This window comes from Streptomyces sp. NPDC088252, from assembly GCF_044740965.1.
In the GTDB taxonomy this organism is placed as follows: domain Bacteria; phylum Actinomycetota; class Actinomycetes; order Streptomycetales; family Streptomycetaceae; genus Streptomyces.
Genome location: NZ_JBIURS010000026.1, coordinates 1 through 54,947, shown reverse-complemented (window position 1 = coordinate 54,947; position 54,947 = coordinate 1). Strand labels below are relative to the sequence as shown.

Annotated in this window: 67 protein-coding genes (1 of these 67 running past the window's edge); 63 read left to right on the top strand and 4 right to left on the bottom strand. The window is 62.4% G+C overall.

Features of this window, described 5'->3' with window-relative positions:
* The 61 genes from ACIOHC_RS35995 to ACIOHC_RS35695 form a co-directional block, all read left to right on the top strand.
* Positions 1-96, top strand: the 3' end of a protein-coding gene (locus ACIOHC_RS35995) for a phage tail protein (protein ID WP_401845718.1). Its footprint begins 483 nt before the window's first position; 96 of the gene's 579 nt are visible here — the last part of the coding sequence; its start codon lies beyond the left edge, outside the window; it ends in the stop codon at positions 94-96.
* Between the two features lie 40 nt (positions 97-136).
* Positions 137-1,000, top strand: coding sequence for a hypothetical protein (locus ACIOHC_RS35990; RefSeq protein ID WP_401845715.1), 864 nt, complete (start codon positions 137-139; stop codon positions 998-1,000).
* 146 nt (positions 1,001-1,146) lie between these two features.
* Positions 1,147-4,836 (top strand): NlpC/P60 family protein, encoded by a 3,690-nt coding sequence (locus tag ACIOHC_RS35985; protein ID WP_401845713.1) that lies wholly within the window; start codon positions 1,147-1,149, stop codon positions 4,834-4,836.
* Complete coding sequence (locus ACIOHC_RS35980) at positions 4,837-5,583, top strand: hypothetical protein (RefSeq protein ID WP_401845712.1); 747 nt, start codon at positions 4,837-4,839, stop codon at positions 5,581-5,583. It begins immediately after the preceding gene.
* A gap of 124 nt (positions 5,584-5,707) precedes the next feature.
* Positions 5,708-5,887: a hypothetical protein gene (locus ACIOHC_RS35975; RefSeq protein WP_401845710.1), complete on the top strand. Its 180-nt coding sequence runs from the start codon at positions 5,708-5,710 to the stop codon at positions 5,885-5,887.
* A gap of 88 nt (positions 5,888-5,975) precedes the next feature.
* Positions 5,976-7,064: a hypothetical protein gene (locus ACIOHC_RS35970; RefSeq protein ID WP_401845709.1), complete on the top strand. Its 1,089-nt coding sequence runs from the start codon at positions 5,976-5,978 to the stop codon at positions 7,062-7,064.
* On the top strand, positions 7,061-7,705 hold the full coding sequence (locus ACIOHC_RS35965) for a phage baseplate assembly protein V (protein WP_401845707.1): 645 nt from the start codon (positions 7,061-7,063) through the stop codon (positions 7,703-7,705). Before ACIOHC_RS35970 ends, ACIOHC_RS35965 begins: the two co-directional genes overlap by 4 nt.
* On the top strand, positions 7,705-8,109 hold the full coding sequence (locus tag ACIOHC_RS35960) for a GPW/gp25 family protein (protein WP_401845705.1): 405 nt from the start codon (positions 7,705-7,707) through the stop codon (positions 8,107-8,109). The genes ACIOHC_RS35965 and ACIOHC_RS35960 overlap by 1 nt, the downstream gene beginning before the upstream one ends.
* Before the next feature lie 114 nt (positions 8,110-8,223).
* The gene (locus ACIOHC_RS35955) at positions 8,224-9,702 is read left to right on the top strand and encodes a baseplate J/gp47 family protein (RefSeq protein ID WP_401845703.1); all 1,479 of its coding nucleotides are present in this window, start codon (positions 8,224-8,226) and stop codon (positions 9,700-9,702) included.
* A gap of 1 nt (position 9,703) precedes the next feature.
* A complete protein-coding gene (locus ACIOHC_RS35950) occupies positions 9,704-10,528 on the top strand; it encodes a hypothetical protein (protein ID WP_401845700.1) in 825 nt (274 codons plus the stop codon).
* Positions 10,529-10,542: 14 nt separating this feature from the next.
* Positions 10,543-13,320 (top strand): hypothetical protein, encoded by a 2,778-nt coding sequence (locus ACIOHC_RS35945; RefSeq protein ID WP_401845699.1) that lies wholly within the window; start codon positions 10,543-10,545, stop codon positions 13,318-13,320.
* Positions 13,320-15,053 carry a hypothetical protein gene (locus ACIOHC_RS35940; protein WP_401845697.1) on the top strand — a complete coding sequence of 578 codons (1,734 nt, stop codon included), beginning with the start codon at positions 13,320-13,322 and terminating at the stop codon, positions 15,051-15,053. The genes ACIOHC_RS35945 and ACIOHC_RS35940 overlap by 1 nt, the downstream gene beginning before the upstream one ends.
* Positions 15,054-15,061: 8 nt before the next feature.
* Positions 15,062-15,286, top strand: coding sequence for a hypothetical protein (locus ACIOHC_RS35935; protein WP_401845696.1), 225 nt, complete (start codon positions 15,062-15,064; stop codon positions 15,284-15,286).
* 357 nt (positions 15,287-15,643) lie between these two features.
* Positions 15,644-16,741, top strand: a complete 1,098-nt coding sequence (locus tag ACIOHC_RS35930; RefSeq protein WP_401845694.1) for a hypothetical protein — start codon at positions 15,644-15,646, stop codon at positions 16,739-16,741.
* A gap of 69 nt (positions 16,742-16,810) precedes the next feature.
* Complete coding sequence (locus ACIOHC_RS35925; protein ID WP_401845691.1) at positions 16,811-17,905, top strand: helix-turn-helix domain-containing protein; 1,095 nt, start codon at positions 16,811-16,813, stop codon at positions 17,903-17,905.
* The gene (locus tag ACIOHC_RS35920) at positions 17,905-18,573 is read left to right on the top strand and encodes an ATP-binding protein (RefSeq protein ID WP_401845688.1); all 669 of its coding nucleotides are present in this window, start codon (positions 17,905-17,907) and stop codon (positions 18,571-18,573) included. The genes ACIOHC_RS35925 and ACIOHC_RS35920 overlap by 1 nt, the downstream gene beginning before the upstream one ends.
* Complete coding sequence (locus ACIOHC_RS35915; protein WP_401845686.1) at positions 18,560-19,000, top strand: hypothetical protein; 441 nt, start codon at positions 18,560-18,562, stop codon at positions 18,998-19,000. Before ACIOHC_RS35920 ends, ACIOHC_RS35915 begins: the two co-directional genes overlap by 14 nt.
* Positions 18,997-20,304 carry a DnaB-like helicase C-terminal domain-containing protein gene (locus tag ACIOHC_RS35910; RefSeq protein ID WP_401845685.1) on the top strand — a complete coding sequence of 436 codons (1,308 nt, stop codon included), beginning with the start codon at positions 18,997-18,999 and terminating at the stop codon, positions 20,302-20,304. The genes ACIOHC_RS35915 and ACIOHC_RS35910 overlap by 4 nt, the downstream gene beginning before the upstream one ends.
* The gene (locus tag ACIOHC_RS35905; RefSeq protein ID WP_401845683.1) at positions 20,285-21,274 is read left to right on the top strand and encodes a toprim domain-containing protein; all 990 of its coding nucleotides are present in this window, start codon (positions 20,285-20,287) and stop codon (positions 21,272-21,274) included. The genes ACIOHC_RS35910 and ACIOHC_RS35905 overlap by 20 nt, the downstream gene beginning before the upstream one ends.
* Complete coding sequence (locus tag ACIOHC_RS35900) at positions 21,274-22,914, top strand: DEAD/DEAH box helicase (protein WP_401845681.1); 1,641 nt, start codon at positions 21,274-21,276, stop codon at positions 22,912-22,914. The genes ACIOHC_RS35905 and ACIOHC_RS35900 overlap by 1 nt, the downstream gene beginning before the upstream one ends.
* A 147-nt stretch (positions 22,915-23,061) precedes the next feature.
* A complete protein-coding gene (locus ACIOHC_RS35895) occupies positions 23,062-24,114 on the top strand; it encodes a hypothetical protein (protein ID WP_401845680.1) in 1,053 nt (350 codons plus the stop codon).
* 121 nt (positions 24,115-24,235) lie between these two features.
* Complete coding sequence (locus ACIOHC_RS35890) at positions 24,236-24,661, top strand: hypothetical protein (RefSeq protein ID WP_401845679.1); 426 nt, start codon at positions 24,236-24,238, stop codon at positions 24,659-24,661.
* Complete coding sequence (locus ACIOHC_RS35885) at positions 24,661-25,140, top strand: hypothetical protein (protein WP_401845677.1); 480 nt, start codon at positions 24,661-24,663, stop codon at positions 25,138-25,140. The genes ACIOHC_RS35890 and ACIOHC_RS35885 overlap by 1 nt, the downstream gene beginning before the upstream one ends.
* The gene (locus tag ACIOHC_RS35880; protein ID WP_401845675.1) at positions 25,137-25,370 is read left to right on the top strand and encodes a hypothetical protein; all 234 of its coding nucleotides are present in this window, start codon (positions 25,137-25,139) and stop codon (positions 25,368-25,370) included. The genes ACIOHC_RS35885 and ACIOHC_RS35880 overlap by 4 nt, the downstream gene beginning before the upstream one ends.
* Positions 25,370-26,290 (top strand): hypothetical protein, encoded by a 921-nt coding sequence (locus ACIOHC_RS35875; protein WP_401845673.1) that lies wholly within the window; start codon positions 25,370-25,372, stop codon positions 26,288-26,290. The genes ACIOHC_RS35880 and ACIOHC_RS35875 overlap by 1 nt, the downstream gene beginning before the upstream one ends.
* Positions 26,291-26,364: 74 nt before the next feature.
* Entirely contained in the window at positions 26,365-28,443 is a 2,079-nt protein-coding gene (locus tag ACIOHC_RS35870) for a DNA polymerase (RefSeq protein ID WP_401845670.1), read from the top strand.
* A gap of 163 nt (positions 28,444-28,606) precedes the next feature.
* Positions 28,607-28,996: a hypothetical protein gene (locus ACIOHC_RS35865; protein WP_401845668.1), complete on the top strand. Its 390-nt coding sequence runs from the start codon at positions 28,607-28,609 to the stop codon at positions 28,994-28,996.
* Positions 28,989-29,411, top strand: a complete 423-nt coding sequence (locus ACIOHC_RS35860; protein WP_401845665.1) for a hypothetical protein — start codon at positions 28,989-28,991, stop codon at positions 29,409-29,411. Before ACIOHC_RS35865 ends, ACIOHC_RS35860 begins: the two co-directional genes overlap by 8 nt.
* 29 nt (positions 29,412-29,440) lie before the next feature.
* Positions 29,441-31,396, top strand: a complete 1,956-nt coding sequence (locus ACIOHC_RS35855) for a hypothetical protein (RefSeq protein WP_401845664.1) — start codon at positions 29,441-29,443, stop codon at positions 31,394-31,396.
* A 163-nt stretch (positions 31,397-31,559) separates the two neighbouring features.
* On the top strand, positions 31,560-32,651 hold the full coding sequence (locus ACIOHC_RS35850) for a hypothetical protein (RefSeq protein WP_401845663.1): 1,092 nt from the start codon (positions 31,560-31,562) through the stop codon (positions 32,649-32,651).
* 118 nt (positions 32,652-32,769) lie between these two features.
* Positions 32,770-33,075, top strand: coding sequence for a hypothetical protein (locus tag ACIOHC_RS35845; RefSeq protein WP_401845660.1), 306 nt, complete (start codon positions 32,770-32,772; stop codon positions 33,073-33,075).
* 21 nt (positions 33,076-33,096) lie between these two features.
* Entirely contained in the window at positions 33,097-33,474 is a 378-nt protein-coding gene (locus ACIOHC_RS35840) for a WhiB family transcriptional regulator (protein ID WP_401845893.1), read from the top strand.
* Complete coding sequence (locus ACIOHC_RS35835; RefSeq protein ID WP_401845657.1) at positions 33,399-34,478, top strand: hypothetical protein; 1,080 nt, start codon at positions 33,399-33,401, stop codon at positions 34,476-34,478. Before ACIOHC_RS35840 ends, ACIOHC_RS35835 begins: the two co-directional genes overlap by 76 nt.
* A gap of 19 nt (positions 34,479-34,497) precedes the next feature.
* A complete protein-coding gene (locus ACIOHC_RS35830; protein ID WP_401845656.1) occupies positions 34,498-34,845 on the top strand; it encodes a hypothetical protein in 348 nt (115 codons plus the stop codon).
* 300 nt (positions 34,846-35,145) lie between these two features.
* Complete coding sequence (locus ACIOHC_RS35825) at positions 35,146-35,361, top strand: hypothetical protein (protein ID WP_401845653.1); 216 nt, start codon at positions 35,146-35,148, stop codon at positions 35,359-35,361.
* Positions 35,358-35,732: a hypothetical protein gene (locus ACIOHC_RS35820; RefSeq protein ID WP_401845652.1), complete on the top strand. Its 375-nt coding sequence runs from the start codon at positions 35,358-35,360 to the stop codon at positions 35,730-35,732. The genes ACIOHC_RS35825 and ACIOHC_RS35820 overlap by 4 nt, the downstream gene beginning before the upstream one ends.
* Before the next feature lie 101 nt (positions 35,733-35,833).
* Positions 35,834-36,379 (top strand): hypothetical protein, encoded by a 546-nt coding sequence (locus tag ACIOHC_RS35815; RefSeq protein ID WP_401845650.1) that lies wholly within the window; start codon positions 35,834-35,836, stop codon positions 36,377-36,379.
* A complete protein-coding gene (locus tag ACIOHC_RS35810) occupies positions 36,376-37,113 on the top strand; it encodes an exonuclease domain-containing protein (protein WP_401845647.1) in 738 nt (245 codons plus the stop codon). Before ACIOHC_RS35815 ends, ACIOHC_RS35810 begins: the two co-directional genes overlap by 4 nt.
* The gene (locus ACIOHC_RS35805; RefSeq protein ID WP_401845646.1) at positions 37,110-37,430 is read left to right on the top strand and encodes a hypothetical protein; all 321 of its coding nucleotides are present in this window, start codon (positions 37,110-37,112) and stop codon (positions 37,428-37,430) included. The genes ACIOHC_RS35810 and ACIOHC_RS35805 overlap by 4 nt, the downstream gene beginning before the upstream one ends.
* The gene (locus ACIOHC_RS35800) at positions 37,423-37,629 is read left to right on the top strand and encodes a hypothetical protein (RefSeq protein WP_401845643.1); all 207 of its coding nucleotides are present in this window, start codon (positions 37,423-37,425) and stop codon (positions 37,627-37,629) included. The genes ACIOHC_RS35805 and ACIOHC_RS35800 overlap by 8 nt, the downstream gene beginning before the upstream one ends.
* Positions 37,630-37,675: 46 nt before the next feature.
* Positions 37,676-38,251, top strand: a complete 576-nt coding sequence (locus ACIOHC_RS35795) for a hypothetical protein (protein ID WP_401845642.1) — start codon at positions 37,676-37,678, stop codon at positions 38,249-38,251.
* Positions 38,252-38,365: 114 nt separating this feature from the next.
* Positions 38,366-38,650, top strand: a complete 285-nt coding sequence (locus tag ACIOHC_RS35790) for a stage V sporulation protein S (protein ID WP_401845639.1) — start codon at positions 38,366-38,368, stop codon at positions 38,648-38,650.
* An 84-nt stretch (positions 38,651-38,734) separates the two neighbouring features.
* A complete protein-coding gene (locus ACIOHC_RS35785; RefSeq protein ID WP_401845638.1) occupies positions 38,735-39,049 on the top strand; it encodes a hypothetical protein in 315 nt (104 codons plus the stop codon).
* Positions 39,050-39,051: 2 nt separating this feature from the next.
* Complete coding sequence (locus ACIOHC_RS35780; RefSeq protein WP_401845635.1) at positions 39,052-39,231, top strand: hypothetical protein; 180 nt, start codon at positions 39,052-39,054, stop codon at positions 39,229-39,231.
* Positions 39,232-39,234: 3 nt separating this feature from the next.
* Positions 39,235-39,642, top strand: coding sequence for a hypothetical protein (locus tag ACIOHC_RS35775; protein WP_401845633.1), 408 nt, complete (start codon positions 39,235-39,237; stop codon positions 39,640-39,642).
* Between the two features lie 100 nt (positions 39,643-39,742).
* Entirely contained in the window at positions 39,743-40,099 is a 357-nt protein-coding gene (locus ACIOHC_RS35770) for a hypothetical protein (RefSeq protein WP_401845632.1), read from the top strand.
* 1 nt (position 40,100) lies between these two features.
* Entirely contained in the window at positions 40,101-40,316 is a 216-nt protein-coding gene (locus ACIOHC_RS35765; RefSeq protein ID WP_401845631.1) for a hypothetical protein, read from the top strand.
* The gene (locus tag ACIOHC_RS35760) at positions 40,316-40,525 is read left to right on the top strand and encodes a hypothetical protein (protein WP_401845629.1); all 210 of its coding nucleotides are present in this window, start codon (positions 40,316-40,318) and stop codon (positions 40,523-40,525) included. The genes ACIOHC_RS35765 and ACIOHC_RS35760 overlap by 1 nt, the downstream gene beginning before the upstream one ends.
* 12 nt (positions 40,526-40,537) lie before the next feature.
* Positions 40,538-41,455, top strand: a complete 918-nt coding sequence (locus ACIOHC_RS35755; RefSeq protein WP_401845627.1) for an N-acetylmuramoyl-L-alanine amidase — start codon at positions 40,538-40,540, stop codon at positions 41,453-41,455.
* 73 nt (positions 41,456-41,528) lie between these two features.
* Positions 41,529-41,840 (top strand): hypothetical protein, encoded by a 312-nt coding sequence (locus tag ACIOHC_RS35750; RefSeq protein ID WP_401845626.1) that lies wholly within the window; start codon positions 41,529-41,531, stop codon positions 41,838-41,840.
* Positions 41,837-42,541 carry a collagen-like protein gene (locus ACIOHC_RS35745; RefSeq protein WP_401845624.1) on the top strand — a complete coding sequence of 235 codons (705 nt, stop codon included), beginning with the start codon at positions 41,837-41,839 and terminating at the stop codon, positions 42,539-42,541. The genes ACIOHC_RS35750 and ACIOHC_RS35745 overlap by 4 nt, the downstream gene beginning before the upstream one ends.
* 220 nt (positions 42,542-42,761) lie before the next feature.
* Complete coding sequence (locus ACIOHC_RS35740) at positions 42,762-43,487, top strand: LysM peptidoglycan-binding domain-containing protein (RefSeq protein WP_401845622.1); 726 nt, start codon at positions 42,762-42,764, stop codon at positions 43,485-43,487.
* Positions 43,488-43,527: 40 nt separating this feature from the next.
* On the top strand, positions 43,528-44,022 hold the full coding sequence (locus ACIOHC_RS35735) for a hypothetical protein (protein ID WP_401845621.1): 495 nt from the start codon (positions 43,528-43,530) through the stop codon (positions 44,020-44,022).
* Between the two features lie 8 nt (positions 44,023-44,030).
* Complete coding sequence (locus tag ACIOHC_RS35730) at positions 44,031-44,342, top strand: hypothetical protein (RefSeq protein ID WP_401845619.1); 312 nt, start codon at positions 44,031-44,033, stop codon at positions 44,340-44,342.
* 275 nt (positions 44,343-44,617) lie between these two features.
* The gene (locus ACIOHC_RS35725) at positions 44,618-45,613 is read left to right on the top strand and encodes a hypothetical protein (RefSeq protein ID WP_401845617.1); all 996 of its coding nucleotides are present in this window, start codon (positions 44,618-44,620) and stop codon (positions 45,611-45,613) included.
* The gene (locus ACIOHC_RS35720; protein ID WP_401845614.1) at positions 45,610-46,146 is read left to right on the top strand and encodes a 3'-5' exoribonuclease domain-containing protein; all 537 of its coding nucleotides are present in this window, start codon (positions 45,610-45,612) and stop codon (positions 46,144-46,146) included. The genes ACIOHC_RS35725 and ACIOHC_RS35720 overlap by 4 nt, the downstream gene beginning before the upstream one ends.
* The gene (locus ACIOHC_RS35715) at positions 46,143-46,634 is read left to right on the top strand and encodes a hypothetical protein (protein WP_401845612.1); all 492 of its coding nucleotides are present in this window, start codon (positions 46,143-46,145) and stop codon (positions 46,632-46,634) included. The genes ACIOHC_RS35720 and ACIOHC_RS35715 overlap by 4 nt, the downstream gene beginning before the upstream one ends.
* Entirely contained in the window at positions 46,634-48,157 is a 1,524-nt protein-coding gene (locus ACIOHC_RS35710) for a hypothetical protein (protein WP_401845611.1), read from the top strand. The genes ACIOHC_RS35715 and ACIOHC_RS35710 overlap by 1 nt, the downstream gene beginning before the upstream one ends.
* 591 nt (positions 48,158-48,748) lie before the next feature.
* Positions 48,749-49,114 carry a hypothetical protein gene (locus ACIOHC_RS35705; RefSeq protein ID WP_401845610.1) on the top strand — a complete coding sequence of 122 codons (366 nt, stop codon included), beginning with the start codon at positions 48,749-48,751 and terminating at the stop codon, positions 49,112-49,114.
* A gap of 14 nt (positions 49,115-49,128) precedes the next feature.
* Positions 49,129-49,650 carry a hypothetical protein gene (locus ACIOHC_RS35700; RefSeq protein ID WP_401845608.1) on the top strand — a complete coding sequence of 174 codons (522 nt, stop codon included), beginning with the start codon at positions 49,129-49,131 and terminating at the stop codon, positions 49,648-49,650.
* Between the two features lie 486 nt (positions 49,651-50,136).
* A complete protein-coding gene (locus ACIOHC_RS35695; RefSeq protein ID WP_401845606.1) occupies positions 50,137-50,655 on the top strand; it encodes a hypothetical protein in 519 nt (172 codons plus the stop codon).
* A gap of 51 nt (positions 50,656-50,706) precedes the next feature.
* On the opposite strand, the gene ACIOHC_RS35690 is transcribed toward ACIOHC_RS35695, so the two are convergent.
* From ACIOHC_RS35690 to ACIOHC_RS35675, 4 genes are read right to left on the bottom strand one after another with little or no spacing between them, the layout of a single operon-like run.
* Positions 50,707-50,862, bottom strand: coding sequence for a hypothetical protein (locus ACIOHC_RS35690; protein ID WP_401845604.1), 156 nt, complete (start codon positions 50,860-50,862; stop codon positions 50,707-50,709).
* A 1-nt stretch (position 50,863) separates the two neighbouring features.
* Positions 50,864-51,388, bottom strand: a complete 525-nt coding sequence (locus tag ACIOHC_RS35685) for a hypothetical protein (RefSeq protein ID WP_401845602.1) — start codon at positions 51,386-51,388, stop codon at positions 50,864-50,866.
* Positions 51,389-51,395: 7 nt separating this feature from the next.
* Entirely contained in the window at positions 51,396-52,235 is an 840-nt protein-coding gene (locus ACIOHC_RS35680; RefSeq protein ID WP_401845601.1) for a hypothetical protein, read from the bottom strand.
* Positions 52,232-52,414: a hypothetical protein gene (locus ACIOHC_RS35675; RefSeq protein ID WP_401845600.1), complete on the bottom strand. Its 183-nt coding sequence runs from the start codon at positions 52,412-52,414 to the stop codon at positions 52,232-52,234. Before ACIOHC_RS35675 ends, ACIOHC_RS35680 begins: the two co-directional genes overlap by 4 nt.
* A 261-nt stretch (positions 52,415-52,675) precedes the next feature.
* Between ACIOHC_RS35675 and ACIOHC_RS35670 the strand changes: the two genes are divergently transcribed.
* Together ACIOHC_RS35670 and ACIOHC_RS35665 are read left to right on the top strand one after the other, a co-directional pair.
* On the top strand, positions 52,676-52,849 hold the full coding sequence (locus ACIOHC_RS35670; RefSeq protein WP_401845597.1) for a hypothetical protein: 174 nt from the start codon (positions 52,676-52,678) through the stop codon (positions 52,847-52,849).
* A 113-nt stretch (positions 52,850-52,962) separates the two neighbouring features.
* A partial coding sequence (locus tag ACIOHC_RS35665) for a recombinase family protein (RefSeq protein WP_401845595.1) occupies positions 52,963-54,947 on the top strand: 1,985 nt, incomplete at its 3' end.

Below are 54,947 nucleotides of genomic sequence, written 5' to 3'. Positions count from 1 at the left end.
GGAGTTCTCATGAACCAGATTAGCCTTGCCCACGAAGGCTGGGAATTCAAGCTGGCCAACAAGAACGCAGGGCCGTCTTCGGTGGTCTCTTTCTGACATCGGGCCGCATCCCGATCGACTCATTACGGAGTAAAACATGGATACTCAGTGGGATTTCGATTCCATTGGCGGTTCGGCAATTTCGGTAGAAGGCGCGCTTGCGAGTCCTGAGGCAGTGAATGCTCAGGTCGCACAGGTGCTGGCAGAGTCGGTCGGGCAGGCCCCCGTCATTCCCGCTCCTGAGGACGACCGAGTAAAGCTCAGCGGCGGCCTGTACTGGGACGGCGAGCTGCTCACGCACGCACAGGTCCGGGAGATGACCGGTGAGGACGAGGAAGCGCTGGCCCGCGTCAAGGGCTCGCTCGCACGCTGGCTGACAGTCCTGCTGGAGCGGACCGTTGTTCAAATCGGGGCCGAACCGGCGACAGCGAAGATGGTGCGACGGCTGTTGATCGGTGACCGGGACGAGCTCGTGATCGGCGTACGCATCGCCACGTTCGGCAAGTTCATCACCGCGCAGAACGTGCAGTGCCCCCACTGCGAGGAGTTCTTCGATGCCCGGGTCGATCTGACGAAGATCGAACGAATCAGCATCACGGAACCGAAGCCGCGTCACGAGTACGACGTCGAGCTGCGCGACGGCAGGAAGGCCACCATTCGGCTGCCGGACGGCGCTGCTCAGGAAGCGATCTTCGACAAGGAAGACGCCACACTTCCCGAGCGGAACACGGCTCTTCTCGGCAACTGCCTGGTGCGTGTGCAGTCCGGCGAGAACCAGGACAGCCGCACGGGAGCGGAGCTCGCAAAGGCGCTGTCAGTGGCTGACCGGCAGACGCTGATCCGGTTCATCTCGGACACGCAGCCGGGACCGCTTTTGGATGACATTCGCTTCGATCACGAGGCGTGTGGCAAGGAGGTCCGGCTGAGTCTGACGATGCCGGAGCTGTTTCGCGGAGAGTGACCTGGAAGCGGTATACGACGAGATCGACACCATATCCCGTGTGAAGTCCGGGTGGACGTACAGGGATATGAGAACGATGTCCATCCGCCAGAGGCGGTATTGGGCGAAATTCGCCCTGTGGGAACTGGAGAGGAGGGCGACCCTGAATGCCTGAGGAAGAGAACAGCGAAGGCCGCCGGGCTACTGGCAATTCGGGGGAACCCCTCCTCGATCCCAGCGCCGGTCGGATCCTGGGGGCGGGCAGTAACAGCCTCCAGCGTTCCATCGATGCCAACACGCGTGCACAGGAGCAGCTCATCGCAGAGCTCCGCAAGGAGCGCGAGGAGAAGGCCTCCGGTAGCGGACGCGGGGGGCGTCGCCGGAACGGTGGCAGCAGCCGGAGTAGGACCACGTCGGTTGATCCGATGGGGGCTGCCGGTATCGCTGCCGGAGACGACGAGGAACCTCAGGCTGCGGGCCTAAACGACCTGCACCGCTCGTCTCCCCGGCGCACTCGGTGGATCAACTCGGGTAACACCATCAATGCGGCCACAGGCTATTCCACCTATCGCAGTGCCGGTGCGGCTGCGTACCGTTCTGAGTCGTCCGGCACGGGCTCCCGTGTGTTTGTGGCGGGTCCGGAAGGCGCGGCCACGCTGAGGCGTCCTGGGACTGCACGGAACGAGACGTATGCGCGGGCCGACGGCGGTTGGTCTTCGAGCCGGTCGCGTACCGTGCCGCTGCCCGGCGGGTACGAGCGCAATGAGACGTTCACCGAAGAGCGCGGCCCGGACGGCAGCTCGGTCCGTACAACGTCCGTCCGGGCACCGAGGGAAGACGGGCGGGGCTTCTCCACCCGGGTCCGGACCACAACAATCTCGGCCGCCGGTCGGATCTCCCGGTCGGAGAACGTCCGAGATGAGCTGACGGACCTTGACGACGACCGTAGCGACCAGTGGAACAGCACCCGCTTCCACGGCGGTTGGGGTCCTACTGGTAAGGCTTCCGGCGGTAGCGAGAACAACGGGGGAGGTCCCCCGTTCAACTGGAAAAACCTGGCCCACAATGTGCAGCGGGGCGCAAACCGGCTGGGCAGTTGGGGCGGGGCCCTCGTCAAGGCCAGCGTTCCTCTGGACAACTATGCCCAGTGGGCTGCAATAGCCGGAGGCGGCGTCCAGGGAGCCGACGGGACAAGCGGGTCGTCAGTCAACAACCTGCGTAAGGCAATGTTCGGCTCCTCCGGCATGAACACCATCAACTGGGCTCAGGGTGGGCAGGATGCGACGGCGGCAGCGTTCATCGCCTCCCGGAATTCCGGTTTCACCGATCTGATGCCCGGTTCGACGTCTGCGGTGAACCCGCAAATGTCGGGCTACATGCAGAACATCAAGAACATGGCGTATCTCGATCCGACGGCGAACGCCAGCCAGCTGGCGGGCACGCTCGGCACGCTGACGTCGAACCGGGGAACCTATGGCGCGCTGATGTATGGCTACAAGCCGCTGCTGTCCCGAGGCGGAGGCGTAGACCGGAATGCCCTGGGTTCGTTTACCGATTCGGTAATGCAGCGGACGTTTCAGGGGCAGGCCGCGATTTCTCCGCAGGAGCTGAAGGCCTCTCTGGGGCAGAACGGATCCCTGCACGCAAACGTTCAGGCCTATGTGAATTCGGCGGGTGGCGACGCCTCGATGGTGAAGACCATTGAGGACTACATCACGGGCCGGAACACTGCTGCGAACAACGGGTTGTCTGGCAGTGAGTTCGACAAGCTGCTGTCGGATTACTCGGCCGGTGGAGCGGCAGGAAGCAGGGCTGAGGACAAGCTGAAGAAGTTCGGGGTCGCCAACAGCATTCTCCAGTCGCAGAAGGACAAGGACGCGGCCAAGACATCCTCGGTGAATGACTTGTTGGACCAGCTCGGCCCCTCGGTGAAGCGTGCCAATGAGGCGCTGGAGACATTCCATAACTGGTTGAACAACATCGTCAACACGCCGGGCATCAAGCAGCTCCTTGGCGGGGCACTGGGGTGGGGCAGCGTCTTTGGCCCGGCGGTCGGGTCCGCCGCTGGCGCGATGGCCGGAATGAGCATGGCCGGAGGCGGCGGAAGCCTGCTGTCGGCGGCTGGCGGACTGATGGGAATGCGCTCGCTCGCCGGAACAGGAGGCGCCGCTGTCGCAGGGACGCGGGGCGCCATGGTGTCCCGTGTTGGAGCAGGGGCGGCACGGGGCGGTCTGTGGGGCCTGGGCGCCCTGGCGGTGAACGGTGTTGGCGGTGTCGTCGAGGACAACGTGGACAGCTCCGGCGGCAAGAAGGCCGTGAGCGTGGGCACGAGCACGGCCAGCGGTGCCCTGCTGGGTGCCGGAGTCGGCTCTGTCGTTCCCGTGGTCGGTACGGGCGCAGGTGCGCTTGTCGGTGGGGCCATCGGCCTGGGCTACGGGATCTACAAGAACTTCGGCGGAAGCAACGACCGCACCACCAGCAACGACGGTATCGGCGGCGGTGACAGCACCAAGAAGGGGAAGAAGTCCTCACAGGCGAAGCGCGGCTCCACGGTGTCCGGGAAGTCAGCCGGAAGTGCGATCAACGCTGCCCTGGCCGAAGTGGGCAAGCCCTACCAGTGGGGCGGTGTAGGGCCCGACGCGTTCGACTGTTCCGGTCTCATGCAGCACGCCTACCGCAAGGCAGGTGTTCGGATCCCGCGTACGTCACAGCAGCAGATGGGCGTGGGCAAGCCGGTGAAGGGTCTCAAGAATGCCCGGCCGGGTGACTTGATGTTCCCCAATCCGGGGCACGTGGTCATGTACCTCGGTAACAACAAGATCGTTGAGGCGCCGCGTACCGGGCTGAACATTCGCGTGGTGCCCGCGTCGACTTATAGCAAGTACCAGGCGATCCGGCGGATCACTGGGGCGGTCGGGTCTTACGACTCGGGCGGGGAGCAGGACGACAACAAGCAGCAGCAGCAGTCGGGAAATGCGGGGGGCGACCCCGGCTCGATGGTTCTGGCAGATGCGCACGGGTCTACGGAGGAGGTCGAAGCCGTCACTGCTGCTTTGGCCAGTGTGCGGAGCACGCTGCTCAACAGCCCGATGGGTGACTCCTCGACCGGAACCGGAAACGAGGACGACGAGGATCCGGGGGGAGCTGCGAGCATTGGGAACTACAAATGGGGCAAGATCGACGGGACCTTCGAGGATATTCCGGCTCCGCCTGGCTGGGTTCAGTCGGCCGTCAAGAGGGGAATGTCGGCTGCCGGTGTGGCGGGGGCCAAGTGGGCGCGTGGTCTGGTCACTATCGCCTACCGTGAGTCGAACTACCGCAGGGACGCTGTCAACAAGTGGGACAGTAACGCCCGCAGGGGGACTCCTTCCAAGGGCCTCATGCAGGTAATCGGCCCGACGTTCAAGGCCTATCGGGCGAAGAGCCTCCCGAACGACCCCCTGAACCCGGCAGCGTCGGTTGCGGCCTCGGCGAACTACATTGAATCCCGGTACCGGGACATCTCGCGAGTGCAGCAGGCGAATCCCAACAAGCCCCGTAAGGGTTATGCGGTGGGTGCGTGGGAGATTCCTGAGGACCATGTTGCGCAGGTCCACAAGGGAGAAATGATCATTGAGAAGCCGAAGGCGGATACAATCCGTTCGGCTCTCATGAAGGACGTCGTCAAGGTTCGGGATGCGGGCGATTCGTCCAGCCCTTCCGGTGCCAGCGGGATCATCCTCAACTTCCATAACGGCTCGGTGCAGTTCGTCGTGAATGGTGCAATGAGCGAAGCGGTGGCCACCAAGGCTGCGAGTAGCTTCGCAACAGCGCTTTCCGAGGATTCTCGTATGAAGCGACTCGGGAAGGGGCTGTAAATGGCCCGGCCTATCGGTAACCCGCCTTTCGATCCCCGTGTCAGCACACTGACAAAGCTGATGCCCGTCAATAACCGGCACGCCACTGGTATTGCGCGAGGATTCATCATCCAGGACAAGGGAGTCGGCGACGTCCCTTATATGGTGAACTTCTTGTACAACCCGCCGTCTGTGAAGGTCAGTCATCAGACGGATGTGGCAAGCAGTGTCTCGGTTACCCCGCAGGCCTACCGGAACCCGCTCGACAAGGGGAACTGGAACATTCCTCTTTCTGCGACTGTCGGTTTCAACTTGCTTTTTGACCGCACCTATGAAATGTGGGGTGGCTCCCAGGTGCCCAATGCGGGGGATTACACCGGCTGGGTACCGCAGACGCACGGCGTGTGGGTGGACATTGCCGCCCTCTACCGGGTTGTCGGGATCATTCAGCCCAAGGACAACGCGGTGACCAATTCCCCACTCCGGCCGGGAGTTCCCACCTCGCCCTACGTGGATCACAGCAGTGACGGACTGACCAGCCTGATCTCCAACAGCAACCCTGGTCCGATGCCTCTCACCCCCGTGACGGTGTACTTCGGGAGCGTTGATTCGCTGTCCTACCACGGATACGTAAGCAGCATCGACATCGACTGGACGCATTTTTCGCAAATGATGGTACCTATGCGATGCGTAGTCGGTGTTTCAATGAACCTGATGACGCAGAACTCGTGGGAATCGGACTACTCAGACGTGGAATCAGCGGCGTAGAACGAAGGGAAGGGAGCAAATGGCAATCAGGGCTGATTCCCGGTACGCCAGTAACGCGACAGCGCTCATTACCGGGCGTGACGGCGTCACGAGGGAAACGATCATGCCCCGGCGCCCTGGGGCCGTGAGTGTGACTGTCTCCGACTACACCTGGCGGGAAGGCGACCGGCTGGATCTCCTCGCCGCCAGGCAGTTCGGAGACGACACCATGGGCTGGGTCATTGCGCAGGCCAACCCCGAGCTCCTGGACTGGCTCGCGGTCCAGCCGGGCACGATCGTGAGGCTGCCCCGTGGTTCGGCGTAGTCGGTGGGGCCCCTGGGTCCGTATCCACCGTCCCGAGGTACTCCTCCAGTCCATGGTGCTGAGCCTGGACGTGCACAGGGAGGACGGAATGCACGAGTGGGCTCAGGTGACCGTGCGGTACTTCCTCGCGGACGGGTTCCGTGCCGTTGTCGACGGCCTGCCGCCTTCCCTGTGGTGGGCGGAGAACACCGCCGTGCGAATCCTCTACGGGCCCGCGCCCGGCGTGACACGGGAGTTCGTGGGATACGTCGTCTCCCCGGAGATCCTCGCGAGAGCCGACGGGCAGAGCTATGCGGGTGGCCAGACCATCGACGTCCGGTACACATTGCTGGGCACGACAAAGCTCATGCAGTCGGCGCGCGAACGGACCTGGCGCACCTGCACCGCCGCCTACATGGCACGGCAGATCGGACAGGAGGCAGGCCTGTCGGTGGTTGCGCCGGACCACCCGCGCGTCTTCTCCCTGCGCCAGCAGGCACTCCAGTCCGACTACGCATTCCTTCAGGAGCGAGCGGAGGAAATCGGCTGGCGGCTGGCGGCCGACGGCACCACGTTGTTCCTCACCGACCCCCGGCAGCCACTGGTGCGCCATTCACCCCGCTTCAACCAGCATCAGCTCCCGGGCCACCAGGACACGATGCAGTCCTTCCAGGCAGTGGCTGGTGAGACCGATCCCTCAGGAGCGCTGCGCGCGCAGCACACCGCCGTGGGACTGTCCCGTTCCGGAGTGGTGTCGGCGGCTACGAACAGTGCGCCTCGGTGGGACTCCGCCACGGCCCAGAGCGTCCCTGCACAGGTGCAGCGGTATGACACGCGCCATGTCACCGAGTCGTACGCGGAGGCCGACGCCGTGACCCAGGCGGCGGCGGTGCGCAGTCTCTGGTGGGTGCACGGCACTGCCACTGTGGACGGGGACGTGCGGCTGGGGCCGGGCTGTGTGGTCACTCTGGGCGGGGCCGCGCTGGCGCCTCAGTACCAGGGCCGGTGGATGGTACTCACGGCGCATCATCGGATCGAGCTCAACCAGTTGGACCGATCCCTGTCGACCTATTACGCAGATCTGGAGCTGGGGCGCGACCAGCCGTCGGACCTGACACGAATGGATCCGGCCGAGCTGCCACTCACCACGAGCACGCTGGTCGGGGGGCGTTGGGTGGCACGAGGGGGGACAGCATGACTATCTCCGGACTGAGTCAGGGCAAGGTCGTCAGCACGGCCGACCCGCTCGGCCAGCGCCGCGTGCGGCTCCAGATTCCGCAGGTGTCGGGCCGCGCGGTCTCCGGCTGGGCTCCGCCCGTACAAGCGGGTGGGCGCTTGCCAGCGGTGGGGGAGATGGTGTGGATCGCCTACCAGGGAGGCGACGAGTCATACCCGGCGTATCTGCCCCCGCTGCCCGCACCACCGGCTCCCTTCCCCCCGCTGGTCTCTGTGCAGGTGGCCGAGCCTTCGTACTCGCCCACCCAGACCTGGGTGGCGTTCACCAACGCCCAGTGGCCTGCGATATCTCTCACCGTGCCGAACAGCGGCTTGTTCTGGGTCACGATCAGCGGTCGGATACGCAACGTCGTTGGTGCGGAAAGCACGGCGTGGATGACATGGAAAATCACGGGGGATTACGTAGAGGGGCCGAGTGACAAGTGGGGACTGTCGTGTGCAAATTCGGCACGGCAGCAGTCGAGTCATCGCTACCTGGTGTCTACCGCCAAGCCGGGCGCTTCGATTTCCATCGTGCCTCACTGGAACGTGTCTTCCTACACAGCAGGATCCGTTCTGGTTCAAAATGGGCAACTTTATGTCGAGCGAGTGGGGAGTATGTGATGACGCGCCAGATGGCAATTCCGTTCCGTATCGGTCCTGATGGTGCAGTGGCGTCGGTGACGGATCCCGTGAAGTCGCTTTCGCAGCGAGTGCGGGCAATGGTCGCCACGCTCCCGACCCAGCGAGTCATGCGGGCCAGCTTCGGCGTCCCCACGGTCGACGTGATGTTCGACTGGGATCCCTTGGCCGGACAGACGCAGCTTGAGCAGATGGTCTCTGAGGCTGTGTCTGTGTGGGAGCCGTCGGCCCGCATTCTTTCCGTTCAGCCAGTTCTCAGTGACGATGGTGCCCAAATTCTGGGCGTCAACGTCGATATCTCAGCGGGTGACCCGGTCGGCGCTGCCGGATCAACGCAATACGCGGTCCGTATCTCAGGGAACGGAGAGATACGGCGAATGGGCTGAGCTAACCCATAGTTTGTGACACCTCGTAGAATTGGCCTGGCCGGACAGTGCTCAACTTTCCTCCCGGCCTTTCTGGCGTGAAGACTGAGGAGCGACGTGACGACACCACCGCCCGTGGACTACACCGCGAAGGACTTTCTCGGATTCCGCGAAGCAATGCTGTCCTACGCACGGTCGGCGGTGCCTGAATGGACCACTCGAAATCCAGCAGATTTCGGCGTCGCCATGGTGGAAATGCTGGCGCACTGCCTGGACATTATTTCGTACTACCAGGACCGGCTCGTCGGCGAGGCGTACCTCGGCACGGCAACTCAGCGGTCCTCCGTGCTGGAAATTGCACGCATCCTGAGCTACACCCCCTACCCTGCTCAGGCTGCTACCGGCACAGTCACCCTGCTCAGCGATGAGACACAGACCACGGCAGTTGTAGTCCCCGCCGGAACCCAGCTCATCACGACGTATCAGGACGACTTCCAGGGACCACTCATCTTCGAGACGGTCCAGGACGTGACGGTTCCGCCGCGCGGGCAGACGGCTGAAGTCGGCGTTGTCGAAGGTGCAACTCAGGCGTCTACAACCATCACCCTCGCGTACCCGGCCGCAAGCAGCCAGGTGATTCCTGTCGTCGAGCTGGCGACATCAACTGGCCTCGCTGATCAGAAGTTCAGTGTCCCCAGCAAGCCGGTCGATGTAGCCACCCTGCGACTGTTCGCTCTCTACCCCAACGGTCCGATCGAATGGGTCGTGACCAAGTCGCTCCTCGACGCGACGTCGGATGACCGCGTCTTCGAGACGAATGTGGACGCGGACGGCACGGTCACGCTGACGCTGGGGGACGACGTCAATGGCGCTGTGCCGGAGGCCGGGATCGCACTCGTGCTGGCGTACCGAGTAGGGAGCGGAGCACGTGGGAACCTGGCGGCGAACGAGCTTGTCGACGTCGCTACCGTACTGCCCGGAATCAGTGTGCTCTCCAGCAGTGAAATGTCCGGCGGATGGGACGCGGAGCCGACCGACAGCATTCGGCGTAATGCTGCAAGGGCCTGGGGTACCCAGGACCGCGCGGTAACCGTCCAGGACTATGCCAACCTCGCGCTTGTGGTGCCCGGTGTGGAGAAGACCAGGGCACTTGCGGGATCCTCCTCACTGGTCACCATCTTCCTGCTCGGAGCGCTGAACTCGGCGCCGTCGCAGAGACTTACCGAGGCGGCCACAAGGTACGTTCAGGACCGGGCGATGGCAGGGACGGCAGTAACGGTCCAGGCAGGCACCCTCATCCCCATAAACTTCGGATCGACGACTGAGCCGGTGGTGGTCGGCGTCATGCCCCAGTACCGCCGGGCAGATACCCAGCTTGTTGTCACACAGGCTCTACAGGAACTCCTGGCGCCGGACCGGACTACCTTCAAGCAGCGGCTTACGATCTCGGACGCATATGCCGCAGTGCACGGCCTTCCGGGAGTGCTGTACGTGCAGATTCCCGTCATGGCGCGGGCGGACCAGATACAAACGGGAACAGCCGACGTGCTGTGCCGAGAGTGGGAAGTCCCCATCGCAGGGACCATCAACATCAGCGCAGTGGGCGGAGTCTGACATGGCAGCCAATTACCCGACGATCGTGCGCAAGTTCTCGAACCACCAGGACGGCACCGAGTACGTCATGGCCGGGCACATGAACACAGTGCAGGACGAGATCTCGGCAGTCCAGAACGTCCTAGGAACCAATCCCAACGTCTACACGCGAACTACCGGAACAACGCTGAAGTATACGACCGTGACTGCCCGCATGAACGCAGCACAGCAGCAGATCGACGCCCAGCAGCGCACCATCGACGGCCTCCTTGACGCCTCCAAGAACGGCTGGAGCCTGCCGATCGTCAACGTCCATGCCTCCGGCACGAACATTCCGCCGACGAAGTCCAATAATCACGTGGCCTATCCCAGCGACTGGTACAAGGTCCGCTGGACCGGCGTGATTGTAGACACCGACGGCGCATACTCTCCTGGCTTCTACGTCACGATCCCGAAGAACGGGTGGTGGATCGTCACGTCCACTACATCCATGAAGAATCCAGTTCAGACGGTCGACGTCGAGCACAACGTGTGGGTCCGGCTCAAGATTGCAGGAGCTACCCCGGATTCCTTCCCCTTTGAGATCGCTATCGGCGATTCGAGCGTTCCGATGAACTCGGGTGGGTTCCATCGAATTTCGACTGCCTGCGGCGTGGAAATGTTCGCGGGGGACCGCGTTTACATGGAAGTACGGCACGACTACATCGCGCAGGATCCGGTGCCCTTCACGAAGCAAACGCTGGCTGCCACCGCCCGCATGCAGCTCACCTACGTCCGTGCACTGCCGCGCAACGTCCCACCGCGTGAAGATTTCTATCTTCCTGACGAGCTCGATCCGGAAAACTAGGCCTCGGAGAACCAATGGCAACCTATGCTCTCTCCCTCTATGGTGAGGATTTCTACGGAGCGGACGTCTTTGTCTCCTACTCTGTGGGCGACGTCTCAGCGGTGCAGACCGGCTTCGAAGAAATCACCCTCTCCTGGACCACCCCAATAAACGTGCAGAACTGGGGGGAGCTACGCGTCGTACGCAACACGGCCGGGTATCCCGTATCGGAAGACGACGGAGACGTCCTTCTCCAGTTCAGTCCTTCTTCGCCCCAGAACACGTTCACCGACTCCGGCCTGACCGGAGGGCGGTTCTACTACTACTCGATCTTCCTCTCCAGTGACTTCGACCCGTACGCCGCCGCAACCATCTATCAGCCGGGCGACACGGTGGCTTTCAACGGCTTCCACTGGGTGTGCGTCGCAGCCAACGTAGTCGGCGTCGCTCCGAGTACTTCCGTTCCGCAGTGGCAAATCACCCACGCGACTGCCGCCTGGCACCGGGCAGGCCAAGCAGCCAGCCTGGCGGTGCGGGACTACGGATACCGCGATCTGCTGTACGACCTCATCCCCACCGCGTACGCCACCGCACAGACCGAAGTCTCGGCACCGCAGGACCCGAGCAACGATGCCTTCTACCGCTACATGTCAGTCCTGGCCTGGGGACTCTCGATCACACGTACCGAGCTCGGCGAACAAGAACACCTGCACCGTGTATCCACGATGCCCCTGTCCCGGCTGGAACTGCTCGCGGAGCAGCTCAACGTATCCAAGGAAGCCTCCGTCACGCCACGGCTCCGCCGCTACAGAGTGCAGAACGCCGCACAGTTGGGACAGCGGCGCGGTATCCCCGAGTCCATCAAGGAAACGATTTACGACCTCACCGGCTACGACAGCGAGATCTCCTTCAGCCGGAACATGATGCTGGATGCCGACCAGGCTGAAGCCTATTACCCGCGCTTCAGCGCATGGGATCCGTCTGTCAATTACCAGACCGGCGCCATCGTCCAGTACGGGGACTACCTCTACTCGGCGAAGTCGGCAACTGTGCGCGAAGAAGCCGAACTGCTGCCCATCACCCTGGCTGGTGTTCCGTCCTACATCCTTCAGTCAAAGGCCGGAGGAGTTCAGTACAGTAACCAGCAGATCCTCTTTCTCAGTAACGCCACCGGACAGGCCGCATACGTCACCTTCTCCATCCCCGCCACAGGTTCCTACGACCTGGCGATAGGAATGTCGAAGTCCTACGACTACGGAATCATCCAGTTCGCCGTGGACGACCAGACGGTCCCGGAACGCTGGCTGGGGCCCCTCCCCATCGGCCAGCTGAGATTTGACGGCTACGCGCCAAACCCGGCTCCCGCCACGAGCATCTACCTCGGGAAGTATTCCCTGACGGCTGGGAATCACACGATCAAGGTGACCGTGGTCAGGAAGAACCCCAACTCGGGTAAAGACAGCAGGGCGAAGAACAACGGCTTCCAGATGGGAGTCGACTACCTCACCTACACTCCCATCGGATCGACCTCGGGAGTTGGTGTCGCACCCACCGGGACCACAGCGAACAATGCATTCTGGACCCGGTATACAGCGGCTGTGACGCATGCGCTGGACAACAACCTGACCGGAGGCATTTCCACCTGGGAGCAGGTGTCCTTCACTGCGGGCGCAACGCCTAGTAACGCCTTCCTGGACGTTGTTTCCGGGTACCAGAAGCTGTCGGGCAGCGGAGATTACACTGCCAATTTGATGAGAATGCGAAACGGTACGGGTGTTACCGCCACCCTGGCAGCCCATTCCATCCCACATGCGCGCACACTGGCCTGGGACGCGACAACGGTCTACCAGAGAGGCGCATACGTCAGTTACGCCGGGCGTAACTACCTCGCGCTCATGGCCAATTCCGGGGTGACGCCCGACGTGGACCGCACGTACTGGAGTCCAGAATCGATTGCCACCACCGGGACGGATCGATATCTCGTCACTTCTTTCGGGATCCCGCTTCCTGCAAACCGATTGTGGGCTGCCGACGTGCAGTACCAGCCCGGAGAAGTCGTGGAATACAGGGCCCAGATCTTCCGCTCCTCCGCCAGCAGTAAGAACACACCGCCAACCGGCTCCCCCACGGACAACTCGGTATGGGCATGGGTAGGTCCGGCGCAGCGGGCCTTTTGCGCCTCGGCTTGGACGATGCGGCAGACGGGAACCGGCTCGCCGAGCCGTGCCATGTATGTGGAGTGGTACGACGAGGTCGGAAATTTGATCACGACGGTCAACCCAGTCTCTGCGTACTCAGCGATTCATGTTCCATTCGCCAGGAACTCGGCCGACTACATGCTCGACGGCATGGCTCCAGGTGACATCAACAATCGGACCTGGGTCAAGGCAAGCAACGACATCCCGTCGACCAGTTCAGGCATCCTGTACTGGTCGACCCGGACCTCGAATGCCGCAGGCCGACAGCTTTACTTCTCGCATCAGCTTTCCACCGGATATAACGTGGGAATCACGTTCATGACGGCGCCTCCCTCCGGCATCGAGCACGGAATTGTCTTTCGAGGGACAAATGCCCAAACCTGCTGGACTGCCTCCCGAACCAGACTGGCGAAGGTATTGAGCGGCACCATAACGACGGTGGCTTCCTGGCCTGCACTGCCTGATGGCACCAGGATGTTTGTCTCCGTCGCCGGAACGTCCATCAAGGTCTTCAAATACGTGGGGGCCGGACTTGCTCCGCTCCAGATCGCCTCCGTCACCGACAACCACAACGAGACCGCGACCAACGTGGGGCTCTTCGAGAGGAGCTACTGATGGCAACCACCTTCCTGGCCGCTGCGGGCGAAGCCAGTGCCACGGCCTCCTCGGTGCCCATCACCAGCAAGCGCAGTGCCCAGCTGACGGCGGGCGGGACTGCAACTGCAACAGGGTCTGCTTCGCTTGTCCGCTCGCTCCCCTCTGGTGGCCTCACTGACTTTGGATTCTGGGACAGCAGCCAGCCGGATGCCGTGATGACGCGCAGTGTGAATCCGGCGGGCGCGGGCATAGGCACCGATGTGACCGCCTCGCGGGCTCACATTTCGGCGACAGCGCCGAAAGAGTACAACCCGACGGGAAGTCTGGCCCTGTGGAAATCAGCTGCCTATGCCGGTGTGGGCATCAAATGGACAGGGATGCCCAACGCGCAGACGCACGCATATTCGCAGGTCCAGTTCGAGGAAGTCAGCTTCTCCAACCGCCTGAGCTGGGCTGCCACTTCGTGGGAAGAGGCAGCAACGTACGTCGCGCATCCGCTGACCCACTACTGCGAAGTGTCCCGCTCTTCCGAAGCGTCCTACTCTGGTTCATACAGCGGAAAGATCGTTTACTCCGGGCACTCGGTTCCTGCTGGAATCTGGGGATACGGCATTGTTCCGGTCAACCGCACGGGCATGGTTCGCTGCGCGCCGGGTGAATTTGTTGGCGGCTCGGTCGCAGTGAAGATGCAGCGGGCTGCGCTGTGGACCGTTGGGGTCATGTTCTTCGACGAGAACTTTCAGATGATAGGCGCCAACTGGTATTACAAGGCGCAGAGTGTGCACCCCGGTGGGGGGAAGTGGGCGGTCAGTGCCGCGCAGTACTTCACCGCTCCCGCAGGGACGGCCTGGGTAGCCGCTGGGCCCCGTATTTCTGTCAACTCCTCTTGGGATGCCCGGGACAATGTGGCGGTAGCCGGAGAGGTCGCCTACACCGATATGCATCGGGTGTGGACATTTCCTTACTCCGTCCAGGGAACCCCGACTGACTATGTGTCCCCACGAAAGTTGACCATCGATATCAAGGCCAACAGGGTAAACCTGGTCAACAATCCGTCGATTGCCAGCGCGACGGCCGGATGGGGGACCGGCGGGTACGGAACGATGCCGTTTCCAGGGTCCTATGACGGTACGCAAGGCCGCCTGAAGCCAGGAGCCTATAAGTTCTCCACCCCCGCAGATCTGACGCCCTACACGCCCAGCGCGATCATGTCGGCCGGACTCCTCACCAACTGGAGTACTTCCTCGGTCGGCGGCTTCGGCTGGAAACCCTCGACCATCTACACGTCCAGCGTCTACGTGAAACTCGGGCCCAACTGCCCGAACCTGACCCTCGAAGCGGGATACGCACCCATCGACGGCGTTCTCACCACTGATGCCGCACGGGCAGAACACCCAGAACTCATCGACGGAGAGTGGATCCGGCTATGGGCCACCTATATGACAGGGCCCGGGGAGAACGGACTCATCAGTCTTTCTGTGACGTTGAAAACAGCAGAGGTGCAAGCCACAGGTTCCGGGGCGCTCTTCTGGATTGATGACGCCCTTATTGAAGAGGGGAGCACCGTCGGGGAATATTTCGACGGCAACAGCCCCGGGGCCGACTTTCTGTGGGCTGGAACTGAGAACTTCAGCTCCAGCCATTACTACCAGGGATTCCGCTCCAACGCATACCGTTTGAATGACATCGCGAAATCTGCGCTTCCACACGGAACGCAGGTGGAACTCCGTTATGCCCAGCCCCCTTTGTGAGGACTCACGTGACTACCAAGGTCAGAACCGCTCTGCACACTGTCGTCCAGGTGGCCGTCGGGCTCGCCGCCGGTATGCCGGTGATTCTCGATGCCAGCGGCCTCACGCAGAAGTGGGCAGGCGCCGGTACCATCCTGGTCGTCTCCAGCGCCGTCACCCGTGCCATGAGCTCCGAGCGCCTGCGGCCGGTCCTGACCAAGGCCGGTCTGAGCACCGCCAAGTCGGCCGGGTAGAACGTGGACTTCCTCGTCACCGCCCTGGCCGTCTTCTGGGCCTGGGAGCTTCTCCTCGTACTCAGCCCGGTGAGTCCGCCTCCCGCCGTGCAGCCGGTGCTCGTGGCCGCCTGCGCGCTGGGGGCGGGTCTTGTCCCAGAGCCGTACCTGAGTGCCGCCGCGACCGCCGGGGCGGTTGCACTGCTGCACCGGGTGGTCACTGTCCCTCCAGCCGTGATTCAGCGGGGGAGAGGTCGCGGCCTGCCCCCGATCTGACCAGGGCGAGCAAGATTGACCACTTAATTGGCATCTAAGTGGTCACCGAGTACTCTTGTGCTGCCGCTGTCGAACAGCGCTGCGACGACCAAGAGGAGCCTCGTGCCCACTGACTTGACTATCGCCTTCGCAGGCCAAGCCGCGAACGCCAAGAGCAACGTGAACGCCCTCGTCAGCGACTTCCTGCACCTGGGATCCCCCGACAGCGAGGGGTACTTCGAGAAGCCGGACCGGTGGGGCACGCTCACCTTCTACGTCCTCGCCCCTGACGAGACTCTCCCCCTCCCGGACGGGCTGAAGCACGCCCTCAATACGGTGCTGAGCATCGAGGACAGCAAGATCTATCTGCTGACCGGCAAGAACCCGGGAGACGAGCTCGCCAGGTACGACGCCTACGTCGACAAGATCCTCTCCTTCGACGACCCCCTCAGCGAGCTCATCGACATCCTCAGCGAAGCGCCGCGCCCGCACCTCCTCATGAACTGGGACGAGGCCGACGCGGACGACGAACAGCTGATCAATCTGGCACACCAGCACACCACCATCCGCGTCGCCGACCTCGTCCAGGGCCTGACCGCGATCGTTCCCGACATCGAGGACGAGCCGGAGGAGGAAGAGTCCCCCGAGCCGGAACCCGAGGAGCGCCCCGCGCGTCGCGGGCGGAACCGAAAGCAGGAACCCGAGGAGCTCGACGAGGAGCAGGAAGACCTCGACGAGAAGCCGACTCGGCCGGTGCCGGAACAAACGCCGAAGCCTGCTGCGGCCACGCTGGAGGAGGAGATCAGCACCGCCCAGCGCGCGATCACTCAGAGCGCCATCGCCGTCGGCGACGTCACCGTTCCCGCCGACCTCCTGCGCGAAGTGCTCGCCGTCCTGACGGCCGCCGGGGTCTACATGAGCGCAACCGACACCGCGAACGCGGCAAAGAACCTCGCAGGCGATGTCCGACACAGCCCGCTCACTGAGGAACTCGGCAAGCAGGCCGAAGCCCTGAGTGCTGCGCTGCGCACCGAAGAGTCCTACGAGAAGGCGTTGAAGGACACCGCGCCGGAGAAGGCCAAGCGGAAGCCCGCAGGAAAGGCCGCGAAGGTCGTCTGGGACGACGATGCCCAGGAATGGAAGAAGGCCGGGCGCGGTCGTCCTCGGGCTGGTGCGCGCACTGGCTTCATGGACGCCGAAGGCAACGTCACCGAGGACTGAAAAGAAAGGTGCCCCCGGGTGCCAAATCCCCGGGGGCGTGGAGCCAACCAGCAGCAGGAGCGATTTTACATGACCTCGGCCACCAGGACTAGCCGCCAAGCACTCCTTAACCGGGGCTGGTATGTCGTCACCGACGTGGAAACCGCCTTCCTTGGACTGTCCGGTCTCGCCCACGATCTACTCATCGTGATCAAACACATTCAGGGCAGTAACCAGGACGCCTTCCCCACCCAAGAACGCCTCGCCAGCATCCTGAAGAAGTCCGTACGTACGATTCAGCGCACCCTCACCGAACTCGCCAGCAAGGGCGCCCTCACCCAGAGGCGCACTGGGCGGGCAAACCGATACACCGTCAACTACTGCCACGCAGGCGTCCCCGAGATCAAGATTCTCCTCGGCGGCGAGCTTGAAATTCCACAGGAACTCGTCATAACCGATACGACACCAGCTGTCATATCAGAAACGACAGATCCGTGCGTCCCTCTTCCTTATAAAGAATCACCTACCAAGAGCAACTACAAAGACCCTCTCCCTACGGGAGAGGGCGCCGCTGACGCGTCGCACGAAAACGTTCCGCAGGAGGATGAAATGAGCTGGAACCACAGCGCCCAGGAACCGGATGAGCTGGACCCGGCCATCACCCTCGGACTCTGGTCCTCCCAGGAGACTACCGACGGCGGCTGTAACGACCTGGACGGACTCTTCCCGGCCCAGGAGGTCACCCCGGCCCTCAAGGGCCCGCAGAAGTCCACCAGGAGCCAGCGCCAGCTCGACGCGCCCTACGCTCTCGCCGGAGAGTTCGCTCAGATACTCCGCCAGCAGCCATGGGCCGGGCCCTCCCCGGTCAACAAGGCTGCCCTGGCACGGAACTTCAGCCAGTGGAAGCGCGACGGGCTAAGTGCCGACCAGATCCGCTCGATGATGCGGGCCTACATTACCGACCAGACCCTGCACCAGTCTGGCAAAGCACCCTGGATCAGCTTCCTGAACGCCCGCCACAAGCTGCTGGTCATTGCCGACCGCCGCCGCAGGGCCGACGCACTGGAGAACACCCGGGACAACCCAGAGGAGTACTTTCACCGAGGCCTTGACCGCCCGGCCCCCGAACCCGTGGACGAGGAGCAGTTCCAGCGTGAGCTGGCCGCCTGGAACAAGGGTGCGTGATGGACGCCCGCATTGACTACGAACGCCGCTGGAAGAAGTTCAACATTCCGGTCCGATACCGAGGCCTCCGCCTTGTGCACAGCCAGCTGACACCGGCAAACCGGCAGGCGCTGTACACGGCCAAGAGCGTCGCAGAGAGCTTCCCCCGGCGCTACGCCCCCACCTCGACAGAGACAAGTCCCAACCAGGTCGGGCGGGGCCTGGTCATCAGTGGAAACCCCGGCACCGGCAAGTCTCGCATTTCTTGCGCACTGGCCACGGACATACACTTGGCTACCAATTACAGCGTCCTGTATCTGCCGGTCACGAACTTTTTCGCTCTCGGACGCGAGCAGCAGAAGTTCATCAACCTTGCGGAAAAGTTCCGGGACGAGGAAGCCCTGGCTCGGGTGAAAAAGCTTCAGGAGCTCGTCGACCGAGTCCTAAAAGTACCGCTGCTGATCTTCGACGACATGGGCAAGGAATACTCCGCAGCCTCCGGATGGGTCGGCACAGAGATCCATCGCATCCTGCGTACCAGGTTCGACCGTGGACTTCCCACCGCCATCACGACCAACCAGCCGCTGGAGGAATGGCAGAAGTACGACGGCGCCATGTACAGCTTCCTTCAGGAGGCGTATGACCTGGTGACCATCGGAGGGCAGGACTGGCGCCGTGCAGAACGGTGACCTCTCCAATGACTTCCAGCCGTGCCTTCTCGTTGTGTTCGAGGGGCTTCTAGGCATTCCACCGCACCGGGAAGCACGCGGGAAGAGCCGGTGGAAGCTCAGGAAGCCCACCGTCCGCGAACAGGTCGCCGAATACGAGATCAACCCCCTGATGCTCGCCAAAATTCGGCAGACGCCCTACCCGGTGGAAGTCGTCACCTTCCTCGGCCCGGAGTTCGCCGAAGCAGTGGGAGACCGGCTGGACGACCTTCACGCTCTGGTCCGCCGCGTATGGCACACAACTCCGCAGGAACTCTCCCGCCTCCACATCACCATGCCCGACGTCGCCGCGATATACGACCCGGACGCCCGGCGTGCACTCATCACTTACGGCTCTCTCGGACGCCACCTGCTGCCCGAGAACGCACCACACCTGGGAGAACAGTGAGTACAGCCGTAGAGTCCACCGAGGGCCTCGACATCGAGCACCGGATCATCTGCCGGATCGTCGCGGAGCCCGAGGACTGGCTTGCCGTAGCGAATGCCCGCATTGACGAGGAGTTCTTCCAGAACGCCAAGCACCGCCGGGTCTGGAACGCTATATGCGCGTACCACCGTGAATACCGGGTGGTACCAACGCTTGCCGTCCTGCGACAGGACTTTCCCAAGGAGACCTACCGGTTCTTCCGGGTCAACGAGCCCATCGACTTCCTGATTGACGAGATTCGTAACGCCCGTAAGTTTTCCATCTTTGAGCGCGCCCTCGAAGAAGGGGCGGACGCTTGGGAGGGCAGCGATCTCGAAGCTGTCGAACGGGCGTTGAACAAGGCCGTTGCCGAGGTCCACCGGGCTGTACCCGTCGCCGACGACATGGACCTGACCAAAACTGGTGACGAGCGGCTGGCGGCATACCTGGAGCGGATCGGCCAGGACGAAAACGGTGTGGTGGGTATTCCCACCGGCTACCGCTGCCTCGACCTGGCAACTGGCGGACTTCAGGCAGAGCAGCTCATCACGCTCGCGGGATTCTCCAAGAACGGCAAGAGTTTCGTCCTGTTGGACATGGCTCGCGCAGCCCACCTCAGCGGGCAGTCACCACTGTTCATCGGCTTTGAGATGAGCAACCGTGAGCAGGGCGAACGTGTGGACGCTTCGCGGGCCGGGGTGTCCCTCGCCCGACTGCGGAACGGCACCCTGTCCAAGGAAGAGTGGGAGCTGCTGGAGCGATCTATCACCGACTTGGCGGAGATGCATCCCTTCATCCTCTCCGCCGACCGAGGCCGCACCATGACCGTGTCCGGCATCGCCGCAAAGATTGACCAGGTTAAGCCCCCGGTCGTCTACATCGACGGCGCCTACATGATGGACGACGAGAACGGCGAACCGAGAATGACCCCGAGGGCCCTGTCCAACATCACCCAGGGTCTCAAGCGTCTGGCTCAGACGTACAAGATCCCAATCGTTATCTCCACTCAGGGCCTGGAATGGAAGGCCGATAAGGGAAAGGGCATGAGTCGTAAGACCGTTGGATATTCCTCCTCGTTCCTGACAGACTCAGATGCCTTGATTGGTGCTGAGATCTCACAGGATGATCCGGATATCCAGATCCTTAAGATCCTGGCGAGCCGCACCTGCCAGCCACAGGACTTCTACATCCGCCGGGAATGGGACAAGGGGTCCTTCGAAGAGCTCGACTACAACCCCTTCGAGTCCGACGGTCCGGAGGACGACGATGACTTCGGTTCCTTCTAGGCGCTTCAAGCGTGGGTGGCTGGAGACCCGGGAATACCCGGTTCCCGCCGATATACCTGCCGCGCTGGCAGACCTTGGCCTCCAGGTAATGAGGATCATTGGTGACGAAGCGAACGGGAAATGCCCGAAGCACTTCGAGCGGACCGGGAAGGAAGACCGGCACCCTTCCTGGTCCTGCAACACCAACACCGGGGTCTTCAACTGCTTCAGCTGCATGTACACCGGTCCCTTTGTTCAACTGGTTGTCGATGTACTCGACATCTCCTGGGACGAGGCAGTCGAATGGGTCCGCCAGCGCGGGGGAATCGAGCGGGTCAATAAAATTCTCGGGCGCGGGAAGTACATCGACGAGCTTCTGGAAGAGCAGGCGGTCCAGATCTTCACCGAGGCGGATCTCGCCCTGTACACCACGCCACCTCTGGAAGCCCGCAGGAAGAGGGGACTCACGGAGGCTTCCTGCAAGTACTACGGGATTCTCTGGGACAAGTCCCGGGACATGTGGATCACCCCTATCCGGGACCGGAACGGGAAGCTGCTGGGGTGGCAGGAGAAGAATGAACGGGTCTTCAAGAACCGCCCCTTCTCCATCGAGAAGAGCAAGACCCTCTTCGGCTTCCACCAGTTCGAGGGCGGCACAGCGATCCTTCTCGAATCCCCCCTCGACTGCGCACGGCTCCATTCTGTGGGAGTGAAGGGAGCCGTCTCCAGCTACGGCGCCGCAGTGTCCGACTGGCAAATGCAGCTGCTGTTCGAGTATGCGGACCTAATCATCCTCGCCCTGGATAATGACAGGGACGGATGGAAAGCCGCACAGCAACTGAAGCAGCGCTATCGGGGAATGGGACGCAGGCTCGCGTTCTACAACTACGGAGCCAGCGACGCGAAAGACGCGGGGGACCAATCCGGAGACGAAATCCGATTCGGTGTGGACCACAGGCTCTCACCGCTCAGAGTGAGGTTCTCGGAATAGTGTTTGTAGGCGAGCTGCGGCCCTATCAGGACGAGGCAGTCGACCGTATGGTGGAGCGCAGCTCGCTCCTCCTGGCATACGGCCAGGGACTTGGAAAGACCGTGGTGACGATCGCGGCCACCGAGGAACTGATGGGTGAGGGCGAGGTCACGACAACGCTGATCGTGGCCCTGTCCTCCCTCAAGCTGCAATGGGCTCAGGCCCTTGCGAACTTCACCGACGTACGCAAGCGCTGGATAAAAGTGAAGGACCAGCACATCCGCGTACCGGCCGAGGACCAGTGCGTCATGCTCGACGGTGGCCCGGAGAAACGCGCGAAGCTGTACCAGCAGATCCAGGACACGCAGCCGGAATACGTCATCGCCACCTACGACAACGTGATCGACGACTGGAAGCAGATACGCCAGCTCGACGTCCAGTGCATTGTGATCGACGAGGCAACCCAGGTGAAGGGGTTCAAAGCCGAGCGGTCCAAGAAACTGAAGAGAATGTGGGCGCCCTACCGGTTCGCTCTCACAGGAACTCCGATCGAGAACGGAAAACCGGAAGAGGTGTTCAGCATCATGCAATGGGTCGACCCCGAAGTCTTCGGCCGCTGGGACCTCTTCGACGAGACCTACGTAGAACGGAACCACTTCGGTGGAGTGCTGCGTTACAAGAACATGCACCAGTTCCACGAGGTGCTGTCCGAGGCAATGATCCGCAAGACCCCCGAGGACCCCGACGTTGCTCCATTCATGCCGAAGGTCGAGTTCACAGAAATCATGGTGAAGATGGACTCCTCGACCCGGCGTGCGTACAAGCGAATATCCCAGGATCTGGCGGAGCAACTGGAACTGGCACGGAATCAGGCGGGAAGCTTCGACCTCGCTGCCTACTACGCGGGAAGCAAACAGCCGGACGAGAAGTCGGCACAGGGAAAAATCATGGCGCGCATGCTCGCAGCCCAAATGCTGCTCGACCACCCCGACCTTCTCAGAAAGAGCGCCAAGGACTTCGAGGAATCAGAGCTGGCGCGACAGGAAGGCGCCAAGAAGGCCACCTGGCCCGGCTCCAAGTACGCCTACGAGGCAGTGGGAGCGGGTTACTTGAACGGGTTGCACACCACTCCGAAGATGGACGCGGTGGTGCAGGAGATCCAGGACATCCTCGACGCTGACCCGGACCACAAGGTCATCGTCTTCTCCTTCTTCCGGGACATGGGGAAGCTCCTCCAGGAAGCCCTTCCCGAGTACGGAAGCGTGGTCTTCCACGGGCAGCTGACGCCCACGGCCAAGGCTGCGGCGAAACAGAAGTTCGCCCAGTCCAGGTCATGCAGGCTCTTCTTGGCCTCGGACGCGGGCGGGTACGGACTGGACCTTCCCGAGGCCAGCCACCTCATCAACATCGATTTCGCGGCCTCGGCCGGAGCGCAGGACCAGCGGAACACACGCCACCGACGCACTTCCAGCACGTGGAAGACCATCTACGTGACCGACTTCCTGATGGTAGGAACCCTGGAAGAGCGGAAGAAGGAACAGCTCGGACTCAAGCGCCGGGTGGCCTCAGCCGCACTGGACAGGAAGGGTGCGAACCGGGCCGGAGAGATCGAGAACGACGTCGAATCTCTCGGGAAGCACCTTGCGAGAATGGCCGCTTGACAGATAGTCAGGCACTGGAAGCCCCGGGAAGGGGTACAGTGTCCGCGCCGACTCTCACCGGCCGCAGACATACGTCGGCCCCCGGGACTCTCACCTCACCGGGGGCCGACTAACACATAGCACGCAACTGAACAGGAGTTGCCACCCATGCGCTGGCTCAAGCGTAGCGGGGAAACCGGTGCATCCGCGCCCACCCCCCAAACCCCGCCGTCCCGGACTGCCGGTATGCCCGGCGAGACCTTCACCAGGGTCTTCATCACCGTCGACTCAGGCATCGTCCTCCTGCTGACCTTTGCCTTCATGTTCGGCAACGGATGGGAGACCGCGAAGATCCTTGGCGTCCACTACCTGATCGCCCCGCTTATCCAGCCCGCTGTCGACCTTGCCGTAGTAGGTCTCATGGTGGGCCTGCGCTATCTCGCCGCGCACGGGTGGACAGACGAAGAGCTGCGTAAGCCGAGGGCATGGCTGCGCATCTTCGGCGCCATGACCCTCGCGATGAACACGGCCCTGCCCCTGCACCAGCACCACTTTGGCCGGGCGGCATGGGACGCCATCGGTCCCGTCCTCCTGATCGCCTGGTCCGAGCTGGCGCCTTGGCTGCTGCGGGCCATCTACACCGTCCGGCTGGAGCTGGAAGCCGCCAAGCGTGAAGCTACCCCTGCTCCGGCGGTGACCGTTGTTTCCCAGTCGCCCTTGGGGCGTGAAGAGGGAGCTCCCGAGCTGGGCATGACGCTGCCCCCCTTGGGGGTGAGCCAAGGAGGGCCTGTAGCGGATCTGGAGCAGCAAGTCACCCGCCCGCAGAGCGCATCCGGGCGGTTCCTGGAACAGGCGAGCACCGGATGCGCTGATGTTACCCCTGAGCCGTCACTCGCGGAAAGCGAGGACGTGAACCAACACGACGACGGTGACGCCGATGAGGACGTCGAGGACGAACTGACACGACGTCGCACTGGGACGCCTGACACCCGGGAAATTGTGCGCTCCTACCTGATCGACTGGAGCAAGCGCGGTCGAACGTACGCGGACAGGCCGGGAGTTGGCCTGCACACTGCGATGGAGCGCGACCCGAAGGCGTTCGGTATGGAGAAGCCGGTGACGCGGCGTCGGATCAACCAGATCTGCCAGACGGAGTGGCCCGAGCTCTACGCAAAGGGACTGGTCAAAACCCCGATGGCGGTTGGAGACAGGATCGCGTGAATCCCCATGACCACTTAGTTGTTATCTAAGTGGTCACCATGTAGGCTGATCGCATTGCGGAGGCCGGGCGCGGCGCAGTGGCCCGTGCCCGGCCTCCTGCCACATGTGAGGAGCGGCCTGCATGGCTATGGAGAGTGACCCGAGGTCGGAAAAGGTTCGGCAGTGGGCGCTGATGAAAGCCCAGAGCGACACGATGACAACCCGCATGAACAAGCTGCGGGACGACATCATGGCTGACATCGTCCTTCACGGAGACAAGGATGAGACAGGCAGCTCCAGCCTTCGTCTCAGCGTTCCCGTCGTTGTCGGCAACAAAACGTATGAGGAGCTGAAGCGGGAAGCCCGCATCTCCACAACCCTCAACGAAGAGAGGGCCCTTGCGCTGGCCAAGGCCAAGGGAATCGAAAACGACGTCGTGGCGCACGTTCCCACGATCGACATGGACGCCCTCTACGCTGCCCACGCCGACGGCCGGGTCTCCGAAGAGGAAATCGACTCTCTCTTCGATACGAAGGTGTCATATGCCTTCAAGCCGAAGGCAACGTGATGGGGTGGGAAGACAGCTTCTCCGAACTCGCGGAGGAGTACTACCCCGGCAGCAGCAAGAAGATTGCCCGCTCTAGCTCCGGGCCGCCGGATGCAGCGATTGCGCCCACCAACGACTGGGCTGCCAACCCGCGTACATACGTGGTGGACGGCAACGAGTACGAGTTCTTCTCCATCGGAGACCTTGCTGCCGCACTCGACCGCCGTCCCGGAACCATTCGTCTCTGGGAACGCCAGGGGTACATTCCCGAGGGAATCCGGTCTCCATCAGCTCACGCGGAGAAGCGGCAGCGCATCTATACGCGCCCGCAGATCGAGGGCATCATCCGCATAGCAGCTGAGGTTGGCATTCTCGGAGAAGCCAGACCTCGGATTGAGAAGACGCGATTCCGCGAACTCGTTCTCGATCTCTTCCTGGAACTGGCGAAGAAGCCGCTCAGTGGCGCCGTGCAGATTTCCACCGAGAAGAGAACTGAATGAAGTTCACCCTCTCCACCACTGAGCGCGTCAACGTAGGAAACTACGAGTTCGTCGAGATTTCGGCCGGTATCGAATTTTCCGAGGACGAGGTGCCAGAAGGAATCGGCCCTCCCAAATTCGCACGGGACAAGCTGGACGCCCTTCTTCTCTCTCACCGTAGAAGGGCAGAGGCACTGGTCCCGGAGGACTCCTCGTCGTTCATCACTGATCACCCCGCATTGGAGCGCTAATGGCTACTGCCGCCCGCCGACGCCGTCCTGTCGACGACGCTGATGACTACGAGGAGCAGGAGACCCCGCGCCGCCGCCGCCGTCCCGCTGCGGACGAGGAGGACACGCGTCCTCGCCGCCGCCGCCCTGAGCCCGAGGACGCGGAGGACGATGAAGCCGAGGAACCTCCTCGCCGACGCCGAGCTGTCCACCGGGACGACGATGAGGACGATGTAGAAGAGGCACCGCGTTCACGCCGTCGCCGTGCTGAGCCTGTGAACGAGGATGACGAGGATGAGCCTCCTCGCCGAAGGCGCGCTGCTGCTGCTGCTCGGCCTGGCCGCCGTGTTGCTCGCGGTTGGGCTGCGTATGAGAAGACGAAGGCGAAGAGCAGCGACTTCGAGAAGAAGTTCAAGCCGACAGCCGAGGAGTCTGTCGTCGTCCTCCTCGAAGAGGACGGACCCTTCGCGACCTTCGCACGCCACTGGGTCGAGCTGGAAGAAGGCAAGCGAGCGTTTATCTGCCCTGCCTCGCTGGCGATTGACGACGACGAGGCCGAGCTGGAGTGCCCGCTGTGCGACGTGGGGGACAAGCCGAACGCCCCACGCGCCTACCTCAATGTGGCGGTCCTGGAGCCCGGAAAGAAGCCGGAGCTCGCCGTGTGGGAGATCGGCGGCGCCATCTCCGACCAGCTCCAGATGATCGACAAGAGCATCGGACGACGCACCAAACTGACAGAGATCTACATCGTGGCAACCAGCAAGGGAACCGGGCTCAACACGAAGTACCACCTGGAGCCGATCTTCGAGGAAGACCTTCCCGAGCTGGACCTCAAGCCCCTCACGGACAAGCAGCGTAACGCGTTCGAGCTGTACGACGACGAGCTGTACCAGATTCCGTCCTTTAAGGAGCTCGACCGCGTCGCCGACGCACTTGTCTGAGTCCCACCTCTCTTGCCTTCCCCGGATGAACTTCGGGAATTCCGGGGAAGGCATTTGTGCACCTGGAGTCAGCCTTGTCCCCGGACATCATTCTTACTGAGGAAGACCTCAGAGACGCCGTCGACTACTTCATGCAATTCGATGCATTCGCATTCGACACGGAGGGCATGGGGGAGCACCGGCTAATTCCGGCGCAGACCGAGGTTGTATGGCTTTCCATGGCTACCTATGGCCGGGTTGTGGCTATTCCCTTCGGTCATCCGAATGGCAACAAGGTGATCAGCAAGGCCACCCGCAAAAAGAATAAGGTCACCAAGAAGTTCGAGCAGATTCCGGCCGTGTTCTCCGCCCCGCCGGAGCAGCTGCGCCCGTCTGTCGTCTTCGAAATCCTGCGCCCGCTGTTCTTTTCCAACCGGAGGAAGGTCGGCCACAACCTTCCATTCGACCTGGTGTCTGTGTCTAAGTATTTCGGTGACGTGCCCCCAGGGCCTTACACGGACACGGTTGTCGACCAGTGGCTTCTCGACGAGAATTTCGAGCCGCGCGTCCGTAGCGCAGCGGGAAAGATGTACAACAAGCCTTCCAAGGGCTTGAAGGACCTTGTCGAGCACTACTTCCAGCTCAAGTACGACACCGAAGAAGTCGGCAAGGACATCACCAAGCACACCTTCAAAACGGTGGCGCTGTACTCCCTTCTCGACGCCCGGTACACCTGGTTGCTGTTCCAGCTCCTTCACCCGCAGCTGGCCCCTGAGGACTTGACCTCCACGGTGGAGATGGAAGAGGAGATCACCGGGGTCGTCTCCCGTATGGCGATCCCCGGGGCACCGGTCAGCGTCCCACGGCTCGAAGAACTGCGGGACGAGTTCGCCGACCGGCTGATCATTGCTGAGGCAGCCGTCTACCGTGCGGCGGACAAGAAGTTCGACATTGGGTCCGTCCCGCAGAAGCAGCAGGTGCTCTACGGGTCCAAGCGATCCGGCGGCCAGGGCCTGAAGCCGATCAAGCTCACACCGGCAGGCAAGAAGAAGAAGGCCCTTGGCCGCGAGCTGGAGATCACCGACTACTCCACTGACGCGGAGGCGCTCGAAGCACACGCCGACAACCCGGTGGTGCAGGCACTTGCCGAGCACTCCGAAGTCGCAAAGCTCCTCGGCTACCTCAATAAATATCTCGGCGACCCTGCTAAGGGCACGTCGTCCATCATCTTCAACGGGCGAATACACGCCCAGTTCAAGCAATACGGAACGGTGACCGGCCGTTTCTCCAGCTCGGACCCGAACCTCCAGAACATCCCGGCGCACGGCCCCAACGGCTCCAAATTCCGGTCAGCATTTGAAGCCCCCTGCGGGTGGAAACTCGTCGTTGGCGACTACGGGCAGGTCGAACTCCGCGTGCTCGCCCACTACATCGGCAAGGGCCGTCTCTACGACGGTTTCATGGCCGGAGTCGACGCGCACACCGCGACTGCCGCAGCTGTGTACGGTGTCGCGTTCGAGGACGTCACCAAGGAAATGCGGCAGGTCGCAAAGGGCCTCAACTTTGCGATCGTCTACGGAGCCGGAGCGGCCAAGGTCGCCTCCATGGGCGGTATTACGCTTAAGCAGGCGAAGGAATTCCTGGAGCGGCACGCCCAGATGTTCCCGGAGATTCACGCCTTCACCCGCCGGGTTGTCGAACGGTGCCGTGCGCGGGTGGACTTCCCGCACATCCGCACCATGTCCGGTCAGTACCGGCGCCTGCCGGAGATCACCCGAAAGGGCGCCATGGCTGCCGCCCGGCGTACGTTCAATGGCGAGAAGTACAACGAGCGGCAATTCGAGTCCCGCGTCTGGGCTATCCAGTCCAAGGCGGAGCGTCAGGCCGTCAACACCCTTATCCAGGGATCGGCCGCCTACCTCATCAAGGTGGCCATGATCCGGGCGGACAAGGTATGCGAGGCCGACTACGCCCGCCACCAGAATCCGGCGGACCGTATCCAGCTCATCATGACCGTCCATGACGAGCTCATGGTTCTCGCCCCTGATCACCGTGCCGAAGAGGCCAAGCAGCTTCTCGAAGAGGCAATGCTCGGCAGCGAAATCCAGGATCTCCTCCGTGTTCCGCTCGACTGTGACGCCCACATTGGGCAGAGCTGGGCGGAAGCAAAGTGACCTGAAGGATCAGTGATGGGTGCATGCAAGGTGAGTGACGCAGCCAGTCAGTGCGCGGAAATTGAGGATCTTCTGGGGATTCTCGGAGTAGAAGTAAGCGTCTTCCGGGTGATAAATCCGGGAGCATCCAAGCAACTTGTGCACGAACTCAGGAAGGCCATCAGTGAGCGACGTACCTGAAGAACTCATGCCGCTGTACCGACGTCTGGTCTGGGACATGGTCTGTCACGATTCCCTGCTGGACCCTGAGACGCAGGTCCGGTACGGACTTCATCCGGCAAGTGCTGACGTCACAGAAATGGAGCATGAGGCGGCGGACGTTCGGCTGACTACGGTCTACCCCCTCAGCTTCCAGATCAGCACCGAGGCACAGCTAGCAGCCAAGGTGGCTGTCACCGGTATCCTGAATTCTCACCCATCGGTTTCCGCTGAGGAGCTCGACCCGGACAGTCTCGGGTCGCTCTTCGCCATCGCATCCTTTTCCATCATCGCGGGACTAGTCAGCGCAGGTCTTCTCGTTCCCAATTTTCCGGAGGTGCACTTCCATGGCTGATTTCTGGGCTCAGTTCATGCCCTCCACCCAACAGCAGACCGCGCCGACGCCGCCACAGCCGACCGGCACGCTTCCCTGGTGGCAGCAGACGACCGTGCCGCCCCCACAGCCCGCCCAACCGGTACAGCCGCCGCAGACGGCCCCGGAGGAAGGGGCCAGAGCGATGGAGCTCGTGCAGTGGGCCAAGCAGTCCCAGGAAGCCTGCCCAAACTGCAACAGCTCGAACTACGGAACACACCCCTCGGCACCGAAGGCCCGCGCGCGCTGCTTCGACTGCGGATTCCCGCTGTCACAGTCAGGCTCCGGAGTCACGCTGCGCGGGGAGGACGTCGGACCGGTCAAGGCCGCCCGTCAGACTACTGAATCCAAGACGAACTCCTTCAACGCCCAGAACATTTTCCACCACCTCGGCTGACCGCCCGGTGCCCGAGAAAGGCCACTATCTTGACTGAGCTGCTCACGCCCGACGGTGACATCGCCGACGCTTACCGGTCCTTCATTTCAAAGTCCCGCTACTCCCGCTGGATAGCCGAGGACGCGCGCCGGGAGACGTGGACCGAGACCGTCGACCGTTATATGCGATTCATGGTCAAGCACCTTGCCGCGACGCAGAACTACGTGCCCCCGGCTGGCATCCTGTGGGCCGTGCGCGAGGCGATTCTCGCCCACGACATCGTGCCGTCGATGCGGTCGGTCATGACAGCCGGTGAGGCGCTGGAGCGGTCCCACATTGCGGGGTACAACTGCTCGTACCTCCCGTTGGACAACCCGAAGTCCTTCGACGAGTTGCTGTACATCCTGATGAACGGAACCGGCGTCGGCTTCTCGGTGGAGCGGCGGTACGTCGACAAGCTTCCTGTTGTACCGAAGCACATCACGCGGAGCTTCGGACAGACCATCTGCGTTCAGGACTCCAAGGAGGGCTGGGCGTACGGCTTCAGGGCCTTGCTGACGGCTCTATGGAACGGCGTAAGGCCTGAGTGGGACCTGTCCGCTGTCCGGCCCGCCGGAGCCCGCCTGGAGACGTTCGGAGGTCGCGCATCCGGGCCGGAGCCCCTGCGGGATCTCTTCAAGTTCACGGTGAACTTGTTCATGAACGCGCAAGGGCGTCAACTGCGGCCTATCGAGGCCTACGATCTGGCCTGCAAGGTAGCTTCCGTCGTTGTAGTGGGCGGTGTGCGCCGGTCGGCGATGATCTCCCTGTCGGACCTGGACGACCAGGAGATGGCTCAGGCGAAGTCGGGGGAGTGGTGGTCACAGGATCCGCACCGTGCGCTGGCCAACAACTCGGCGGTGTACACGGACGGCATGTCCAGTGAGGAGTTCACCGCAGAGTGGGCGAACCTTGTGGCCTCCGGCTCGGGTGAGCGGGGGATTTTCAATCGGGACGCGGCTCAGCGGCAGGCGGGTAAGAACGGGCGTCGGAGCACGGACGTTGAGTTCGGCACCAATCCATGCAGCGAAATTTTGCTTCGTCCGCTCGGCTTCTGCAATCTGTCCGAGGTCGTTGTGCGGGCCGAGGATTCCGTTGAGTACCTGGAGACGAAGGTAATACTTGCCGCCATTGTCGGGACGTGGCAGTCGACACTCACCGACTTTCCCTATCTGCGTGATGAGTGGCGCCAGAATGCGGAGGAGGAGCGTCTTCTTGGAGTCAGTTTGACCGGCGTGTTCGGGAACGCTCTGACGAACGGTTCGGGCGGCCGGGACGAGTTGGAGACCCTGCTGGCGAACCTTCAGGATCTCGTGATTTCGGCAAATGAAATCGAGGCCGGAAACATAGGCATCAATGTCAGTGCGGCAACCACGTGCGTCAAGCCGAGCGGAACTGTCTCCCAGCTCACGGGCGTTTCATCAGGCCTTCACCCGTGGCACAGCAAGTACTACATCCGCACGGTGCGGGGGGACAAGAAGGATCCGCTGTCCAAGCTGATGGTGGACGCCGGGGTGCCATACGAGGAAGACCTCATGACCAGCTCCAACTGGGTCTTCTCCTTCCCAGTGAAGGCGCCGGAAGGAGCAGTGACGCGCGCAGACCTGACAGCCGTGCAGCACCTGGAAATCTGGCTCAGCTATCAGCGGGCGTGGTGCGAACACAAGCCGTCCGTGACGATTTCCGTGCGCGAGGACGAGTGGGAGACCGTGAGGCTGTGGGTCCAGGCGCACCTGGACGAGCTCAGCGGCGTCTCCTTCCTCCCGTACTCCGAGCACACCTACCAGCAGGCGCCCTACCAGGAGTGCACACGGGAGGAGTACGAGGCGATGGTGGCCCGGATGCCCGTGCTTCAGTGGAGCGACCTGTCGTTCTACGAGACGGCCGACGGGACGACCGGCTCCCAGGAACTTGCTTGTTCGGCGGCCGGTGGCGGGTGTGAGGTTGTCGACCTCGTAGCTGCCTGACCGGTCATCAAGCGGCTCGTCGACCCCCGTAGTTGGCGGTCGTCGGGCCTTTGGTTTGGCCACCAGAAGTATCCATGACCACTTAATTGTCATCTAAGTGGTCACAATGTAGGCTGAGGTCACCGCAGGACAGAACGTCCATTCGTGAAGGCATAGGTGTCTCGTGCCACTCAGCAAGGAAGCGCTCGCCACACAGGCGCAGATCAACAAGAAATTCGGCGAGGGCACACTCGTACTCGCCTCCGAGGTACCCGAACGCAAGCCGCTGACGACTGGCTCACTGAGCGTGGACATCGCCCTCGGCGGAGGCTGGCCCTCCAACCAGTGGTCCGAGGTTGTCGGCCGGGAAAGCTCCTCCAAGACCTCCCTCGCCTACATGACGCTCTTCGCGAATCAGCAGCGAGACCCCGACTTCATGGCCTTGTGGATCGCTGCCGAGGCGTACAACACGAAGTGGGCAGAGAGCCTGGGAGTCGACAACTCCCGCGTCCACCTGGCCTCCACCAACAACATGGAGAAGGCCTACGAGATCCTTGTACGGTCGGCCGACTCACGCGCCTACGACCTCCTTGTCCTCGACTCCTACCCGGCTCTCGTAGCCGATCAGGAAGAAGAGAAGGACATGCAGGACATGGTCGTCGGACTCGGTGCCCGTCGCACGGGGCAATTCTTCCGCAAGGTCGGGTCTTCCATGGGCCGCAGTCTCGTCAGCGAAGAAAAGCCCGTTGTCGGACTCTTCATCAACCAGTTCCGCAAGGCTATCGGAACCTTCTCCCCCCAGGGCACCCCGAACACCACCCCGGGCGGAGAAGCCAAGAACTACGCCTTCTACTCGCGGCTGGAACTCACCCGCACCGAGTACATCGACGAACCCATTCCCGGAAAGAACATGAAGCGCCGGGTTGGACAGGTCGTCAAGGCCAAGGCCATCAAGAACAAGCAGTCGGCACCTCACAAGGTCGCCAACTACGACTTCTACTTCGAGAACGCTCCCCAGCACGGATTCCGGGCCGGAGAGCACGACCGCGTCAAGGAACTCGTCACCCTCGGCGTCCTCTACGACCTGATCGAGCGCCGGGGAAGCTACTTCGACCTCGCCGGAGAGCGGTACAAGGGGGCAGAACCGATGCTCACCGCGATCCGCTCCGACCTCACCCTCCAGGACGAACTGGACGCGTCGATACGCGCCACCGCCCTCGGGGACTCCGGAGCCACCCTCAACGAGGTCGAGGACGACCTGGAGGAGGCCGCATGAACTGCCCCTGCGGCCGACAGCACGCCTCCTGGTGGGGAAGGTTCGTCACGGCCCCGAGCTGCTCCCTGACGCGAGCTGACCGCGCCTTCTACGAATTCATGGCCTTCGGACAGCGCTGATGGTCACCGACGGCCAGCGCAAGTCGCGCAATCAGGAGAAGGCCTGGGCAGCCAAGGTCGGCGGCAAGGTGAACCCGGGCAGCGGGAACGGCTGGCGCCACAAGAACGACGTCCGTACCGAGAAGTACTCCGATGAGCTCAAGTACACCGACAAGAAGTCGTTCCCCCTGAAGCTCGCCGACCTCATCACTGCCGAAAGGAACGCTCTTGCCGACGGCAAGGACATGCGTTTCGTCATCAACCTGGGTGGTCGGAACTGGGTCCTGGTCGCCGACTATACGTTCGACACGCTCCTGGAGGAATAGGCCTTGGTGCTCTACTCCCGGATGCGGGCACCGGATTGGTCCGGCGAGGACGACCCACTGAGAGCAGCTAAATGCCGTTCACTTCCCGTGCCCGTGCCGGGGAAGGACCCTTTCTTCGACAACGAAGACCACGCAATGGCCGTCTGCAACGGGGACGATACCAGTGCCGAAACAGTAAATGCCGGAGCCGTCTGCCCGATGCGGAGTGAATGCCTGATCTTCTCACTCCTCAATCACGAGGGTGCCGGGGTCTGGGGCGGCATGCTCTATCACGATCGCATGAACATGAAGCGCAACCGCGCACTGTCGAGGAGTGACTGGGTATGGCATCCTCCAACGCCAAAGGTCCCAAAGCCAGCAAGGGACGACGCGGATCCATCCGAGTCACTGGCGGCCTGAAGAGCATTGCCGCTGCACAGAAGTACAACGAGTCCGAAATTCTCGGGCCGGTACAGAAGCACGTCATCGCCAAGAACAACCAGGACAACTCCCGGCGCCAGGACATCATCCACCCCTCGGAAATGGCCCACGGCGACTGGTGCCCCAAGGCGACCTACCTCCGCATCAAAAACCTGAGAGATGGGGGCACGTACACCAAGGAGTCATTCGGGTTCCAGTCCCTCAACATCTTTCAGCATGGCCATGAGGTCCACCACAAGTGGCAGACCTGGCTTTCCGAGATGGGGATCCTGTGGGGGGACTGGTCCTGCAAGGAATGCAATTCCTCCTGGTCCTGGACATCCAAGCGCCGATGCCCGCAGTGCGGCAGCTGGTTCGTCGTGTACGACGAGATCCCTCTGAGCGCTGAAGAGGAACTCCTCATAGCGGGAAGCGCGGACGGAGGCGTCGGCACCTCCTTCATGGAGTTCAAGACGGTGGGCGCCGGAACTCTCAGATTCGAGGAGCCCGAACTCCTCAAGGCCCACACGCACAAGACGGTCGACGGCAAGACGCTGGTGGACTACGAAGGCCTTTGGCGTGGCATCAACCGGCCCTTCTCCAGCCACCTCAAGCAGGGGCAGATCTACCTCAAGATTGCCGAAATCAGAGGCCTCGATGTAAACCGCGTCGTCTACATCTACGAGTCCAAGTTCAATCAGGGCACCAAGGAATTCGTCGTCAAGCGACGAGAATCCATCATCACCCAGCTCCTGAACTCGGCCGCAGAAATCAAGAACGCCCTAGACGACGGCGGACCCGTACCGGCCTGCCCCAAGGGCGGCTGCAAGCACTGCGAACCGAAGAAGGCAGAGGAGAAGAGCAGTGGCGAGGAGAGCCCGGCCGTCCGCCGAGGAGCCCAGGAGCATCGCACAGAGAGCTCTGACAGCCCTGTACGGCGAAGGACTGTCCGTAGGGGACAAGCCCCGCGTCGTACTACCCGACCTGTACGACGACCTGACTGAGCTGACCGGAAACCGGCTGATGAGCCTGATGGTCGACTTCGTCAACTGGACGACCTACGCAGGCGGACAACTGGCCATCGCAGCCGTCAACGAGAAGGAATGCGAAAGCCACCTCGCAATCGCCCAGGCCCGCGCAGCAGTTGCCGCCAGGACCGAGAAAACCGTGGCCGCTCAAAAAGCCATGGCTGCGGATGACCCGGAAGTCCAAGAGGCAACCGCCGCTCTCACCGAGGCATACGCCCGCCGGAAGATCCTCGAATCCGTGCACGCCGGACTCGAAGCCAAGGGCAAGGTGATCTCACGAGAACTCACCCGGCGTACCGGTACCAGCTCACTGGAAAACCGCAGCGGAAAGTGGGGGACCTGATGACTCTCATCGAACTCATGAAAGCTGCCCTCGCCGCCATGACAGTCAGCCTGACTCTCATATCGGTGCTCTGTGCACTCGAAATCATCGCCAGCATTCAGGATCGGAGAAACCAGTGAAGGTCACGCTTCTCCCCGCAACCGAGGTCAACCTCCCCCAGACCCAAGAGGCCACGAGCGGTGGCAGCTGCGACTGGTGCCCCGGCACGTTCGGCGCGGGAGACTTCGTAGGCCACCTCGCGGACGACACTCTCATGTGCCCGTCCTGTGTCGTCCTGCACCGAGATCTGGCCGTGACGGCATGAGCCAGGAAGACGCGCCGTCCCTTGCCGACCACGTGGCCCAGGCCATCCGTATTCACGACGGGGCCCACGACAAGGGAGCCGGACAGCTCGCAGAGATCGCGCTGTCTGCCGCCGCTGAATTCTTCCGCCGCAGGGCTGACTCAGCACCAGACGCCACGTCGCGGACTCTCCGCCTGTACATGGCTGACCAACTCGACCCGGAGGTGCAATGAACATCCCCGAGAACTACAGAGGGATTCCTGTTCCGCCGCGACTTCGCCAGTACTGGAACAAGCCGACCGGGCGCTGGTGGCGGCAGGGTATCGACGCGGCAATTGACGCCGCACCCTTCTACGTCGAGCCCGGCCAGGTCTACGCCGACAACGACTACCGCATGGACGGCCGGACCCTCCGCGTCGACAGGGTGGAGAACGGCGTTGCCCACTGCACCGTGCTGACGAACTACAAGCACGTGGACGAAATGATCGCGAACGAGCACACCAACGAGCTGGACAAGGTTGGAACCACAACCCAGATCCGGACCCGCCGCTTCACCGCAGACGCACGCGGCTACCGCCTGCTGACGGCGGAAACTCACTCGTAGAACGGCCAATCATGCTGCCATCCATAGCTATTCACGGACTGAAGGGTGTCGGAAAGGACACCGTAGGCACGTACATCGAAAGGCGACACGGATATGTCCCCGTGGCCTTTGCCGATGTCCTCAAGCTGTATCTGGAGCAGGCCAACCCGCTCGTGGTCCGTGAGCGTGATCACGCCACCGTGCCGCTGCTCCTGCTGCTGGACGAGCACAACGGAGACTGGGACGCCGTCAAGCGGGAGAACCCCCATGTCCGGCAAACGCTGACCAGTTTCGGGCACGGCGCCCGAATCGTTTTCGGGATCGACTTCTGGGCCATGCGATTCCTGGACATGTACCAGGTGTTCCTGGAGGAGCACGTCGGTGAAGCGGTGGTGCCCACAGTCATCACCGACGTCCGCTACGGGAACGAGCTGGACATCCTGCGCAACCGTTTCGGGTCGGACTTCCTCGCGATGAAGATAGTGCGACCGGGGTACGCCCCCGACGGCCATCCTTCCGAAGATGGACTGCCCGACGAGTTGTTCGACATCGTCATTGAGAACAACGGATCTCTGAGCGACCTCTACACGTCGGTCAATTCGGCGCTTGCCCTGAACAGTCTGGCGCTGAGTGAGGCCGCGACGACGGACATGGAGCGGATCAAATGAACTGGTGGGAAAGCGAGTTCGCCGCCTTTGACCTGGAGACAACCGGGACCGACCTCGAAGAAGCCCGCATCGTGACGTCATGCGTAGCCTGGATCCGAGGAGACGGCACCGTCCGGGATGCGTGGTCGGCGCTCGTTAACCCCGGCATCGAAATCCCGACGAGTGCCAGCGACGTCCACGGCTTCACCACAGAATTGGCCGAGGCAGGACTCGATCCACAGGACGCCCTCCCCGGAATTGTCAACGCCCTGTCCGACGCCCTGGGAATGGGAATTCCGGTCGTCGCCTTCAACGCCCGGTACGACTTCACCATTTTGGACCGGGACTGCCGCCGCAACGACGTACAGACCCTCAGCTCCCGCACAGCTAACGTGGTACGCCCCATCCTCGACCCCTTCGTCTTGGACAAGGCTGTCGACAAATACCGCAAGGGCAGGCGCACTCTTTCCACCATGAGCGAGCTGTACGGGGTGGAGCTGACCAACGCTCACGACGCCACCGCTGACGCCATCGCAGCCGCCCAGGTGGCGCGGGTCATCATCCGCCAGTACAAGGGCCTCCAGATGCCCGCTGAGCAGCTCCACAAGGCGCAGGAAGTGTGGGCCAGGCAGCAGGCCGTCTCTCTGGAACGCTATTTCCGGGAGAAGGACGGCAACCCGGACATCGTCCTCGACAAGGCGTGGCCGATCGTCCCCACCGAGGAAGCACTGACCGACCCGGAGGTACCGGCATGAGCCGCCTGCGACGCGAGACCCTCGCGGACCACCCCACGCCGCCGTCCACTCCTCTCGAAGCCCTGGCGCACGCTCTGGCAATCTACGCGTCCTTCCCCGACGAGAAGGTCCTCATCACTTGCACCACCTGCATCTACCCGGGAACGCCGTGGACCGGTCTCCGGCTCGGAGACCTGCGACAGCTACTCGCCGACCACGCGGACGCCATAGCGGAGAACGTACGCGCCATGGACGACGGCGTAATCCACATGAGCGGACGCCGAGTCACAGACGTGGATCTGGTCGCAGACTTCATCAAGAAAGGTGCGCATGGGTGACACCCGGAAAGTAGTTGTCCTGAGCGTGACTGCGACGTTCGAAGGTGACTACTACGACGCCAGTGAATGTCCGGCCATGCTGGAATGCTGGATCGACCGTGGCTTCGAGGACCGCGACAACTTGAGGGGCTGGTCCGTTGAAACCGTGTCCGTCACCGAATCCCCCCTAGAACTGGACAAGGAATCCAGTGCGGTTTAGTGCGACCATGACCGGGATGAATTCCTGACCAAAACGGCGGTACACCATGACAGATGCTTTCATCGGGATCGATCAGTCATACGGCGGGTTCTCCATCGCCATCTGGGTTCCCGAGCGCCATCAGATGGAGTTCAACCTCAAGGCGTTCCCCGCCCAGAAATACGGACAGGGTGTCGACCGGCTGAAAGCAGTCTCCGAGAATATCGTGAACGTCTTCAACGGCATCTACGAAAAGGATCTGGAGATAAAGCACATCTGCATGGAGGGATACGCCCGGAACAGCAAGTTTCGCCGGGAGGAGGCAGGGGAGCTCGCGTCAATGGTCAAGATGACCCTCTCCGTCGCAGCTTCTAAGCCGGTCTCCTACCCCACGGTCGTCGCCCCGACCCAGCTGAAGGTCTTTGTCACCGGAAACCACCGGGCGTCGAAGGAAGATATGATTGCCGGAGTCAAGGCGAAGTGGAACGTCGAGACGCGGAACGACAACAACGCAGACTCCTGCGGACTGGCGCACATCGCTGAAGCGCTCCACACCGGCACGTCCCACGCACCCTATGAGGCTGACGTGCTCGGGAATCTCAAGCCACACACTGAACGGTTCCCCGTAGCTATTGCTGCCTGACCTCGCAAGACCAAGCCCCCGGCGTCCCCGGGGGTTTTCTGCGTGTATTAACACGAAGCCAGGTGCTCCCAATATCCTCAAGAAGTGCATTCGTGAGAAAAAAGGGAGCAACAAATGGGAACCGACAACGGTAACGAGAGGGTTTTCCGGGTAGGGACCAACACTCCCACCAAGGAGCTCGGAGCAGCCATCGCCCACGCCATCTATGACGGCAAGGACGTCGTCATTCGTGCTGTGGGACACGGAGCCATCGGCCAGGCAGGAAAGGGCATCGCCGTCGCCGAAGGACACGCGGCCAAGCAAGCGGTGCGACTCAAGACCAATTTCGGGTTCTTCACCACCACCATGCCGGACGAGAAGGAAGTCTCCGGCCTCCTGATGCGAGTCGGCCGTGACTGAGACCGTAAACTGAAGCTGCCAATCATCGGAATCCTCACCCGTACTCGCGTCAGAAGACCAGGCCGCAGTCGAGGAGGAAATACCGTGGCCAGTCACAACCTTTCATCCGGCCAGTTCCCCACCATGGGGGAATCCGCCATCTCCGTGAACTACCGACAGGCGGACCCGGGCAAGCTCGTGCCCCGCAACATCGGCAAGGAAGTCGCGGAGCCCGCGACCGCAGTAGTCCGTCCCCAGGTCCAGGAGCGCTACGGCCACGTCGGCGCCGTGCAGGTCTTCCGCGACTTCTCGAACGCGCCCGAGGCATCCGCCACCGAACGCAACGTCAAGCCGATCGGTGCCAGTCACAACTCCCGGGCCGAATTCGACACACGACGCTGCTACAACCACGAGGTCTGATCATGCTGAACAACCTCAGCTCGCAGCAGTTCACGCCCCCGACTTCCACCAACGCCGCAGGAACCTCCGTCAACGGGCAGGGAACCAGCCGCTCCCAGGCAGCCAGCACGGGCAAGTCCGGCGGCACGACAACCGTCATCTCGATCAAGGGGTCAACCCCCAGCATCAGCACGAGGGCTTGACTGGTGGACGGAGATCTGCGCGAGTGTCGTAGCTGCCACCAGATTTTTCCCATCTCGACGTTCAAGGGACGGGGGAACAGGAATCCGGGACAGCGGCACACGATGTGCAATCGCTGCCTGTACGTCAGGTACACCAGGCCTGCCGCCGATAAGAAAACAAAGGAAGTTCAGGACTACAAGGTTCGGAAGGGATGCGTGGATTGTGGCTACAACAACCATCCGGCCGCCTTGGAGTTCGACCACCTTCCGGAGTTCGTGAAGAAGTTCAACATCATGGAGAAGGTGGGCAGCTACTCCATGAAGAAGATCTGGGAAGAGATAGCCAAGTGTGATGTCGTGTGCGCCAATTGTCACGCCGTCCGAACCAATGAGAGGAGGGCTCGTGTCGAAGTATCAGACTGCTTCGTATAACCCCCCGCTTCAGCAGGGCCATCCTGGGGCTGAAGTTCGGTCCGGTGGTGGCGGTGGGTTCCCTGTAGTAGGGGCTCGAAGTGCACTAGATATGCGGCGGATGATGCAGTCGGGGTATACCCCCGATGCTGAGTACCCCGATGGCTACCTCGCCACAGGCACCGGCCGCCACCAGGACAAGCTCCTCCAGTCCTACGGCACCAACGTCCGCTACGACCGCCCCTACGACAGAGGCGTGCACAAGGGCGACAAGGTCGACCGGGGCGATTACGACTGGCCGTCATGGCTCACGCCGATGTCCGGCATCGAGCGGCAAGCCCGAACCCAGCAGCGATTCGCACCACGAGGACGCCCAGCCGACACGCCCAGCATCCCGGGATCCAACGCCAGCCCCCACAACTCCGGCCCCCAGCAGTCGACGGCCGACCTCGCCAAGTTCGCACCTACCTGGAGGTGACATGACCAAGCGCGCAGTAACTCCCGCCAAGCGGATCAACGACCGTCGTCGTTCCGGCGTAGGCGACAACGTGGCGTTTACCGCCCGCCTCGGCGCCGGAGGCCTCGGCGCAGGCAAGCGACTTTCCACGCTCGTCTCCCCGGCCATGGCCCAACACCAGTACACCAACCGAGGCGCACGGCACGTACGAAACGGATCAGGAAAGAAGACGGTCTGATGGCACTTCCCCCGCAGCGGCCCATGAACCGGGAACTCGACACAGGCATGACCGAGGGCACCTACAAGCGCCGGGCACCCAACCGGGGCGGCTTCGTCGAGGAGACCACGAACATTGCCCGCGAGCACCTCTCATCCATCAACTACAGCATCGCCGAAACCTCCTGGCCGAGCAGGCCCGACGAGTCGTACACCCTTCGCCACCAGTAAGGAACTCTCTTCATGGCAACCCCGCTGACCGCCGACCAGCAGCTCGCCGCCTTCAAGAACGCGGGCTGCAAAGTCGTCGAGTACAAGGACTGGCGTACCCACAACCGGAACCACAAGGGTCCCTGGGGACCAGTCCACGGAGTGGTGATCCACCACACGGTCACCGAGGGCACCGCGAACTCGGTCGCTCTCTGCTACAACGGGCACTCCGAGCTCCCCGGCCCGCTCTGCCATACCGTCGGCGCCAAGGACGGCACTCTCTACATGGTCGGCTGCGGCCGAGCCAACCACGCAGGTCTCGGAGACGCGGGCGTACACAACGCGGTCATCGCGGAGGCAGCCAAGCTGCCTGTCGACAGAGAAGCCAACACCGACGGCAACCGCTACTTCTACGGCATCGAACTCATCAACCTCGGCAACGGCAAGGACCCCTGGCCCGAGGCCCAGGTAGACGCCGCCGCCCGCTGGGCCGCAGCACTGTGCCGGAAGCACGGCTGGTCCGCGAAGTCCGTGATCGGCCACAAGGAATGGCAGCCAGGCAAGATCGACCCGACGTTCGACATGAACGCCTTCCGCGCCCGGGTGCAGCGCATCCTTGACGAAGCCGAACCCGCCAAGCCCTTTCCGCCCAAGCCGAAGCCCAAGTCGATCGTTGACCTCTCCCGGCTGATATCGGCCGCGAAGAACGACCCGCCGAAGAAGGGCACCCCGGTCAGTTATGCCGGGGTCCGGGGCGTTGAAGACGCCCTTGTAAAGGAGGGCCTGCTCAACAAGACGTTGGCCGACGGCCACTACGGTAGCGCGACCAAGGACGCATATTCAGCCTGGCAACGACGGCTCGGCTACCGAGGAACGGACGCCGACGGAACGCCAGGACGAACCTCACTGATCAAGCTCGGCAGCAAGTACGGCTTCACCGTACAGAGTTGAGACAGTGCTACCAGCCCAGCACGGGTAGCACCTCGACTCCTACAGGTCGCCAATGACCGACGGGATCCCGTAGATGAACGAAACCGCCGTCACTCTGGTGGGCGCCCTCCTGGCGTTTGCCGGAGTGCTGGCCACCGCCGTCGTCGCGTACGTAGGGAAACGCGGAGAACTGTCCCTAAGCGGCCTGAATAGCCTGACGGATCAGCTCCAGGAGGAGCGACTCAGTATGAAGCAGGAGCTGGCCGCCACGAAGCAGGAGCTGGCCGACAGAACAGCCGAGCTGAATGCCGCACTGGCGCAGGAAGCCGCTCGTCGAGCCACCGCCGAGGCTGAGAACGCCCGCCTGCGCGGCATCATCGTTCAACTAGGAGGCAATCCCGGATGAGCCGCACACAGCGCTTTCTGGCCCGGCGGTGGCGTGGCACAGCCATCCTCTTCGCGATCGTCGCCCTTTTCGGGGTCGCCGTGATCCTCTGGGCCCGGATCGACACGGCAGACCGCAAGGCAAAAGAACTCGCAACAGAGGCTGACCTTCGTGGCAACGCTGTCTCCACACTCGCTACAGACGTTCGCAAACTGCGCACTCAGCTGAAAGCAGACGGCAAAACCCCCGTCGCGCCTGACCCCACCAAGGCAGTTTCGAATCTTCCCGACCGGGCGGCTGTTCCGGTACCGATCCCCGGCCCCAAGGGCGACAAGGGAGACGCCGGAACACCGGGACCGGCCATCACCGGCCCACCGGGAACTCCGGGAAGGCCCGGCCAGGATGCCACCGGAGCCCCTGGAGTCGCTGGCAAGGATGGTGTCAATGGTCACGACGGTGCGCCCGGAAGAGACGGCGCAAGCGGCAAGGACGGCGTGAACGGAAAAGACGGGCGAAACGGGCAGCCCCCAGCCGGATGGACGTACACCGATCCGCAAGGAGTCCAGTACGCCTGCTCGCCCGTGACCAACTTCGACCCCGCGACCCCGCGCTACACCTGCTCGGCAGTCAGTACCACACCCGCACCAACCCCCAATCCCAATCAGTCCAAGGGCACTGGGCTGACGGCGATGTGGCTGCTTTCTGACCGTCGGCGCATCTAGCAGGCCAGGACTTGGACCCCGAATTCAGCACCGGAAAGAGCCGCAACTGTCCTGGTCGCGCCAGGGATTACCCGGATCGGGAAGATTCCATCAACCGAATTGAGCAAGGACTGGGTACATCCCCACACCCCTGGCGCTGTTACGGTAGGGGAGTTCCGAAAAGCCGGACACAGATCCGGACGCGTCGGAGGGCACCTTGTCCCCGACGTTTGGAATGCGTATGTCCCGCAAGACTGCTGCCCTTCTCAGTGTCATCGCCCTGTCCAGTCTCGCCCTCACCGGCACCGCCAACACGACGGCGCACGCCTCCGAGAAGCCCCGAGCACAGGTCACGGTAGAGACCCCCACCGACACAGAGAAGCAGGCAAAGCCGGACGAGCAGAAGCCCGCCTCCTACACCATCAAGAACGGCGACACACTCACCGGCATCGCGGATGAGCACAACCAGAAGTATTCCGACCTCCTCGGCCGCAACAAGCAGTTCTGGGCCCACCCCGACCTGATCTATCCCGGCGAAACGGTCCGTCTCACCGGCACTGTCCACAAGGTCCCCGCCCCCAAGCGCCCTGCGAACACCGTCACGGCGCCCAAGACCCAGACGCAGCCGCCGAAGAAGTCCAGCGCCACGCATACACGGACCGCCCGCTCCGCACCGGCCAGCGGCTCCCCGAGGGCCTACGCCCGCTCCGTGCTCGGCGCCTCCCAGTTCAGCTGTCTCGACGCCCTGTTCGCCCGGGAAAGCGGTTGGAACGTGTACGCCACCAACTCCAGCTCCGGCGCATACGGCATCCCCCAGGCACTGCCCGGCTCCAAGATGGCCTCTGCCGGAGCCGACTGGCGAACCAACGGCGTGACCCAGGTGAAGTGGGGAATCCAGTACGTCAACTCCCGCTACGGCTCCCCGTGCGGCGCCTGGAACCACTTCCAGCACAACAACTGGTACTGAGCACTAACAGAAAATCGGCACCCCTGAATAGGCTTTCCACATGGCTGAAGAAATCCGCATACTCCGTTGTGATCAGTGCAGGACCCTGGAAGAGATCCCCGACTACACGGGAGACCCGAACCGGGATCACGTCCTCAAGGCACTCATTGCCAAGAAGCACACGACGGAAAGCGGAATAACCCACGTCGGGCAGCTCATGAAGGTGGAAAAGAAGCACTGGGAATCCCCCGCCACCCGCAAGGAGATCCTGCGCCAGCTAGGCAAGGAGACCACTGGCCTCGACCCCGAGGCATACCTTGCCGACGCAGCATTCCGGAGTGACGCCATGGAGTGCTGGAAGAAGCACCTCCGGGTCACCGAGTGCTCCGACTACAAGGCCGCAGACCGGCGCCTCACGCCGAACACGGCCAAGGAGCGCAAGGAAGCAGGCCTCCCGAAGTACCGCGCGGAACAGGACGTCTACCTCTGCGACTTCTGCCCGGCCAAGACAGCCGCCCAGGAAAAGCACTTCACCAAGCTCGGACTCTACAAGTAGGAGACATCGTGGCAATCGATCTCAGCGACCTCAAGGACGGCGGCTCCACGGACACCCGCGAGCCCATCGAGGTCGAAGCAGCCTTCCTCGTCATCTTCCGTGGCGGCGGCATCGTCCAGGCCAGCACCGACATCAACGCCCCGATCATCCCTGCACGGGCGGCGACAGTCGACGAGATGGAGATGGCCGCCCACAAGATCGCGGCCGATATCCAGGCCACCAAGACCGCCCAGGTCGTCCAGATGAACATGCAGCACGCCGCACACGCCGCTATGCAGCAGGCGGAGGGCCAGCGAATCGCGCAGTCGCTGAATATCTAGTGACCAAAGAAGTAGAGCACAGCTATCTCTGTGCAGGCTCCGAGTGCCCCGGAACCTACGACGAATGCTGCGGGGACGAAAGGTGCATCGGCTGCGTTCCCGCATGTTGCCCCTGCTCCTGTCACTACGGCAAGGTATGCGTCTGCGGCCGACCATACGATCCGCCAAGTCAATAGCCTCAGTATCTCGCTGCCGCCAGGCAGCAGAGAAACCCCTTCATGCGTACCGGCTGTACGCATGAAGGGGTTTCTTGTGTGTCCAGATAAACTCGGAGCATGTCAAATCATCCGTACTTCGTCGAACTAGCTAAGCGCCTTTCCGTAACGGAGATACCTGAGTTCCGAGACGGTGCATCCGGCTACTTCTCCAAGCCACGTAAAAACCTGGACCCGGCCCTTTTTGACGCTGCGTACGACATGCATCCAGCAGTTCGAGCGCATATCCTCACAACGCTCTACCAGTTCTGGACAAAGCGTGGCTACCGGGAACCTGGAACCTGGGCCACCACCTGGCTGGCCGGGTCCGGCGCTTCCTACCAGTGGGCGGGCGACCGAGGACACGGCGACGGAGACCTTGACATCCTCGTCGGCATCGACTGGGACACCTTCTACCTCACCAACCCCCTCTGGAGCGGAGTCGGGCTCAACCAGATCATCGACCGTATGGATGACGAACTCCGTCACCTGCTCTGGCCCCGCACCGCGCACACCAAATTCGGGGGCCGCACATACGAAGTCACCTATTTCGCCAACAAGAACTCCAGCGATATCAGGGACATCAACCCCTACGCCGCCTACAACGTCACCGATGACGTCTGGACCGTGCGTCCCAACCCGGCCACCGCGTACGACGCGGATCCGGGCGACGCTCAGTGGTACGCCAACGTCACCCGCGACCTCGAAGCCGCAGTCATCATCCGGGCCCGCGTCACCAAGATCCTCGGCGACCTCCAGTACCTCGACGGCGCCTACTGGACCAACGCTATGACCATGCTCGCCACCGAGGTCAATTACGCCGTCGGCCTCATGAACGAGATCCACGGCAACCGCCACAAGGCCTTCGAGAAGCCCCTAGGAAACGGATACTGGGACTTCAACAACTGGCGCTGGCAAGCGGACAAGAGGAACGGTGTCGTCGGCGTCCTCGCCGCCATCGAACGCGCCCACAGGGACGCAGAAGAAGCCTCACAGACGGTCGTTCACGGGGGAGTGCTGGCGACGGCCGACGACCTCACCATCCGGGCCGCCATGCAGTACAGGAACGTCCGATGAGAATTTTCTACGATACGGAATTTCGCGAGGACGGCAGGCTTATCGACCTCATCTCCATCGGCATGGTCCGCGACGATGGCACCCAGTACTACGCCATCAACCGCGAGTGCGACTGGCACGAGGTCGTGCGCCACGACTGGCTGCGCAAGCACGTCGTCCCTTACCTGCCGATACGGTTTCCCAGCGAGAGCAGCAACATCTGGATCTGGGACGAAACACACCACGACTACGAAGCCCTGCGCACACGGAAGCAGATCGCACACGAGGTCCGTCGGTTCATCACCGACACCCCCAAGGCCGAACTCTGGGCCTGGTACGGCGCGTACGACCATGTGACGCTCGCCCAGCTGTACGGTCCGATGATCAACCTCCCTTCTGGAATTCCGATGTGGACAAATGATCTGAGGCAGGAAACCGCTCGGCTAGGCGACCCACCGCTCCCACCTCAGATGTCCTGCGAACACAACGCCCTCGACGACGCCCTCTACCTTCGTTCATGCGCACAAGAGCTTGACGCTTTGGAGGCAGCATGAGAAGCGTCGTCATCTGTCTTAACGGAGTACTGCGCCCGACCACACACGCCGACGGTATCGATCCAGTCGGCCGCCAGCTCTACGAAGCCCTCACTAAAAAATTCCGCGTCATCATCCTCGACGAAACCCGCGAGGCCGACACGGAACACTGGCTCGGCGTGCACACAATTTCCGGCTACGCCAAGGCATATACCCCCCCGATCGATTTTGCGCCCAGGACAGTAGCAGAAGGCCGCCTCCGCATGCTCGCAGCCATCCGCAACACCGACGGCGCCGACCTCGTCATCGAACCAGACCCCACCTGCGCAGCAGAAGAAATCCGCGCCGGATACACGGTGATGCTCTACGCCTCACCCCAATACCTCCTGGACATCTGGCACCCCGACTCTCCCAAGGAGCCGCGCCCCTGGGACGACATCGTGAACGAGCTCAACCGCCAGAAGACAGCCAAAGCGCTGGATACCCGGCTCAAGGAGAACGACGACTGATGCTCGACCTCTACTACGGCGGCTGCGAAATCAACGCCTTCGGGAAGCTCCTCGAAGACTTGGGCGCCCGCACCGTATCCATCTCCTACATGGGCCTGCGCCGACGCATCAAGCACCTCGACAAGATCGACCTCGCCGACCGATTCGAACCCGACACCTTGATCCTCCTGGACTCCGGTTGCCACACCATCAATAGCGCTCCGGACAAGCAGTACAGCGACGAAGAGCTCAAGGAAATCGCCGCTGAGTACGACACCTTCATCGAGCGCAACATCGACCGTATCCACCGCTTCGTCGAGTTCGACGCACAGCAGCTCGGCACCGCATGGATCATCGACCGGCGCGGCAGGGACAAGGAGATCACCGTCTGGCACGAGGAAGACGGGGTGGAAGTCCTCACGGACCTCGCAGCCGCCCACCGGCCTGTGGGCATCACCGGCACTTCCCTCGGTGACCAGAACCTCGCCCCGCTCTTGAACCGCCTGACCCGGGAACACGAGGTGGAGCTCTACGGGCTCGGCATGTCCAAGCCGGAACAGATGGCCGCCATCACCTGGACTGGCGTCACAAGCACCAGCTGGCTCTCACCGGCCAAGTTCCACGACCTCATCGTCTGGACCGGCAACGAACTCAAGCGATATCCGAAAAAGAACCGCGAATCCGGTAAACGACGACACCGAACTCTATTCCGTGACATAGGCCTCGACACCGACCTCATCGAGGACGACGACAACTCCGAACTCCTCAAACTCAGCGCCTGGTCGTGGATGCAGCAGGTCGCAAAGCTCAACGGCACCACTGCCACCGCCAAAATAGTAGCTAATTCAGCAAACACCCCCACTGAGCAATCTACGGAAACCGTCCAGGGAGGTGTTGCTACCAAGCGAAGCCGAATGCGGAATTTCGACCTGTCAACTAATCAGCACAAGGAGCGCTCCAAGCGCCCCATCCCAGGCATGGCGGTCACCGAGAAGGAAGAGAACTACACCGACCCCGGCGGCACTCGACGAACCCGGAAACTTCAGATCGTCAGCTCCACCAGCGAGTCACTGCTCAACTGCACCGGCTGCCACATGGCAGGCTCCTGCCCCGAATTCGACCCCGGCTCCGAATGTGCCTTCGAGATCCCGGCCGACGCCAACACCCCCGAAGAACGCAAGGCGCAGATGAACTACCTCATCAACCGCCAGTTCCGCCGCACCGCATTTGGCCTGGTCACAGAGGAAGTTGCAGGTGGATACCCCGACGCCAACGTCTCCCGGGAAATCGGCCTCTACCAGAAACTCCTCAAGTCCCAGCACGACATGGAAACCGAGGGATTCAGCCTCACCATCAAGGCCAACCAGTCAGCATCCTCCGCCCAGGCAGGCGCCGGAGTGCTCTCCAGAATCTTCGGCCGCGAACCCGTAGCGCCCAGCAACACCCCTGAGCTCCCACCTGCCGTGCCCCAAAGGTCAGCTCAGGAACAGATGGGACTACCCGTGATGGACGCAGAGATCGTCGGCGAGGAGGCAGGACAGTGAGTAACCATTTCAAGGCCCACACGGTCGTAAACGAGGGTGGTGCGCAAGAAGTGGTCTGCCGCACGTGCCACGGCACCGGAGAAGACTCCCGCACCGACGGCGCCGACTGCTCCGCCTGCTGGGGCGATGGCACACTCCTCGTCCAAACGCCCTACTAGTCCGTTACGTTGATGCCGGACTCCGCCGTCTGACATGATGTACATGCCGGTCCCGACTGGTATCTCGCGAGGCAGCCGGGCACCGCATGCGTAGGCCAGTGTGCCTCGACTCTCTAACGAGGAGCCGGGCCACACTGGCCTACTGCTCTCTCGGTCGTCAGGAGGATCTTGTGGCACCCATCCCCAGCCCTCGGGCGAGCTACCTCCCGCAAACGCGTCAAGAGGCCGGGAAAACCCTGCTTGCCGCAGCGCTCGACCACCTGGCATCCCTTGAAGGGAAGCTCGCCCGCGAGGGAGGAAGCCTCAGCAAGGACGAGGTCAGTGTCCTGCGGGAGCATCTCCAGGGAGCAAAGGCAGAGGTCAAGAACTGCAAGCGGTATATCGCGGCCGGGTGCCCGCGCGTCAGAGAAACCGCCTAAGCGAGGGAGCGGGCATGAACAAGAAGATCGCGGGGTCAGTCGCCCTGCTGGCGATCATCGGGGGTGCGTTCATCTACAACTCGGCCCGCGCCGACGATACGGACCCCTGGTGCAGCCGTACGTCCTGGATCCGGTCAGCGTCCAGCACGTACTACTACCTTTACCGTAACAACGACCATTCCCGGGCAGAGATCGCGAAGTCGGCCGACTATGGTGGCCAGCTCATGACCGCCTATCAGGCGTCCATGGACGAAGGCCGACTCCCGCACGGAATCGAGAGCGACCTCAAGGCGTGGTCCCTGTCCCTTCAGGAAGAGATCGAAAACGGGGGGACAGTCGCTACCCGCACCGACAGCGTTCTCAAGAACTGCACCAGCTGACCACAAGGGAACCCATGAAGCACCGCAGACCCGTCCTCGTTGCCACCGCGATAGTGGCCACCCTCGCACTCACCAGCTGTGGTGGCAGCGGCAACGAGGACACCAAGGCCGCCCCGAGCAACACAGCCACCGCAGCTCCTAAGGCCAAGCCCGCCGAGGATGACGCGGCTGCCAAGGAGAAGGCGTTCGAAGACGCCAAGGCTAAACTGGACAAGGCCATCCAAGACGCCGACGGCGCCATGGGGGAGACCCTCGGAGTCCAGCCCGGTACCTACGAGGTCACCGAAGATTCGCCGGACTACGAAGACCCCCTCAAGGCACTTGACGACGAGTACCTCGCCCCGGGCACTTACACAACCAAGGGACCGGCCGACGGCTCCATGGGCTGCTACTGGGAACGAATGAAGGACGCCTCCGGTGATGCCAGCTCCACTCTCGCCAACGACATGACCAGTGGCAGCGCCATCGTCCGCCTCAACGAGGGCGACTTCTTCAAGACCTCCGATTGCAAGCCATGGGTCAAGCAGACCAGCTGACCAAGCAACACACGGAGCGCCAGCCAAGGCTGGCGCTCTCGGCATGTGGGCAGCCGCTCGGCACCACTGAGTGGTCACTTAGATAGTGACAATCTTCGGTGTTGCCAACTAGTCTTCCTGCATGGACCACACGCACGTTGCGGACATTGACGATGTCCGAGAATTTGCTGCCACCCTGCCCGCCCGCTACATCCGGTGTCGAGACGGCGGCCACAGCATGGCCCCTCATGACGCGTACCCGCTCGAAGGCGGGGGGTACATGCGTATCCGCAGATGCAGGAGCTGCCGCGCACTACGTCACCAGGAGCTCGACAGCGAGTACAGGGTCCTCAGCAGCTCCTACGACTACCCCGACGGCTACGTGGCAGAACGCGGGACCGGTCGGATCGACAGTGAGGGGCGTTGTATCATCCGAGGGGTTGCCTTGCTGGCAGAAATGGAAGCCGCCGCTAAGCGCCAGGGGAGCATGCAGTAATGGCTCGCGACATGACCATCGTGCACTGGTGTGACATGTGCGAGAAGCTTGAACTCCCCAAAATTGCCGCTGTAGCTGTACGGCACCTTGCCATCGACGGCGGCCCGCGCAAGCGATACGACTTCTGCGCTCCTCACGACGTCCAGCTTCGGCCGTGGATCGCCCTCTACGAGGAGGCAGGCGTTGAGATGGAGAGGCGCGGCAAGCAACTGGAAGCGGTCTCAGCGCTAGCCATCGAGCAGGGGCCCACACAGGTGGAGGAAGAGGAAAAGGTTTGGGTTACATGCCCCCTGGACCACCAGTCAGGAAAGACGAACCCTCGCCCGGTCGCGTACAAGTCCCGCTCCTCCCACGCCAAGGCTGCACATGAAATCGCAGTCTGGGAGATCAAGTGGGGTGACCCCGACGGCGTGCTTACCTTCCCCTGCACCTCGCACAAGGAGTGTAAGGAAACCGGCCTGGCGTTCACTAACGTGGCAGGCTGGCACCAGCACAACCGCCTCTGCCCGTTGGACCGCATTGACGTCTGACCCCAGAAACACAGAAAGCCCCCGACCGAAATGGCCGGGGGCTTTCTGCGCTCAGTGCTCGTCTTCGTCGTCTTCTACTTCTTCGTAGTACCAGTCTGCGATGCGGGCACCCGGTGTTTCATGAACCAGGGGCGACACGGTGCTGACCCACTCGCGCCGCGCGTTCTCATCCTTGACTTCAGCTTCGAACGTCAGTCGAACCTTCATGCTACTTCCCCTCGATCTTCTTCAGCTCGTCCAGCAACTGGAGAACCAGTTTCTGGCGGTCGGGAGACAGCCGGATTGATCCCGCCACCGTGGCGTAGTGACTGGTGACGTCTTCATACACCTCAGTCAGCGGCCACCCGTTATAGCTTGTCAGTAGAGCGTCCGTGAGCGCTGCCGCAGACGAGTAGCAACTACCCGCGTTCTCCCCGTTCTCCTCCGTCTCCCACTCGTACAGCTTTAGCAGGCGGTTATTCGCTGACAGCACCTTGGCCTGACTGTTGATCGGCCGGATCCGCTGGAGCTCACGCCGGAAGTCAGAGTAGAACTGCTCCTCTTCGGCCCGAATGCGCAACACCTCGATAGCCGAGTTGGCCATCAGCCGCAGCACCTTGCGGGCGATCTTGTCGTCCGTGAACCGGTTGACACCCCCGGCGGCCGTGTCCTCCGGAATTTCGGGGAGCCACTCCTGCTTCTCGCGATGTTCCAAGTTGATGTAGAAGACGATGAATTCGTGCAGTGTGGGCATCAGAGCCTCACTCCAATCCGGCGGGCCACTCGACCAGCTTGATGTCAGTGCGGAAAATCTGGGCCGTGACGTCGGTGTGCTCCATCATCACCTTCCACGGCTTACAGAAGGAGCAGAGCTTCACGACCATCTGGTAGCGCCCACCATGCGTGCGGTCTTCTCTGCCACTACGGGGCCACGTAGCTGGATCCCGCAGCCTCTCCACCGCGTCCTTGGCCCGCACAGGGTCGTCCCCCGCGCCCCGCCTACGAGAGCAGCCCACCAAATGCACCCGGGCAATGTGTCCCGACTGCTTCCGGTCATCCAAGTCCCCCGGTGGATAAAGGACGAGGGAACGCGGACCGAACTGCGCATCCAACACTGCCTGTCGCTTTGCCTCCCGCGCCTCCGCCCACTCCTCAGCCGCCTTCCGGTGACCGGCCAGAGTTACAGCCAACTCACCCATACGAGCCAGCTGCTCCTCCTGAGTCGGCTTGAACTCAGCAAACGCGGCGGCAAGAAACCGCTGCGCTGCTTCCGCCTGCTTCTCGTACTCGACCTTGGCAGCACGAACCATTTCTACGTACTCGGTCTCGGCGCGCTTGTACTTGTCGAAGTCAGCCCTCCAACGAGCGATCTCCACCTCGCTGGCTTGCACGCCTCCCTCTCCGTCAGCGAACTCAGGTGTCTCGCCCTCGTAGGTCCAGAGGTACAAGTCGTTGGGGTCCTCGACTTCTCCCTCGATGGTCCACGGCACTAGACCGCCCGGAATCCTGATGGCCTCCGGACGGAGATCCTCAGCCTCGTTAGCCCAGCCGGACTGACGTACGAGTTCGTGGAACCGACGTTCGTTGTCCTCGTTACTCATGAGTGCTTCTCCTCAATATGCTTGGCCGCAGCGCGGATGAAGTCAGTGATCTTGGGCGGCCACGGGGAAACGTCTTCGCTCTCCATGCAAATGGGGCACTTCACGTAGTAGCTGATTTCCTCGGTGGCCTCAGGGCTGGCCTCGACTTCAAAGTCTTCGGGCTTCAGGGGTGCAGACATCAATGCTCCTAATCTCCGTGCGTGATAATGCCGCTGATGATGAGGCCCAGGCCCGTGACCATGCTGACCACGGCCAACCGGTACTCCTGGTGCTTCCGGGCGTACAGGAGGGCGCCGAGCCCAACTCCCAAAAGCAGGATCCCGCTCCCCAAGAGCCACTGATCGGTAGTGCTGAACGTTGTCACCCATGCTCCTAACAGATTTTCGCGGAACCTAACTAGGCTCGCCCCAGGAACAAATACTCGGGGCAAGGGGAGTGGGATGGCATCCCAGGATATGGCAGAGGTCGTGCCTCTGTTTGGGGAATCGGACACTGCGGACGACGTCACCGTCTCGTGGACACCGGCCGAAGAAATGGACCAGGGCGCGTACCGGCGGCTCCTGGAGCTGCTGTTCCTTCCGCGCAACCAGCAGCCCAAGGACGAAGCGGCGTAACTGCGGCCCCCAGGCAGGCTGTTGCGCGCTAGGATCTCTCCACACAACGAGCGACCCCGGCAGCGAGGGCACGCCAGCCGGGGTCAGCCAGTCACAGTGGAGATGAGACTGACATGAGTAATGCTCTCACAGCTGCCATCGATGCGGTCGCGCGGACCGCTAAGTCCTCCAGACTCCGTGCCGTCGACTACCTCCGTGTCTCGACCGCCGAACAGGCCAAGGGCTTCGGCGTCTCCTACACGGGCAAGAAGACCAAGAGGCACATGGAGAAGAAGGGCTGGGAGTACGTCCGCACCTACGCGGACGAGGGCTACAGCGGCAGCCTCGACCACACCCAGCGCCCCGACCTCAAAACCCTGATGGCGGACGCCCGGCAGCAGCCGCGCCCGTTTGACATCGTCGTGGTACCCGAGGAGCGAGCCATCGGCCGCCGGGACCGCGCGTTCTGGCCCTGGGTCTGGGAGCTCGAAGACCTCGGAATCTTCGTCGCCATCGTTCGTGGGGACTACGACAACACGACCGAAGAAGGCCGCTCCCGCATGCGCAAGGAGCAGGACAAGGCCGAGGACGAGCGCATCACCATTCGAGACCGCACCCAGGGCGGAGTCCAGGAGAAGGCCGAAATGGGCGGCCACCCTGGAGGAGTAGCCCCCTACGGCTACCGCATCGAGAACCAGGGGATCAAGGGCGAGAGCCGTCTCGTGCTGGACAAGGGAGACGAGAAGGCCGCCTACTCCCTCCTGCACCGGGCGTACACCCACATCGTGGACGAGGGCAAGAACCCGGGCGCGGTGGAAGACCTGTTCAACGCCGAGGGGATCCACGGACCGTCCAAGGACTACTGGCCCAGGGGGTCCATGCGCCACGCACTGACCAGCCGCGCTGTCCAGACGGCCAAACGGGTCTACCGCGACCCGACTCAGCCCGGCATCCGGCTTGACGCCGACGGGAAGCCTCTTTTCGGCGAGACCGTGGACATCGAGCTGGAGCCCGTCTTCACCGAGCTGCAACTGGCGAAGCTCAACAAGGCCCTGGCCCGCACAACTCGCCAGGTCTCCGGCGAGGAGGCCGTACACCCGCTCAGCGGGCACCTCTTCGGAATCTGCGGAAGTCACTACACCGGAGTTAGCCGCGTTGGCCGGGCATCCGTCCGTGCCTACAGGTGCACCGGAACCAGCAACGACTACAAGAACCCCAAGAAGCAGAAATGCCACTGCTCGCAGATCGACGCTGAAGCGGTAGAGAACCGTGTGTGGACCGAGGTGTGCAAGCTCCTGGAAGACTCGGAGCGCCTCAACGGCATGGCCAACGACTGGGCCGATATCGCAAAGGCGAACGGTGTCGACTACGAGGCCAGAATTCTGGACCTGAATAGTCAAATCGAGGAGCTCGACGACGCGATCGACGTCACCATGGCCGTCGCCGCTCGCCAGGCTGCACGTAAAAAGCTTGGGCGCAAGGAAGCAGAAAAGGCCTGCGAACGGGCTGCCAAGCCGCTCAATGATGATCGAGACAAGCTTGTGGGGCTTCGCGATGAGGCCATTGCCTGGCGGGATGAAGTTGAGGTCGCACTAAATCGGGCGAACGATCTGGCGGAGCTTGCCAATCTGGCACGCACCAAGCTCTTCAGCATGTCCCCTGAGGACAAAGCCGAGGTTATTCACCTGCTCGACCTCAAGGTCAGCATCCGGGGAGAAATCCCGAGGAAGACTCGTAGCGACGACACTGTTTCCGCCTGGTTCGCAGAGCGAGACCGTGTGGTGCCTCTGCTCACTGATGAGGCATGGGCACTCGTCGAGCCTCTCTTCAAGGCCCGGATGGGCCGGAAGCTCACGGATCCGCGCGGCCTCCTGGACTCGATGCTCTACAAGGCACGTACCGGCTGCGCGTGGTCTGCTTCCCCTGTGCCGGGCGCTCCGAGCATCTGGGCCCGCTGGGTCAAGTCGGGGTTCTGGGAGGCGCTACAGGAGGCTCTGGCGGCCTCACCGGGCACTCCTCCGACCTCCGGCATCGTCCTGCCGCCGCTGAAGATCGAGGGCCGCATCGACCCCCGGCTCTTCATTGGCGACGATGTGTCACCTGAGGGAGAGGGTCCGTT

What these genes read in the sequence shown, in the direction of transcription:
- ACIOHC_RS35990 (WP_401845715.1), top strand. Translation starts at nt 137, where the DNA reads ATGGATACTCAGTGGGATTTCGATTCCATTGGCGGTTCGGCAATTTCG.
- ACIOHC_RS35985 (WP_401845713.1), top strand. Translation starts at nt 1,147, where the DNA reads ATGCCTGAGGAAGAGAACAGCGAAGGCCGCCGGGCTACTGGCAATTCG.
- ACIOHC_RS35980 (WP_401845712.1), top strand. Translation starts at nt 4,837, where the DNA reads ATGGCCCGGCCTATCGGTAACCCGCCTTTCGATCCCCGTGTCAGCACA.
- ACIOHC_RS35970 (WP_401845709.1), top strand. Translation starts at nt 5,976, where the DNA reads ATGCACGAGTGGGCTCAGGTGACCGTGCGGTACTTCCTCGCGGACGGG.
- ACIOHC_RS35965 (WP_401845707.1), top strand. Translation starts at nt 7,061, where the DNA reads ATGACTATCTCCGGACTGAGTCAGGGCAAGGTCGTCAGCACGGCCGAC.
- ACIOHC_RS35960 (WP_401845705.1), top strand. Translation starts at nt 7,705, where the DNA reads ATGACGCGCCAGATGGCAATTCCGTTCCGTATCGGTCCTGATGGTGCA.
- ACIOHC_RS35950 (WP_401845700.1), top strand. Translation starts at nt 9,704, where the DNA reads ATGGCAGCCAATTACCCGACGATCGTGCGCAAGTTCTCGAACCACCAG.
- ACIOHC_RS35945 (WP_401845699.1), top strand. Translation starts at nt 10,543, where the DNA reads ATGGCAACCTATGCTCTCTCCCTCTATGGTGAGGATTTCTACGGAGCG.
- ACIOHC_RS35940 (WP_401845697.1), top strand. Translation starts at nt 13,320, where the DNA reads ATGGCAACCACCTTCCTGGCCGCTGCGGGCGAAGCCAGTGCCACGGCC.
- ACIOHC_RS35925 (WP_401845691.1), top strand. Translation starts at nt 16,811, where the DNA reads ATGACCTCGGCCACCAGGACTAGCCGCCAAGCACTCCTTAACCGGGGC.
- ACIOHC_RS35920 (WP_401845688.1), top strand. Translation starts at nt 17,905, where the DNA reads ATGGACGCCCGCATTGACTACGAACGCCGCTGGAAGAAGTTCAACATT.
- ACIOHC_RS35905 (WP_401845683.1), top strand. Translation starts at nt 20,285, where the DNA reads ATGACTTCGGTTCCTTCTAGGCGCTTCAAGCGTGGGTGGCTGGAGACC.
- ACIOHC_RS35895 (WP_401845680.1), top strand. Translation starts at nt 23,062, where the DNA reads ATGCGCTGGCTCAAGCGTAGCGGGGAAACCGGTGCATCCGCGCCCACC.
- ACIOHC_RS35890 (WP_401845679.1), top strand. Translation starts at nt 24,236, where the DNA reads ATGGCTATGGAGAGTGACCCGAGGTCGGAAAAGGTTCGGCAGTGGGCG.
- ACIOHC_RS35885 (WP_401845677.1), top strand. Translation starts at nt 24,661, where the DNA reads ATGGGGTGGGAAGACAGCTTCTCCGAACTCGCGGAGGAGTACTACCCC.
- ACIOHC_RS35880 (WP_401845675.1), top strand. Translation starts at nt 25,137, where the DNA reads ATGAAGTTCACCCTCTCCACCACTGAGCGCGTCAACGTAGGAAACTAC.
- ACIOHC_RS35875 (WP_401845673.1), top strand. Translation starts at nt 25,370, where the DNA reads ATGGCTACTGCCGCCCGCCGACGCCGTCCTGTCGACGACGCTGATGAC.
- ACIOHC_RS35860 (WP_401845665.1), top strand. Translation starts at nt 28,989, where the DNA reads ATGGCTGATTTCTGGGCTCAGTTCATGCCCTCCACCCAACAGCAGACC.
- ACIOHC_RS35845 (WP_401845660.1), top strand. Translation starts at nt 32,770, where the DNA reads ATGGTCACCGACGGCCAGCGCAAGTCGCGCAATCAGGAGAAGGCCTGG.
- ACIOHC_RS35840 (WP_401845893.1), top strand. Translation starts at nt 33,097, where the DNA reads ATGCGGGCACCGGATTGGTCCGGCGAGGACGACCCACTGAGAGCAGCT.
- ACIOHC_RS35835 (WP_401845657.1), top strand. Translation starts at nt 33,399, where the DNA reads ATGGCATCCTCCAACGCCAAAGGTCCCAAAGCCAGCAAGGGACGACGC.
- ACIOHC_RS35830 (WP_401845656.1), top strand. Translation starts at nt 34,498, where the DNA reads ATGAGCCTGATGGTCGACTTCGTCAACTGGACGACCTACGCAGGCGGA.
- ACIOHC_RS35825 (WP_401845653.1), top strand. Translation starts at nt 35,146, where the DNA reads ATGAGCCAGGAAGACGCGCCGTCCCTTGCCGACCACGTGGCCCAGGCC.
- ACIOHC_RS35820 (WP_401845652.1), top strand. Translation starts at nt 35,358, where the DNA reads ATGAACATCCCCGAGAACTACAGAGGGATTCCTGTTCCGCCGCGACTT.
- ACIOHC_RS35810 (WP_401845647.1), top strand. Translation starts at nt 36,376, where the DNA reads ATGAACTGGTGGGAAAGCGAGTTCGCCGCCTTTGACCTGGAGACAACC.
- ACIOHC_RS35805 (WP_401845646.1), top strand. Translation starts at nt 37,110, where the DNA reads ATGAGCCGCCTGCGACGCGAGACCCTCGCGGACCACCCCACGCCGCCG.
- ACIOHC_RS35800 (WP_401845643.1), top strand. Translation starts at nt 37,423, where the DNA reads ATGGGTGACACCCGGAAAGTAGTTGTCCTGAGCGTGACTGCGACGTTC.
- ACIOHC_RS35795 (WP_401845642.1), top strand. Translation starts at nt 37,676, where the DNA reads ATGACAGATGCTTTCATCGGGATCGATCAGTCATACGGCGGGTTCTCC.
- ACIOHC_RS35790 (WP_401845639.1), top strand. Translation starts at nt 38,366, where the DNA reads ATGGGAACCGACAACGGTAACGAGAGGGTTTTCCGGGTAGGGACCAAC.
- ACIOHC_RS35780 (WP_401845635.1), top strand. Translation starts at nt 39,052, where the DNA reads ATGCTGAACAACCTCAGCTCGCAGCAGTTCACGCCCCCGACTTCCACC.
- ACIOHC_RS35770 (WP_401845632.1), top strand. Translation starts at nt 39,743, where the DNA reads ATGATGCAGTCGGGGTATACCCCCGATGCTGAGTACCCCGATGGCTAC.
- ACIOHC_RS35765 (WP_401845631.1), top strand. Translation starts at nt 40,101, where the DNA reads ATGACCAAGCGCGCAGTAACTCCCGCCAAGCGGATCAACGACCGTCGT.
- ACIOHC_RS35760 (WP_401845629.1), top strand. Translation starts at nt 40,316, where the DNA reads ATGGCACTTCCCCCGCAGCGGCCCATGAACCGGGAACTCGACACAGGC.
- ACIOHC_RS35755 (WP_401845627.1), top strand. Translation starts at nt 40,538, where the DNA reads ATGGCAACCCCGCTGACCGCCGACCAGCAGCTCGCCGCCTTCAAGAAC.
- ACIOHC_RS35750 (WP_401845626.1), top strand. Translation starts at nt 41,529, where the DNA reads ATGAACGAAACCGCCGTCACTCTGGTGGGCGCCCTCCTGGCGTTTGCC.
- ACIOHC_RS35745 (WP_401845624.1), top strand. Translation starts at nt 41,837, where the DNA reads ATGAGCCGCACACAGCGCTTTCTGGCCCGGCGGTGGCGTGGCACAGCC.
- ACIOHC_RS35740 (WP_401845622.1), top strand. Translation starts at nt 42,762, where the DNA reads ATGTCCCGCAAGACTGCTGCCCTTCTCAGTGTCATCGCCCTGTCCAGT.
- ACIOHC_RS35735 (WP_401845621.1), top strand. Translation starts at nt 43,528, where the DNA reads ATGGCTGAAGAAATCCGCATACTCCGTTGTGATCAGTGCAGGACCCTG.
- ACIOHC_RS35725 (WP_401845617.1), top strand. Translation starts at nt 44,618, where the DNA reads ATGTCAAATCATCCGTACTTCGTCGAACTAGCTAAGCGCCTTTCCGTA.
- ACIOHC_RS35720 (WP_401845614.1), top strand. Translation starts at nt 45,610, where the DNA reads ATGAGAATTTTCTACGATACGGAATTTCGCGAGGACGGCAGGCTTATC.
- ACIOHC_RS35715 (WP_401845612.1), top strand. Translation starts at nt 46,143, where the DNA reads ATGAGAAGCGTCGTCATCTGTCTTAACGGAGTACTGCGCCCGACCACA.
- ACIOHC_RS35710 (WP_401845611.1), top strand. Translation starts at nt 46,634, where the DNA reads ATGCTCGACCTCTACTACGGCGGCTGCGAAATCAACGCCTTCGGGAAG.
- ACIOHC_RS35705 (WP_401845610.1), top strand. Translation starts at nt 48,749, where the DNA reads ATGAACAAGAAGATCGCGGGGTCAGTCGCCCTGCTGGCGATCATCGGG.
- ACIOHC_RS35700 (WP_401845608.1), top strand. Translation starts at nt 49,129, where the DNA reads ATGAAGCACCGCAGACCCGTCCTCGTTGCCACCGCGATAGTGGCCACC.
- ACIOHC_RS35695 (WP_401845606.1), top strand. Translation starts at nt 50,137, where the DNA reads ATGACCATCGTGCACTGGTGTGACATGTGCGAGAAGCTTGAACTCCCC.
- ACIOHC_RS35690 (WP_401845604.1), bottom strand. Translation starts at nt 50,862, where the DNA reads ATGAAGGTTCGACTGACGTTCGAAGCTGAAGTCAAGGATGAGAACGCG.
- ACIOHC_RS35685 (WP_401845602.1), bottom strand. Translation starts at nt 51,388, where the DNA reads ATGCCCACACTGCACGAATTCATCGTCTTCTACATCAACTTGGAACAT.
- ACIOHC_RS35680 (WP_401845601.1), bottom strand. Translation starts at nt 52,235, where the DNA reads ATGAGTAACGAGGACAACGAACGTCGGTTCCACGAACTCGTACGTCAG.
- ACIOHC_RS35675 (WP_401845600.1), bottom strand. Translation starts at nt 52,414, where the DNA reads ATGTCTGCACCCCTGAAGCCCGAAGACTTTGAAGTCGAGGCCAGCCCT.
- ACIOHC_RS35670 (WP_401845597.1), top strand. Translation starts at nt 52,676, where the DNA reads ATGGCATCCCAGGATATGGCAGAGGTCGTGCCTCTGTTTGGGGAATCG.